Below are 57671 nucleotides of genomic sequence, written 5' to 3'. Positions count from 1 at the left end.
GACTGCAGCATCGCGGCGTTCCAGGTGGCGATGTACTCCAGGCCATCGTCGATGCGATGGTCACGCATGTAGCTGAGCATTTCCTTGGTGCCGGCCACGGCGATCGGCGATTTTGCGGCAATCTCGCCGGCGATGGCAAAGACCCCGTCCATCAGCGCGGCCTGATCATCATAGACCCGGTTGACCAGGCCGATGCGCAGCGCCTCTTCGGCCTCGACATTGCGCCCGGTGAAAGCCAGCTCACGCATCATGCCGTCACCGATGATACGAGGCAAACGTTGCAGTGTGCCGACATCGGCGGCCATGCCCATGTCGATTTCCTTGATCGAGAACTGCGCGTCGCTGCTGCAGTAGCGCATGTCGCAGGCCGAGATCAGATCGATGGCGCCGCCAATGCAGTAACCCTGCACCGCGGCCAGCACCGGCTTGCGGCATTTGTCCACGGCATTGAACGACGCCTGCAGGCGCAGGATGGTGCTGCGCAGGAAGCGTGCGTTACGGCCCACGTCCTTGCCCATCTGCCCGGCCAACGAAGCCAGCATCATCAGGTCGATACCAGCGGAAAAATGCTTGCCGGCACCGCTGATCACCACCGCCCGCACCGCGTCGGTGTCGTCGACCCACCGGAAGATGTCGATGATCTCCTCCCAGAAGGCCGCGTTCATCGCATTGCGCTTGTCCGGGCGGTTGATCTGAACGTGGGCGATGCTGTTGGTCAGTTCGACCTTGAACGCGCTGTACTCGGTCACGGGCGGCACTCCTGCGGGTGAAGGGTTCATGGCACGGATGGTAACCCACCCCGATGACCGCACTTGTGCCAAAAACGGGACTTTACGCCTTGCCTAAGACGCGCTGATCCGGCACCGTGCGCCATCGCCGAATCATAAGGATACAAATTCATGTCGCGCTCCCTGACCGGCGCCCTCGCCCACAGCTTTCTGGGCCAGTCGCCGCTTTGGTACAAGGCAGTCATCTGCCTGTTCCTGGTGCTCAACCCGCTGCTGCTGGTGACCGTCGGCCCGGTCGCTGCCGGCTGGGCACTGGTGCTCGAATTCATCTTCACCCTGGGCATGGCCCTGAAGTGCTACCCGCTGATGCCTGGCGGCCTGCTGCTGGTCGAAGCCCTGCTGTTGCAGATGACCACACCGCAAGCCCTGTACGAAGAGCTGCAGCACAACTTCCCGGTGATCCTGCTGCTGATGTTCATGGTCGCGGGCATCCACTTCATGAAGGAACTGCTGCTGTTCCTGTTCTCGCGCATCCTGCTGGGGGTGCGTTCGAAGGCGATCCTGGCGTTGCTGTTCTGCGTGCTGTCGGCATTCCTCTCGGCGTTTCTCGATGCGCTGACCGTGACCGCCGTGATCATCAGCGCCGCGGTGGGTTTCTATGCGGTGTACCACCGCGTCGCCTCCGGGGCCAACCCGCGCGAAGACAGTGCGCTGGACAGCGACCAGCAGGTCGCACAGTTGCACCGTGAAGACCTCGACCAGTTCCGCGCCTTCCTGCGCAGCCTGCTGATGCATGGCGCGGTGGGTACCGCCCTGGGCGGCGTGTGCACGCTGGTGGGCGAGCCGCAGAACCTGCTGATCGGCCATGAGATGGGCTGGCACTTCGCCGATTTCTTCCTGAAGGTGGCACCGGTGTCGCTGCCGGTGCTGGGCGCCGGCTTGCTGACCTGCGTGCTGCTGGAGAAGTTGCGCCTGTTCGGCTACGGCACGTTGATGCCCGAGCCGGTGCGCCAGGTGCTGGCCGCCTACGCCGCCGAGGACGATGCAGCACGCACCACTGCCCAGCGCATCGCGCTGTGGGTGCAAGGGTTCGCCGCACTGATCCTGATCGTCTGCCTGGGGCTGCACGTCGCCGAGGTCGGCCTGATCGGCCTGATGGTGATCGTGCTGATCACGGCATTCACCGGCATTACCGACGAACACCGCCTGGGCCGTGCCTTCCAGGACGCCATGCCGTTCACCGCATTGCTGGTGGTGTTCTTCGCCGTGGTGGCGGTGATTCATCAGCAGCAACTGTTCAGCCCGTTGATTGCCTGGGTGCTGGCGCTGCCGGCCGAGCAGCAACCGGGCATGCTGTACCTGGCCAACGGCCTGCTGTCGGCGATCAGCGACAACGTGTTCGTTGCCACCATCTACATCACCGAGGTGAAGCAGGCGTTCCTCAATGGCAGCATGAGCCGCGAGCATTTCGAGACGCTGGCGGTGGCGATCAACACCGGCACCAACCTGCCGAGCGTGGCGACGCCGAATGGGCAGGCGGCGTTCCTGTTCCTGCTGACTTCGGCAATCGCGCCGCTGATCCGGCTGTCGTATGGGCGAATGGTGTGGATGGCCTTGCCCTATACCGTAGTGATGGGTGGGCTGGGGTGGTGGGCGGTGACCTACTGGCTTTGAGGTAGCCTGCACCGGCCTCTTCGCGGGTGAACCCGCTCCCACAGGTACTGCACAGCCTTCGAAACTGTGGTGATCATGTGGGAGCGGGTTTACCCGCGAAAGGGTCAGTGCAGACCACTCAAACAGCCCTGTCGATTCTGCTGCCTGCCATTCGACTATCCCATGCCCCCAGCCACCCCCGGCTGCCAACAGGAGAGTCCCCATGCGCAAACTCATCGTAGCCGCCTTCATCAGCCTCGACGGTGTCATGCAAGCCCCCGGCGGCCCGCAGGAAGACACCAGCGGCGGCTTCACCTACGGCGGCTGGATCGTGCCCTACGCCGAGGAAGTCTTCGGCCAGGCCATGCAGGCCCTGTTCAGCCAGCCCTTCGAGTTGCTGCTGGGCCGGCGCACCTACGACATCTTCGCCGGCTACTGGCCAAAGGTAAAAGACAGCTCGGAAGACTACTCCATCGCCAACCTGTTCAACAGCGTGCCCAAGCACGTGGCCACCCACACCCCCGCAACCCTCGACTGGCACAACAGCCATGCTCTGGGCGCAGACATCACAGCAACGGTCCGCGCCCTGAAACAACAGGACGGCGCCAACCTGCTGACCCAGGGCAGCAGCGATCTGGTGCAGCAACTGCTGGCGGCGGGCCTGGTCGATGAACTGCAACTGCTGATCCACCCGTTGCTGCTCGGCCACGGCAAGCGCCTGTTCGGCGACGATGCTGCAGCGGCGGCCTTCACCCTGCAGCACTCGCAGGTTTCGCCCAAGGGCGTGGTCATCGCCCGTTACGTGCGTGCCGGCGAAGTGCAGACCGGTTCGTTCTGAAAGGCACGATTGCGTACAACTTTTGCCTCTCGCTCGCATCGAAACACAGGTAAGCCCCGTCCGTATCAAGGAGGTTCACCATGGCGCTACGCACCACGCTGCTGTTTTGCTGCATGACCCTGGCCCTGCTCGGCTGTGCCGGCAACGATCACCCGGCGCCGCCGCGCACCCAGCAGGTCGACCTGCAACGTTACCAGGGCACCTGGTACGAACTCGCGCGGCTGCCGATGTTCTTCCAGCGCAACTGCGTGCAGTCCGAAGCGCACTATGGCCTGCGAGAGGACGGCCGCCTCGACGTGACCAACCGCTGCCAGGAAAAGGACGGCCAGTGGAACCAGGCCAAGGGCATCGCCGAAGCCCAGCAACCGGGCAGCACCGACAAGCTCTGGGTGCGCTTCGACAACTGGTTCAGCCGCCTCGCGCCCGGCCTGACCAAGGGCGAGTACTGGGTGCTGTACCACGACCAGGACTACCGCGTAGCCTTGGTCGGCCACCCGAACCGCGAATACCTGTGGCTGCTTTCGCGCACGCCCGCGGTCACCGACCAGCTGCGCGAGCAACTGCTGACGATCGCCCGGGAGCAAGGCTATGACACCAGCAAGCTGATCTGGCGGCAGGCCGAGTAGGCAACACCTGGCGGGCCATCGACGACATGCGGCAATCCGGCTAAGGTGTGCGCCCTTACCGCCTCGAAGGAACGAGCCCGTTGAGTACCACGCCGCTACCTGCACCCCTTATCCGTCCGACACCCATCCGCCCGCTGGTGCTGACGTCACTGCTGGACTGAAACAAGGAGCCAGACCATGGATTTGCTGTTCCTGGGCACCTCCGCCGGCGTGCCGACCAAGGCACGCAACGTCAGCGCCACCGCAGTGATCGAAGCCAGTGGCAGCCACTGGTATCTGGTCGACTGCGGCGAAGGCACCCAGCACCGGCTGCTGCATACGCCGCTGTCGATCCGCGACTTGCGCGCCATCTTCATCACCCACGTGCACGGCGACCATTGCTTCGGCCTGCCGGGCCTGCTGGCCAGCGCCGGCATGAGCGGGCGCACCCAGCCGCTGGACCTTGTCCTGCCCGCCGCCCTGCACGACTGGGTGCGCCAGGGGCTGGTGGCCAGCGATACCTTCCTGCCGTTCGAACTGCGCCTGCTGGCCGTGGAAGAGCTGGTGGAATGGCGCAGTGACGCCCTGCAAGTGACCAGCGTGCAGCTTTCGCACCGGGTGCCGAGCGTCGGCTTCGTGTTCACCGAGCTCAACCCCGAACCGCGCCTGGACATACCGCGCCTGGAAGCCGACGGCATCCCCCGCGGCCCGCTGTGGGGCGAGCTGGCCAAGGGCTTGACGGTGCAGCATGGCGGGCAGTTGCTGCACGGCAATGACTACTTGCGCCCTTCGCGTCCGCCGCGGCGGGTGATCGTGTGCGGCGACAACGACAACCCCGAGCTGTTGGCCGACGTCGCCAAGGGCGCGGACGTGCTGGTGCACGAGGCCACGTTCACCCAGGCGGTGGTCGAGCGCACGGGGGTCACCTTCGGCCACAGCACCGCGGCTGCGGTGGCGCGCTTTGCCGAAGCTGCAGGCGTGCGCAACCTGGTGCTGACGCACTTCAGCGCCCGCTACCAGAGCGACCCACGGCGCAGCCCGAGCATCGACAACGTGCGCGACGAAGCCCTCGCCCACTACAGCGGGCAGCTGACCCTGGCGCAGGACCTGCAGCGCTATCACATCGGGCGCGATGGCTGTCTCGAACCGGCCGGATGATTTAGCATGGCCACAATTGTGCACGCGGCACGTTAGACCTGCGTCTGCCCCGGGCAGATCTGATCAGGCTGGTGCGCTCCTCTGTGGGAGCGGCCTTGTGTCGCGAAAGGGCTGCAAAGCAGCCCCAGTATCTTGAGATCAACGCTGATATTGCCGGGGCCGCTGTGCGGCCCTTTCGCGACACAAGGCCGCTCCCACCTCGACCGTATCAGCCGCGAGCCGGCTTGCCGGCGATGAGGCCAAGGTAGGCAGCGCAACCTGCTGACGGTAACGGCACTATGCCGCCAACCGCCCACTGGCAATCGCCTCCGACGCCGCCAGCATCGCGCGCAGCAACACCGCGCAGCCCGCGGCCAGGTCCTCGGGCGTGGCGTTCTCGATCTCGTTATGGCTGATACCGTTCTCGCACGGCACGAAAATCATCCCCGCCGGCCCCAGTTCGGCCAGGAAGATCGCGTCGTGCCCCGCGCCGCTGACGATATCCATATGCGGCAGGCCCAGCGCCTGCGCCGATTCGCGCACGGCATCGACACACCCTCGGTCGAAGTACAACGCCGGGAAATCGGCCGTGGGTACCAGTTCGTGGCTCAGGCCATGCCTGGCGCAGGTCGCCTCGATCACCGCGCGCACATCGGCAATCATGGCATTCAGCTGCTCACCCTCCAGATGACGGAAATCCAGGGTCATGCGCACCTCGCCCGGGATCACGTTGCGCGAGCCCGGGTAGGCCTGCAGGCAACCCACCGTGCCACAGGCATGGGGCTGGTGGCCGAGGGCGGTGCGGTTGACTGCCTCCACCACCGCCGCCGCGCCGACCAGGGCGTCCTTGCGCAGGTGCATGGGCGTAGGGCCGGCATGGGCCTCGACACCGCGCAGGGTCAGGTCGAACCACTTCTGGCCCAGCGCGCCCAGCACCACGCCGATGGTCTTGGCCTGATCTTCGAGGATCGGGCCCTGCTCGATATGCGCTTCGAAATAGGCCCCCACCGGGTGGCCTGATACGGCGCGCGGGCCGGCGTAGCCGATGGCGTTCAACGCCTCGCCAACGCTGACACCCTGGGCGTCGCGCTTGGCCAGGGTTTCCTCCAGGGTGAACTTGCTGGCGAACACCCCGGAACCCATCATGCACGGCGCAAAGCGCGAACCTTCTTCGTTGGTCCACACCACCACTTCCAGCGGCGCTTCGGTTTCCACGCCCAGGTCGTTGAGGGTGCGGAGCACCTCCAGGCCGGCCATCACCCCGAAGCAGCCGTCGAACTTGCCACCGGTGGGCTGGGTGTCGATATGGCTGCCGGTCATCACCGGGGGCAGCTTGGGGTTACGCCCCGGGCGACGGGCGAAGATGTTGCCGACGGCGTCGATGCTGACCGTGCAACCGGCGGCCTCGCACCACTGCACGAACAGGTCGCGGGCCTGGCGGTCGAGGTCGGTCAGGGCCAGGCGGCACACGCCGCCCTTGGCGGTGGCACCTAGGCGGGCCAGGTCCATCAGGGACTGCCACAGGCGGGTGCTGTCGATGTGGTGCTGGGTGGATTGCAGTACTTGTTGGGCTGGGGTCATGGGATTTTCCTCAGGCATTTTTGTTGTCTGTGCCGGCCTCTTCGCGGGTAAACCCGCTCCCACAGGTACAGCGTTGGCCTCAGGCCCTGCGCTGTACCTGTGGGAGCGGGTTTACCCGCGAAGAAGCCAACGCGGTCTCACGGCAAGGGCTTGGCCACCCGCGCCGGGCTGCGCGCGACCACGCCGGCGAATAGGTAATACAGCGCCCCGCCCAGCAGCGAACCGGTGAACCAGCCGTAGTCGTAGAACCAGCTGAAACTGCTGTTGCCAATGGCCATCACGGTCAGCGCCACCGGCAACGCAAAGGCGGCAAAACCGGCCCAGTTCCACGCCGGGTACACGTCGTCGCGGTACAGCCCGGCCAGGTCCAGCTTCTGCCGGCGGATCAGGAAGTAGTCCACCACCATGATCCCGGCAATCGGCCCCAGCAGGCTGGAATAGCCCAGCAGCCAGTTGGAGTACACGCTCTCCAGGCTCAGGTCGGAGACGATCCAGCCCAGCTTCTTCAGCAGCTCATGGCCCATCAGCGCCAGGCCGATGAAGCCGGTCAGCCACACCGCGCGGCTGCGCCCGATCAGGCGTGGGGCGATGTTCTGGAAATCGTTGGTCGGCGACACGATGTTCGCTGCGGTGTTGGTCGACAGCGTGGCGATCACGATCAGCGCCATGGCCAGGGCCACCCAGAACGGGCTGTGGATCTTGCCGATCAGGCTGACCGGGTCGGACACGGTCTCGCCAACCAGCGATGCCGAAGCAGCGGTGAGCACAACGCCCAGCGCGGCGAACAGGAACATGGTCAGCGGCAAGCCGAAGATCTGCCCGAGAATCTGGTCCTTCTGGCTGCGGGCGTAGCGGCTGAAGTCGGGGATGTTCAGCGACAGCGTGGCCCAGAAACCGACCATGGCGGTAAGCCCGGCGCAGAAGTAGCCGAGCATGTTCGCCCCTTCCGGGCGCTTGGGCGGCTGGGCCAGCAGTTCGGTCATCGACATGTGCGGCAAGGCCCAGAACAGCAGGCCGACGCCGACCGCCACCAGCAGCGGTGCCGAAAGCGTTTCGAGCCACTTGATCGACTCGGCGCCGCGCAGCACCACCCACAGGTTCAGGCACCAGAAGATCATGAAGCCGATCACCTCGCCGGTGCCGCCCAGGGCCTTCCAGCCGTCGAACACCGAGCCGAGGAACAGGTGGATGGCCAGGCCGCCGAACATGGTCTGGATGCCGAACCAGCCACAGGCGACCACTGCCCGGATCAGGCATGGCACGTTGGAGCCAAGGATGCCGAACGACGAACGCAGCAGCACCGGGAACGGAATGCCGTACTTGGTGCCAGGGAAGGCGTTGAGGGTGAGCGGGATCAGCACGATCAGGTTGGCCAGCAAAATCGCCAGCAGGGCCTCGCCCACGCTGAGGCCGAAGTAGGCGGTGAGCACGCCGCCGAGGGTGTAGGTGGGCACGCAGATGGACATGCCCACCCACAGGGCGGTGATATGCCATTTGTTCCAGGTGCGCTGGTGCACCTTGGTCGGGGCGATGTCGTGGTTGTAGCGCGGGCTGTCGAGGACATCGCTGCCCTCGGACAGCTCGAACAGGCCATCCTGCTCGACCACTTCCGATCTGCTCTGCTGCATGGGGCCTTCTCCAGATTTTCTTGTAGTTGTTTGCCCATCGGGTTGATGCGATGGCCGGAGTACACACGCTTTATGTGCTTGAAAATCTCGACCAGATTTCCATCTTGTCAAGTCAGTCAAAGTTTCAAAAAGCCCCGCAGTCAGCACCGCAAAATAAATAATTTCCTTAATTTCAATGAGTTAAAAACCACAAAATTAATGGGAAAATTTTCTTGCTGAATGCCGTATCTGCATCTAGCCTCCAATCTTGTCAGGTCTGACAGGATTAACCGCCCTGCCCGCCCTGCACCCAGACAATTCCAAGAACCGGCCCAGACCGGTCAGCCTGCGAGGAAAACGGCATGTCCCTGTTGATCCGTGGCGCCACCGTGGTCACCCACGAAGAGAGTTACCCCGCCGATGTCCTGTGTGCCGATGGCCTGATCCGCGCCATCGGGCAAAACCTCGAACCGCCCACCGACAGCGAGATCCTCGACGGCAGCGGCCAGTACCTGATGCCCGGCGGCATCGACCCGCATACCCACATGCAGCTGCCGTTCATGGGCACCGTGGCCAGCGAGGACTTCTTCAGCGGCACCGCCGCGGGCCTGGCCGGTGGCACCACCTCGATCATCGACTTCGTCATCCCCAACCCGCAGCAGTCGTTGCTGGAGGCCTTCCACACCTGGCGCGGCTGGGCGCAGAAAAGCGCCAGCGACTACGGTTTCCATGTCGCCATCACCTGGTGGAGCGAGCAGGTGGCCGAAGAAATGGGCGAACTGGTGGCCAAACATGGGGTGAACAGCTTCAAGCACTTCATGGCCTACAAGAATGCGATCATGGCCGCCGACGACACCCTGGTGGCCAGCTTCGAACGCTGCCTGCAACTGGGTGCGGTGCCCACCGTGCATGCCGAGAACGGCGAACTGGTGTACCACCTGCAGAAAAAACTACTGGCCCAGGGCCTGACCGGGCCGGAAGCCCACCCGCTATCACGCCCGTCCCAGGTCGAGGGCGAGGCGGCCAGCCGCGCCATCCGCATTGCCGAGACCCTGGGCACGCCGCTGTACCTGGTGCATGTTTCCAGCCGCGAAGCGCTGGACGAAATCGCCTATGCCAGGGGCAAGGGCCAGCCGGTGTACGGCGAAGTCCTGCCCGGCCATCTGCTGCTGGATGACAGCGTCTACCGTGATTCGGACTGGGCCACCGCCGCAGGCTACGTGATGAGCCCACCGTTCCGCCCGCGCGAACACCAGGAGGCGCTGTGGCGCGGGCTGCAGTCGGGCAACCTGCACACCACCGCCACCGACCATTGCTGCTTCTGCGCCGAGCAGAAAGCCATGGGCCGCGACGACTTCAGCCGTATCCCCAACGGCACTGCCGGCATCGAGGACCGCATGGCGGTGCTGTGGGATGCCGGGGTGAACAGCGGGCGCCTGTCGATGCATGAGTTCGTCGCGCTGACCTCCACCAACACCGCGAAAATCTTCAACCTGTTCCCGCGCAAGGGTGCCATTCGCGTTGGCGCCGACGCTGACCTGGTGCTGTGGGACCCGCAAGGCACCCGCACCATCTCGGCCAAGACCCACCACCAGCAGGTGGACTTCAACATCTTCGAAGGCCGTATCGTGCGCGGCATCCCCAGCCATACCATCAGCCAGGGCAAGGTGCTCTGGGCCGATGGCGACCTGCGTGCGGAAAAAGGCGCGGGCCGGTATGTGGAACGGCCGGCGTATCCGTCGGTGTACGAGGTGCTGGGGCGCAGGGCCGAAGTGCAGCGGCCGACGCCCGTGCAGCGTTAAGGCCATTGGGGCTGCTGCGCAGCCCATCGCCGGCAAGCCAGCTCCCACAGGAATAGTGCTGCTCTCAAGGGCATGGCTCTCCTGATGGAACCAGCTCTCAAGGGCATGGGCCTCCTGATGGAACCAGCTCTTACAGGGATGGCACTGCTCTCAAGGACAACACTGTACCTGTGGGAGCTGGCTTGCCGGCGATTGGGGCGCACCGCGCCCCCATTCCAAGCCCCATATAAAAAGAGAGGCTACAACCGTGATCGACGCCCTGAACCACTTGCCGCGCCCCCGGGCCGGCGCCGACCAGCTGGCCGAGCGCTTCAGCGACCTGGCCCCACCCCTCACCGCCCGCCAGGCCGCCGTCGAAAGCGCACGCTGCCTGTATTGCTATGACGCCCCCTGCGTCAACGCTTGCCCCAGCGACATCGACATCCCGTCGTTCATCCACCGCATCAGCGACGAAAACCTGCAAGGCGCCGCCGAGCGCATCCTCTCGGCCAACATCCTCGGCGGCAGTTGCGCCCGCGTCTGCCCCACCGAAATCCTTTGCCAGCATGCCTGCGTGCGCAACAACGCGCAGGAATGCGCACCGGTGCTGATCGGCCAACTGCAGCGCTATGCCCTGGACAACGCCCAGTTCCCCGAGCACCCGTTCCAGCGCTCGCCGGCCACTGGCAAGCGCATCGCCGTAGTTGGTGCTGGCCCCGCCGGGCTGTCGTGCGCCCACCGCCTGGCCATGCACGGGCATGATGTGGTGGTGTTCGAGGCCAGCGACAAGGCCGGTGGCCTCAACGAGTACGGCATCGCCCGCTACAAGCTGGTGGACGACTACGCCCAGCGTGAAGTGGAATTCCTGCTCGGCATAGGCGGCATCGAGATCCGCCATGGCCAGCGCCTGGGCAGCAACCTCGGCCTGGGCGAACTGCGCGATCAGTACGACGCAGTGTTCCTCGGCCTGGGCCTGAATGCCGTGCGCCAGCTCGGCCTGCCGGATGAAGAGGCCCCCGGCCTGCTCGCCGCCACCGCATACATCCGCGAATTGCGCCAGGCCGACGACCTGAGCCAGCTGCCCCTGGCCGACCGCTGCCTGGTGATCGGCGCCGGCAACACCGCCATCGACATGGCCGTGCAGATGAGCCGCCTGGGTGCCCGTGACGTCAACCTGGTCTACCGCCGTGGCCATGCCGACATGGGTGCCACCGGCCACGAGCAGGACATCGCCAAGGCCAACCAGGTACGCCTGCACACCTGGGCCCGCCCCGATGCCGTGCTGCTGGACGACAGCGGCAAGGTGCGCGGCATGCGCTTTGCCCGCACCGAGCTGGCAGACGGCCGCCTGCGCGACACCGGCGAAACCTTCGAACTGGCCGCCGATGCCATCTTCAAGGCCATCGGCCAACGCTTCGACGACGCCAGCCTCGGCGACCCGGTGGCCGCACAACTGGCTCGCGACGGCGAGCGCATCCGCGTCGACGAAAGGATGCAAACCAGCCTGCCGGGCGTATATGCCGGCGGCGACTGCACCGCCCTGGGCCAGGACCTTACCGTCCAGGCGGTGCAACACGGCAAGCTGGCCGCCGAAGCCATCCATGCCCAACTCATGCTCAACGTGGAGGCTGCGTAAATGGCCGACCTGTCCATCGAATTTGCCGGCATCAAGGCACCCAACCCCTTCTGGCTGGCCTCCGCACCGCCAACCGACAAGGCCTACAACGTGGTCCGCGCCTTCGAGGCCGGCTGGGGTGGCGTAGTGTGGAAAACCCTGGGCGAAGACCCGGCGGCAGTCAACGTGTCGTCGCGCTACTCGGCGCATTACGGCCCCAACCGCCAGGTGCAGGGCATCAACAACATCGAGCTGATCACCGACCGCTCGCTGGACATCAACCTGCGCGAAATCACCCAGGTGAAGAAGGACTGGCCCGACCGCGCGCTGATCGTGTCGCTGATGGTGCCGTGCGTGGAAGACTCGTGGAAGTTCATCCTGCCGCTGGTGGAAGCCACCGGGGCCGATGGCATCGAACTGAACTTCGGCTGCCCGCACGGCATGCCGGAGCGCGGCATGGGTGCTGCGGTCGGCCAGGTGCCGGAGTACGTGGAGATGGTCACCCGCTGGTGCAAGACGTACTGCTCGCTGCCAGTGATCGTCAAACTCACGCCGAACATCACCGACATCCGCCAGTCGGCGCGCGCCGCGCACCGTGGTGGGGCCGATGCAGTGTCGCTGATCAATACCATCAACTCGATCACCAGCGTCGACCTCGACCGCATGGTCGCCCACCCCATCGTCGGCGACCAGAGCACCCATGGCGGCTACTGCGGTTCGGCGGTGAAACCGATTGCCCTGAACATGGTGGCGGAAATCGCCCGCGACCCGCAAACGCGCGGCTTGCCGATCTGTGGCATTGGCGGCATCGGCAGTTGGCGTGACGCAGCCGAGTTCATGGCCCTGGGCAGTGGGGCCGTGCAGGTGTGCACGGCAGCGATGCTGCACGGTTTCCGCATCGTCGAGGACATGAAGGACGGCCTGGCGCGTTGGATGGACCAGCACGGGCACCGCAACATCGAGGCGTTCTGCGGCCAGGCCGTGGGGCATACCACCGACTGGAAGTACCTGGACATGAACTACAAGTCGGTGGCGCACATCGACCAGCAAGCATGCATTGGCTGCGGGCGCTGCCACATTGCCTGCGAGGATACTTCGCACCAGGCGATTGCCAGTACGCTGAATGCAGATGGCACGCATGCCTACAGCGTGATCGAGGAGGAATGCGTGGGCTGCAACCTGTGCCAGATCACCTGCCCGGTGGAGAACTGCATCGAGATGGTGGCTCAGGATACCGGCAAGCCGTACCTGAACTGGACGCAGGACCCGCGTAATCCCTACCGCGAGGCCAGTTGAGGCAGATTGCTGCCCGGCCCATCTGGTGCGGTTCGTGTAGGAGCGGCCTTGTGTCGCGATCGGGCCGCAAAGCGGCCCCGGCAATTTGCGCTTTGATGCAGAAAACCGGGGGCCGCCTTGCGGCCCGATCGCGACACAAGGCCGCTCCTACAAAAGCCGCGTCAGCCTGGCTCTCGGTTCAAGGCTCCAGCCCGATCCCCCGCAAGATCACGCTGGTCACCGTCTGCACGGCATTTTCAAAGGCCATGTCCGACAACGCCTCCCCGCCATTGAGCAACGTCACCTGGTAACCAAAGTCGGCATAGTGCTGGGTCGAGGCCCAGATCATGTACAAAAGCGCCGACGGCTCCACCGGCAGGATGCGCCCCTCCTCCACCCAGCGGCGGATCTTGGCTTCCTTCAGCTTGGCCCAGGGCACCAGGCTTTCATCCAGGTTCACCCCCAGCACCGGCGCCCCATGCAGCATCTCTTCGGCCCAGATCTTCGAGCCCAGCGGCCGCGAGCGCGAGTGGCCCATCTTCGCCCGGATGTAACTGGTCAACACCACGCGCGGGTCGTCGAAGTTCTCGAAGCACAGCGCGTCCTGCTTCCACACATCCAGCAGGTCCTGCAGCACCGCGCGGAACAGGTCGTCCTTGGTGCTGAAGTAATAATGCAGGTTGGAACGCGGCAACTCGGCCTGCTCGGCGATATCACCCATCGAGGTGGCGCCGTAGCCCTTCTCGGCGAACACCTTTTCCGCCGCCTGCAGAATCTTCTCGATATTGCGCCGGCGGATTTCAATTTTGTGGTTGGCCATCAGGCTTGGGCCGTCCACACCGCCAGTTCATAACCGTCTGGGTAGATGAAATTGAACTCGATGTTGTCGATCTGCCGATCAGTACCGCGAATGCCCATGTGTGCTCCGTGCCGAAGGGGTTTGCCCTAGTCTACTCCGCTTACTCCAAGCCAGCGCAATCCCTGTAGGAGCGGCCTTGTGTCGCGAAAGGGGTGCGTAGCGCCCCCGGGATTTCAGCCTCACTGCATGAATTGCCGGGGCTGCTTTGCAGCCCGATCGCGACACAAGGCCGCTCCTACAGGGGGAGACCGCCACCTGACTTAGCTACAGCTCGCCCGATCACGCACCGGGCACTGTGCGCGGTGCAGGTTCAGTGCGGTGTTGATGATGCCGATATGGCTGAACGCCTGGGGGAAGTTGCCGAGCATGCGCTGGCCCGCAGGGTCGTACTGTTCAGCCAGCAGGCCAAGGTCGTTGCACAGGCCGGTCAGGCGTTCGTACAGTGCCTGCGCTTGTGCCTGGCGGCCCAGCAATACATACACGTCGGCCAGCCAGAACGAACACACCAGGAAGGTGCCCTCCCCGGGTGTCAGGCCGTCGCTGCAGCGGTCACTGTCATAGCGCAGCAGCAGGCCGTTTTTCAGCAGGCGCTGCTCGACCTGTTCGAGCGTGCGCAAGAAGCGTGGGTCATCCGCCGGCAGGAAGCCGGTCAGGGCGATGTGCAACAAACTGGCGTCAATCTCGGTCGAGCCATAGGCCTGGACGAAAAAGCGGCCGCTGGGGTCCAGGCCCTGCGCGCACACTTCACGACGAATCTCGTCAGCTACCTGGCGGTAATGCCGCCCGCGCTCGCGACCTTCCTCGGTGGTGTCGGCCAGCCCCGCGGCACGGTCGAAGGCCACCCAGGCCATGACCTTGGAGTGCACGAACTGCTGCCGACCGCCGCGCACTTCCCAGATGCCCTCGTCCGGCTGGCGCCAGATGCGCTCTACGTAAGGCAGGATCGAGCGGGCGATGGCGGCGCTGCGCGGGTGGCGGGGCAAGCCGCCCTTGATTGCCTGGGTCATGGCATCGGCAAGTTCGCCGTAGATGTCCAGCTGCATCTGCGCTGACGCTGCATTGCCCACCCGCACCGGTTGCGAGTGCTCGTAACCGGCCAGCCACGGCAAGGTGTATTCCTGCAGGTCGCGCTCGCCGGCCAGGCCGTACATGATCTGCATCTGCTCGGGGTTGCCGGCCACCGAGCGCAACAGCCACTCGCGCCAGGCCTGGGCTTCGTCGAAGTAGCCGAGGTTCATGAAGGCCAGCAGGGTCATGGTCGCGTCGCGCAGCCAACAGAAGCGGTAGTCCCAGTTGCGCTCGTGGCCGATGCGCTCGGGCAGTGAGGTGGTGACGGCGGCAACGATGCCGCCGGTGGGCGCGTAGGTCATGGCCTTGAGGGTCAGCAGCGAGCGGCGCACCAGGGCGGAGTATGGGCCCACCTGTGGGCAGCGGGCGGCGAAGGCCTGCCATTGGTCGATGGTCTGCGCCAGCGCTTCATCGCTATCACAGCCGGGCTGCACCGGCAGGTGCGAGGGCTGGTGGCGCAGGCTGAACACCTGGCGTTCGCCCGCGCCAACGCGAAAGCGCGCGACGGTGTGCTGGTCACGGGCATGCGGGGGGACGGTGCTGCACAGGATCAGCCGGTCGGGGCCGGCGACGGCGCTGAGGGTCAGCGGGTCGAGCCGTTCCACCCAGGGCACGCTGCGGCCGTAGTCGAAGCGCATGACCAGGTCCATTTCGAAGTTGGTTTCGCCAGCGAGGCCCTCGACGATGCGCACCAGTGCGTTGGCCTCGCCCAGCGGCATGAAGTCGAGCACGCGGGCGCGGCCGGTGGCGGTGACCCAGGTGGTTTCCAGCACCAGGGTGTCGTCCAGGTATTGGCGGCTGCTGTGTTCGACCGGGTCGCAGGGGGCCAGGCGCCAGCGGCCGTTTTCCTCGTTGCCCAGCAGTGCGGCGAATACCGCGGGGGCGTCGAAGCGTGGCAGGCACAGCCAGTCGAGCGAGCCATCGCGGCTGACCAGGGCGGCGCTGCGGCAGTTGCCCAGCAGGGCATAGTCTTCGATGTGGGCAGGCATTGGGGCTCCTTTGTGTGTTTGCCTGTGCTGGCCTCTTCGCGGGTAAACCCGCTCCCACAGGTACATCACAGGCCTTGAAACCATCGATATCCCTGTGGGAGCGGGTTTACCCGCGAAAGGGCCGGCACAGGCTCTACAAAAAACTCACCCCAACCGATGCCACTCGCGCTTGTCCCGCACCAGCAATTCATTGCCGGCCTCGGGCCCGTCTTCACCGGCCGGGTACTCATGCACCTCGCCGCCCTGGGCCCAGGCATCGAGGAACGGCTGCACGGCGCGCCAGCCGTTCTCGATGTTGTCAGCCCGCTGGAACAGGGTCTGGTCACCGGTCAGGCAGTCGTAGATCAGCGTCTCGTAGCCGGTCGCCGGGGTCATCTTGAAGAAGTCCTTGTAGGCAAAGCCCAGCTCGACATTCTCCATCACCAGCTCCGGCCCGGGGCGCTTGGCCTGCAGGTCGAACCACATGCCTTCGTTGGGCTGGATCTGGATCTTCAGGTAATTGGGCTTGGGCCGCTCCAGCTCCGACTCGCGGAACTGCGCATAAGGCGCCGGCTTGAAGCAGATGGCGATCTCGGTATCACGCACGCTCATGCGCTTGCCAGTGCGCAGGTAGAACGGCACGCCGGCCCAGCGCCAGTTGTCGATCATCACCTTCAGCGCCACATAGGTCTCGGTCTGGCTATCCGCCGCGACGTTGGCCTCATGGCGGTAGCCGGGCAACTGCTTGCGCCCCTGCTTGCCGGCACTGTACTGGCCACGCACGGAGTTTTTCAGGGCCATCTTCGCCGACCATGGGCGGATGGCGCCGACCACCTTGGCCTTTTCGCTGCGCACGGCATCGGCGGCGAACGCGGCCGGGGGTTCCATGGCCACCATCGCCAGCAACTGGAACAGGTGGTTGGGCACCATGTCGCGCAACGCCCCGGTGCTGTCATAGAACGCACCACGGGTCTCGACGCCGACGGTTTCCGCGGCGGTGATCTGCACATGGTCGATGTAGTGGTTGTTCCAGAACGATTCGAACAAGCCGTTGGAGAACCGGCTGACCAGGATGTTCTGCACCGTCTCTTTGCCCAGGTAATGGTCGATGCGGTAGATCTGCCGCTCGCCCATCACCTTCAGCAGGCAGGCGTTGAGCGCCTCGGCGCTGGCCAGGTCGGTGCCGAAGGGCTTTTCCACCACGACCCGGCGAAAGCCGCCGGCCGATTCGTCGAGCAGCCCGGCCTGCCCCAGGCGCTGCGCCACTTCGGGGAAGAAGCGCGGCGAGGTCGCCAGGTAGAAGATGGCGTTGCCGTGGCGGGTTGTGTCAATGCGCCTGGCGAGGGCCTGGTAGGTGGCCGGGTCGAGGAAATCGCCGGTCTGGTAATCCAGGCGCTTGGCCAGGCGTGCCCAGAGCTTCTCATCCAGGCACTTGGCCGTGCCCTCGCCACCTTTGTCACGCTCGACCATGAACGCATGCAGGCGCCCGGCAAATTCCTCGGCAGTGGCCGGGTTGTGGTCGACACCGACGATACGCAGGTTGCGGTCCAGCAGACCGTCACGGCTGAGGTTGTAAAGCGCCGGCATCAGCAGGCGCTTGACCAGGTCGCCATTGGCGCCGAACAGGAACAGAGTACATGGCGGAGCGGCCGGAATGCTCTGTTTGGTCATTCGGCTTTTTTCTCGACGTGGCCACCGAAGCCCAGGCGCATGGCCGAGAGAATCTTGTCACCATAGGTGCCTTGCTGCTGGCGCGAGCGGAAGCGAGCGAACAGCGCGCTGGACAGCACCGGTACCGGCACCGCCTGCTCGACGGCGGCGTCGATGGTCCAGCGGCCTTCACCACTGTCGGACACCGAGCCACTGAACTGCGACAGCTGCGGGTCGGCCACCAGCGCATCGGCGGTGAGGTCGAGCAGCCACGAGGTGACCACGCTGCCACGCCGCCACACTTCGGCGATTTCGGCCACGTTCAGGTCGAAACGCTGGTCTTCCGGCAGTTCGTTGCCGCCCTTGCTGCGCAGCAGGTCGAAACCTTCGGCATAGGCCTGCATCAGGCCGTATTCGATGCCGTTGTGCACCATTTTCACGTAGTGCCCGGCACCGGGTGGGCCGGCGTGGATGTAGCCGTGTTCGGCACGCTGGTGCTCGCCGCTGCGGCCATGGGTACGCGGGATGTCACCCACGCCCGGGGCCAGCGCCTTGAACAGAGGCTCCAGGCGCTCGAACACGTCCTTTTCGCCACCGATCATCATGCAGTAGCCACGGTCCAGGCCCCACACACCGCCCGAGGTGCCGACATCCAGGTAATGCAGCCCGCGCTTGGCCAGCTCGGCGGCGCGGCGCACGTCGTCCTTGTAGAAGGTGTTGCCGCCATCGATGATCGCATCGCCCGGCTCCAGCAGCTCGGCCAGTTGGGCGATGGTCTGCTCGGTGGGCTCGCCAGCGGGCAGCATGACCCACACCGCGCGCGGTGCTTTCAGCTTCTGTACCAGTGCACCGAGGTCGTGCGCACCCTGGGCGCCCTCGCCCTCCAGGCCGGTGATGGCCTCACGGTTGCGATCGTGTACCACGGTGCGGTGGCCGGCGCGCATCAGGCGCCTTGCGATATTGCCGCCCATGCGGCCCAGCCCGATGATTCCCAGTTGCATGAGCCGATGCTCCCCTTTCGAAATAAATGACAACACAATCCAGCTTTTCAGATTAGTCCAGCGAACCGCTCGAGGGTTCAGCGACGAACGGCGAGACCACGATAAACAAAAAAGTTCCCAAGACCTGCGAAAGAATTCAAAATGCGCCCGCGTGAAGCGTCTACGCTTTGACTTGTCACTAGCCAATACCGCGAGGTGTGCTCATGGGTACCTTGATGCCTGCAACCCCAACCCAGACCCTCTATGTCTCCGTGCGCCGTGATGAGCTGCGTAAACTGAAGGACGAACGTGACCAGCTGCGCCAGCAGGTCGCTCAACTGAACCTGCTGCTGGCACAACAGCGCGCTGAAGACAAAGCTGTCAGCCTCTGATTCTACCTTCTTCTTGTGGGGGCTGAATGGCTCCCACCCTGCTTGTCTCTCTCTGATTCCTCTTTTCCAGGCCCGGCCTCTTCGCGGGCACGCCCGCTCCCACGAAGATTGCGAAAGAATCCAACACCTGCCTTGCGCCCTACTCTGGTGCATCAGCACTTGAAAGCCACAATTTGGCGCACCATCCCCATCCCCCGCCCGCCCCCTTTCACATCCGGTCACAACCGCCAACGTTTGCGTCTATTCCGCGGCATGACAATAGTGACCAGCGGGTCACCTTTTTATCTCTTTCTCTCCTACACTCGGGTTTCGGCCCGCCATTTGCTCAACGGAAGAGTGACGAAAAAAAGTCGAACTTTCCGGAACGCGGGCAGGTCAGGAACTAAGTAGGCCAAACGCAAAGGGACTTCCCAGCATCGGCCCACACACCCCAACCAGCGCAATCGCCTTCGGCCGGAATGCCGATCGCGCCGTGCCTGCGCGCACGACCCTGGGGCATGGAACGCACTACGCAGAATCCAGAATCAGAGAGAACCAACACGAAACATCGCCACGGGTGCCAGCACCCGGCCAAGCATAGGGACGGAGAGAAGTATGATCAGTGCCGCTGTCGAGCCTCACGTAGATTCATTCAACCCGGACAACCGCGAACCGCTCACCCCGGACTTCGCCACGACAGGCAAGGCACCCGGCGCCCAGCGCCAGCACAACCGCAACAAGCGCAAGATTTTGTTCGTGACCTCGGAAATCGCCGACCTGGTGAAAACCGGTGGCCTGGGTGACGTGTCTGCAGCCCTGCCCCGTGCCCTGGCGCACCTGCATGATGTACGGGTACTGATCCCCGGCTACCGCCAGGTGATGGAAAGCGACAACCCCATCCACATCGTCGGTGAACTGGGTGGCCACGCCGCCCTGCCGCCGTGCAAGATCGGGCGCATGGACATGGCCGACGGCCTGGTCATCTATGTGCTGATCTGCCCCGAACTGTACCAGCGCGACGGCACCCCCTATGGCGCCAACAACGGCCGCGACTGGCCCGACAACCACATCCGCTTCGCCCGCCTGGGCCTGGCCGCCGCCGAAATCGCCGCCGGCGAAGGCAGGATCCACTGGAAGCCCGAAGTGGTGCACGCCCACGACTGGCCCGCCGGCCTGGCTCCGGCCTACATGCACTGGCGCGGGCTGAGTACGCCAACCCTGTTCACCATCCACAACCTGGCCTACCAGGGCGTGTACAGCCGCGGTTGCAGCCCGGAACTGGCGATCCCCGAGCACGCCATGCAACAGGAAGGCATGGAGTTCTACGGCAAGCTTTCGTTCCTCAAGGCCGGCCTGGCCTACGCCAGCCACATCACCACGGTCAGCGCCACCTATGCCCGGGAAGTCACCACCCCGGAATTCGGCTGCGGCCTGGACGGCTTCCTCGCCAGCAAGGCCCAGCAAGGCCTGCTCGGCGGCATTCCCAATGGCATTGACGAAAGCTGGGACTCGGCCACCGACAAGCACCTGCAGCACAACTTCAGCATCAACGACTGGGAAGGCAAGGCGCGCAATGCCCAGGAAGTGCGCGAGCTGTTCAAACTGCAACCCTCCGAAGGCCCGCTGTTCGCCGTGGTTTCGCGCCTGGTCTACCAGAAAGGCCTGGACCTGACCCTGGGTGTGGCCGACTACATCGTCGAGCAAGGCGGGCAGATCGCGATCATCGGCCGTGGCGAGCCGGAAGAAGAGCAGGCCATGCGCGAACTGGCGCTACGCCACCCGGGCCGTATCGGCGTACGCATTGGCTTCAACGAGACCGATGCCCGGCGCATGTTCGCCGGCAGCGACTTCCTGCTGATGCCGTCACGCTACGAGCCATGCGGCCTCAGCCAGATGTACGCGCAGCGTTTCGGCTCGCTGCCGGTGGCGCGCAACACTGGCGGCCTGGCCGACACCATCGAGTGCGGCGTCACCGGCTTCCTGTTCAACGAGTCCACCGTCGAGAGCTACCGCCAGGCACTCAGCCGCGCCTTCTATGTATATGGCAAGAAGGACCTGCTGAACGCCATGCGCTGCCTGTCGATGACCCAACCGTTCAACTGGTGCCAGGCCGTGGAACCCTACGCACGCCTGTACGAAGACTTGGTCAAGCAGGCACAGCACAGCCACTACTGAACGGGGAATCGAAGATGCACAGACATGGCGCACACCTGCTGGACGCCACGTCGGCGCGCTTCGCCCTCTGGGCCCCGGATGCGCGCAGCGTGAGCGTGGAACTGGAGCAGCAGCCGGCCATCGAGCTGTTGCCCGACGATGATGGCTGGTTCACCGGCGTGGCCCCGTGCCAGGCCGGTGACCGTTACCACTACCGTATCGATGGTGCACTGCAGGTGGCCGACCCGGCCTCGCGCTACCAGCCCGATGGCGTGCAGGGGCCGAGCCAGGTGGTGGATGTGGCCAGCTATGCCTGGCAACACCCCTGGCAAGGCCGGCCCTGGCACGAAGCGGTCATCCAGGAGCTGCATGTCGGCCTGCTCGACGGCTACGCCGGGGTCGCCCGGCAACTGCCGCGCCTGGCCGAGCTGGGCATCAGCGCCGTCGAGCTGATGCCGCTGGGGCAGTTCCCTGGCGAGCGCAACTGGGGTTACGACGGCGTGCTGCCCTATGCGCCGCAAAACACCTATGGCAGCCCCGAGCAGCTGTGTGCGCTGGTCGACCAGGCACATGGCCACGGGCTGATGGTGCTGGTCGATGTGGTGTACAACCACTTCGGCCCCGACGGCAATTACCTGCACCAGTACGCCAGCCCGTTTTTCCGCGAAGACCGGCAGACCCCCTGGGGCGCAGCCATCGACTTCCGTCGCCCGCAGGTGCGCGAGTACTTCATCCAGAACGCCCTGATGTGGTTGTGCGACTACCGCTTTGATGGCCTGCGCCTGGATGCCGTGCACGCCATCGACCAGCCCGACTTCCTGGTCGAGCTGGCGCAAAGGGTACGTGCTGCGGTGGAACCCGGCCGCCACGTATGGCTGGTACTGGAGAACGAGCACAACCAGGCCTTCCTGCTGGAGCAAGGCTTCGACGCCCAGTGGAACGACGACGGCCACAATGCCCTGCATGTGCTGCTCACCGGCGAAACCGAAGGCTACTACGCCGACTACCAGCAGCGCCCCATCGACCAGCTGGCCCGCTGCCTTGCCGAAGGTTTCGTGTTCCAGGGCCAGGCCAACCGCCATGGCACGCCCCGCGGCGAGCCCAGCGCGCACTTGCCACCCAGCGCCTTCGTGCTGTTTCTGCAGAACCATGACCAGGTCGGCAACCGTGCCCTCGGCGAGCGCCTGACCCGCCTGTGCCCACCGCAGGCGCTGCGGGCGGCCACCGGGCTGTTGCTGCTGGCACCGATGATCCCGCTGCTGTTCATGGGCGATGACGATGGCAGCTGCCGGCCGTTCCTGTTCTTCACCGACTTCCATGACCAGCTGGCCGACGCCGTGCGCGAAGGCCGGCGCGGCGAGTTCGCCCATTTCACCGCCTTCGCCGACCCCGAGCAGCGCCAACGCATCCCCGACCCCAACGCCGAACAGACCTTCGAGGCCTCCCGCCCGCAAGGCAAGGAAGTGATCGCCGGCTGGCACGGCCTGTACCAGCACCTGCTCGAACTGCGCCGCCGCCATGTGATCCCGCACCTGCCCGGCAGCCGCGCGCTGGGCGCCGAAGTACACGGCGACAAGGCCCTGACCGCACGCTGGTGCCTGGGCAATGGCACCACCCTGCGCATCGACCTGAACCTGGCCTCCACCCCACAGGGGGTCGAGTTGCCCGCGCCGGCCAACCGCCTGTTCGACAGCAGCGACACCCGGCACCCCGATACCCACCTGGCCGCCTACAGCTGCGTGGTCAGCCTGCTTCCCCCTGCCCTGGAGCGCCCATGAGCGAAACCGCCCTGCACCGCCTGGCGACCCGCGTCGGGCTGAGCCGCGACTGGATCGACGCCAATGCCCGGCCCCAGCGTGTCAGCGACGAGGTACTGCGCAACATCCTTGAAGGCCTTGGCCACCCGGCCAGCGATGACGCCGCCATTGCCGCCAGCCTGCGCGCCGTGGACGCTGCCGAAGACAGTGAGCACCTGCCGCCGCTGCTGACCGCCGACCTCGGCCAGCCACTGGCACTGGCGCGCTACTTCAGCGCCGCCAGCGTTGCGCACTGCACCCTGGAGGACCACAGCACCCTCACCCTCAGCCTTGACGACCAGGCCCGCCTGCCCGGAGCGCTGCCCATCGGCTACCACCAGGTGGAAATCGACAGCCGCCGCTTCACCGTGGCCGTGGCCCCGCCACGCTGCCACAGCCTTGAAGACCGCGTGCAGCAGCCGCCACCGCGCTGCTGGGGCCTGGCGGTGCAGCTGTACAGCTTGCGCCGCCCCGGCGATGGCGGCTACGGCGACTGCCTGGCCCTGGAACAACTGGCCCGCGCGGCCGCCGAGCGCGGTGCCGATGCCTTGGCCATCAGCCCGATCCACGCCCTGTCGGCCATCGACCAGACGCACTACAGCCCCTACTCGCCCTCCAGCCGCCTGTTGCTCAACACCCTTTACGCCAGCCCTGCCGCGCTGCTGGGCGAGCGGGAGGTGCGCGTGGCCATCGAAGCCTGCGGCCTGGAGCAACAGCTGGAAGACCTGGAGCAAGGCCCGCTGGTTGACTGGCCGCGTGCCGCCAGCGCCCGCCTGCGCCTGCTCGAAGCCCTGTATCAGGGCTTCAGCCAGGGCGACCACCCGCTACGCAAGGATTTCGACAGCTTCCGCGAAGCCGGTGGCCAAGCCCTGGAGCACCATTGCCGCTTCGAGGTGCTGCAGGCCCAGGCCATGGAGCATGGCCTGGGCGCCGACTGGCGCCACTGGCCCAAGGCCTGGCACGACCCGTACCACCCGGAAGTGGAGGCGTTCGCCAACGCCTACCCGGCCAAGGTCGAGTTCCATGCCTTTTGCCAATGGCTGACCGAACGGGGCCTGCAACGCGCCCAGGAAGCAGCGCGCGGCAACGGCATGGCGGTCGGCCTGATCGCTGACCTGGCGGTGGGCGCCGACGGTGCCGGCAGCCAGGCCTGGAGCCGCCAGGACGAGCTGCTGGCAGGCCTGAAGGTGGGTGCACCGCCCGACATCCTCAACCGTGCCGGCCAGGACTGGGGCATCTGCGCCTTCTCGCCCGAAGGCCTCAAGCGCAACGGCTACCGCGCTTTCATCGAAATGCTGCGGGCCAACCTCGCCCACGCTGGCGGCCTGCGCATCGACCATGTCATGGGCCTGCGTCGGTTGTGGCTGATCCCGCAGGGAGCCAAGCCCAGCGAAGGCGCCTACCTCAACTACCCGCTGGACGACCTGCTGCGCCTGCTGGCGCTGGAGTCGGTGCGCCACCAGGCAATCATCCTCGGCGAAGACCTGGGTACCGTGCCGGACGGCCTGCGCGAGCAACTGGCGGCCAAGGCCGTGCTGGGCATGCGCGTGCTGCCCTTCGAGCAGACCCAGCCCGGCCATTTCAAGCCGATTCTCGACTGGCCGGACAACGCCCTGGCCACCACCGGCACCCACGACCTGGCGCCGCTGGCCGGCTGGCTGGAAAACCGCGACATCGACTGGAGCCACCGCCTGCAACTGATCGATGCTGCCACCGAACTGCACTGGCGCCACGAGCGGCAGAAGGAGCACGACGGCCTGCGCCGCACCCTGGAGGCCAACTACGGCACGCTACCGGACAACGATGCGCTGATCGACGCCGCCATCCGCTACGTTGGCCACACCCGCGCACCGCTGGTGCTGGTGCCGCTGGAAGACCTGCTGGGTTGCGACGAGCAACCCAATCTGCCGGGCACCACCGCCGGCCACCCCAACTGGCGCCGACGCTTCGCCCGGCCGGTACGTGAACTGCTCGACGACGAAGACGCCGCACGGCGCCTGGAACTGCTGGCCCAGGCCCGCGAACAAGCCTGGGAGCGTGACCGATGAAAGCGCTGACCGCGACCCTGCGCCTGCAGTTTCACAGTGATTTCACCCTCGATCACGCCGTGCCGCTGGTGCCGTACTTCGCCCAGTTGGGTATCAGCCACCTGTATGCCTCGCCCATCCTCAAGGCCCGCGCCGGCTCGCGCCACGGCTACGACGTGGTCGACCCGACCTGCGTCAACCCCGAGCTGGGCGGCGAAGCGGCGCTGCAACGGCTGGTTGCCGCCCTGCGCCAGCACGGCATGGGGCTGATCCTCGACACGGTGTCCAACCACATGGCCGTGGGCGGTGCCGACAACCCCTGGTGGCAGAGCCTGCTGGCCTGGGGTCGGCGCAGCCCCTATGCAGAATTCTTCGACATCCAGTGGCACTCCAGCGACCCGCTGCTGGCCGGTCAGCTGCTGCTGCCGTTCCTCGCCAGCGACTATGGCGTGGCGCTGAAAAATGGCGAGATACCGCTTGAGTTCGACAAGCACCATGGGCTGCTGCAGGTCGCCCATTACCAACACCGCTTCCCGATCTGCCCGGTCGACTATGGCTGGATTCTCGCCCTCAGCCCGGAGCCGGCGCTCAAGGCCCTGGCCGAACGTTTCACCGCGTTGAACGCATCGGCCACGCCGCTGGCCGACGCCCTGCCCCTGCAAGCCGAACTGGCGCGCCTGGCAGGCGAAGGCGCCGACCTCGAATCGGCCCTGGTGGCGTTCGACAGCCGTAGCGAGAATGGCTTCAAGCGCCTGCACCTGCTGCTGGAGCGCCAGACTTACCGCCTGGCCAGCTGGCGTACCGCCGCCGACGACATCAACTGGCGGCGCTTCTTCGACATCAACGAGCTGGGCGGCCTGCGGGTGGAACGCGCGGTGGTGTTCGAGGCCACCCACGCCAAGCTGTTCGAACTGATCGAGCGCGGCCTGGTGGACGGCCTGCGCATCGACCATATCGACGGCCTGGCAGACCCGCGCGGCTACTGCCGCAAGCTGCGCCGACGGGTCGATGGCCTGCTGGCACGACGGCCGTTGAACGCCGCCCTGGAGCATTTCCCGATCTACGTGGAGAAGATCCTCGGCGCCAATGAGCACCTGCACCGCGACTGGCTTACCGACGGCACTACCGGCTATGAATTCATGAACCAGGTTTCGCTGCTGCAGCACGACCCGGCAGGCGAAGCAGCCCTGACCGAGCTGTGGGCCAGTGTGAGCGAACGCCCCGACTTCCCCGAAGAAGTGCGTCAGGCCCGCCACCTGGTGCTCAATGCCAGCCTGGCCGGCGACTGCGAGTCGGTGGCCCAGGCGCTGTTGCAGGTGGCGCGCAACGACCTGATGACCCGCGACCTGACCCTTGGCGCGATCCGCCGCGCCTTGCAGGCGCTGGTGGCGCATTACCCGGTGTACCGCACCTACTTCAATGCCTGCGGGCGCCCGGCAGAAGACGAAGGGTTTTTCCAGCAGGCCCTGGCCAATGCCCGGCAGGACCTGGGCGAAGCCGACTGGCCGCTGCTCGAGCACCTGCAACAATGGCTGGGCGGGCAAGCCTGGCGCCGCCTGCCGGCAGGCCGGGCACGCAAGCAGCTGCGCCACGCCTGCGTGCGCTTCCAGCAACTGACCGCGCCCAGTGCCGCCAAGGCCGTGGAAGACACCGCGTTCTACCGCAGCGCGCGGCTGCTGTCGCGCAACGATGTGGGCTTCGACGCCGAGCGTTTCAGTGCCCCGCTCGAGCACTTCCACAACGAGGCCCAGCGGCGCCTGCGTGACTTCCCCGACAACCTGCTGGCCAGCGCCACCCATGACCACAAGCGCGGCGAAGACACCCGTGCGCGCCTGGCCGTGCTCAGCGAGCGCGGCCCGTGGCTGGCCAGCCGCATGGAACACTGGCGCGAACTGGCCACGCCGTTGCGCACGCAACTGGATGACGGCCCGGCGCCCAGCCCCGGCGACGAGCTGATGCTGTTGCAGACCTTGCTGGGCAGCTGGCCGCTGGACCTCGACCTGCACGATGACAACGCCCTTGGCCAGTACGCCGAACGCATCCGCCAGTGGCAGCAGAAGGCCCTGCGCGAGGCCAAGTTGCGCAGCAGCTGGAGCGCGCCGAACGAAGCATATGAAAACGCCTGTGCCGGCTACATCGACGGCCTGCTGCTGGACGGCGAGAACCAGCAGCTGCGCAAATCGCTGGCCGATGCCGCCCATCTGCTGGCCTGCCCCGGTGCCCTCAACGGCCTGGTCCAGGCCCTGCTGCGCATGACCACGCCGGGCGTGCCGGACCTGTACCAGGGCAACGAATACTGGGATTTCAGCCTGGTCGACCCGGATAACCGCCGCGCCGTGGACTACGCTTGCCGGCGTCGCACCCTGGACGATGCAACGCCGGTAGCCGAGCTGCTGGAACACTGGCGCGACGGCCGTCTCAAGCAGGCGCTGATCGCCCGGGTGCTGGACTGCCGCCAGGCCCATGCCGAGCTGTTCCGCCGTGGCGCCTACCTGCCGCTGACCGTGCATGGCCGGCATGCCGACAAGGTGGTGGCGTTCGCCCGCCTTGGCGAGGGCGAACGGGCCGTCATCATCGCGCCACGCCTGGCCAGTACCCTGCTGGCAGGTGCACCGATACCCCTGATCCCGGCACAGAACTGGGACGACACCCGGGTAAGCCTGCCGTTTGCCTTGTCGCCTGCCAACTCGACGGGACTTTTCCCCAGTGCTGCGGTCAGCTCTTGCAGGGAGCTGTTGTTGAGCGCCGTGCTGGCGGAGTTTCCGGTCAACCTGCTGATACAACAATCTTGAGCATCAGGAGCGTCATGATGAGTGTTGATGAAAAGCGTATCCGCGAATTTGCCTACCAGATCTGGGAATCTGAGGGTAAGCCCGCCGGCCAGGAGGACCGCCATTGGGACATGGCGCGCAAGCTGGCCGAAGCCGAGGCGCTGGCACCCAAGGCGGCGCCGCGCAAGCGGGCGCCGGCCAAGCCCAAGGTAGCGGCTGAACCGAAGGCGCCTGCCGAGCCCAAAGTGGCTGCCCTGCCGGGGGTTAAACCGGCTGTGGCGAAAAAGACCCGGGCGGTGAAAAAGCCTTCTGCCGGTTAAGCCTGTCCTGGCCCTGTCGCCGGCAAGCCAGCTCCCACAAGTACAGCGCCGGTTTTGAGACCTGTGGAGACCTTGTGGGAGCTGGCTTGCCGGCGACAGGGCCAGGACAGGACTACACAACCCCCCCTTCACCACGGCCACTAGAGGACCGCCATGAGCCCCCGCACCCCGAAGAAAACCCGCTCGGTCGCCCCGTCGCGTATCCGCGAGGGCCTGCCCTTCCCCCTCGGCGCCACCTGGGATGGCCTTGGGGTCAACTTTGCCCTGTTCTCGGCCAACGCCACCAAGGTCGAGCTGTGCCTGTTCGACTCCACCGGCGAGCACGAAATCGAACGCATCGAGCTACCCGAATACACCGACGAGATCTACCACGGCTACCTGCCCGACGCGCACCCAGGGCTGGTCTACGGCTACCGCGTGCACGGCCCGTACGAGCCGGAGAACGGCCACCGCTTCAACCCCAACAAACTGCTGATCGACCCGTATGCCAAACAACTGGTCGGCAGCCTGCAATGGTCCGAAGCACTGTTCGGCTACACCATCGGCCACCCCGACGGCGACCTGTCGTTCGACGAGCGCGACAGCGCGCCGTTCGTGCCCAAGTGCAAGGTGATCGACCCCGCCTTCACCTGGGGCCGCGACCAGCGCGTGCTGATCCCCTGGGAGCGCACAATCATCTACGAGGCCCACACCCGTGGCATCAGCATGCGCCACCCGGCGGTACCGGAAGAACTGCGCGGCACCTTCGCCGGCCTGGCCAATGACGAGTTGCTCAAGCACATCAAGGAATTGGGCGTTTCCAGCATCGAGCTGCTGCCGATTCACGCCTTCGTCAACGACCAACACCTGCTGGACAAGGGCCTGAACAACTACTGGGGCTACAACAGCATCGCCTTCTTCGCCCCCCATCCGCGCTACCTGGCCAGCGGCAAGATCGCCGAATTCAAGGAAATGGTCGCGCACCTGCACGACGCCGGGCTGGAGGTGATCCTCGACGTGGTCTACAACCACACCGCCGAAGGTAACGAGCGCGGCCCGACGCTGTCGATGCGCGGTATCGACAACGCCTCCTACTACCGCCTGATGCCGGACGACAAGCGTTACTACATCAACGATTCCGGCACCGGCAACACCCTGGACCTGAGCCACCCCTGCGTGCTGCAGCTGGTCACCGACTCGCTGCGCTACTGGGCCGGCGAAATGCACGTGGACGGCTTCCGCTTCGACCTGGCGACCATCCTTGGCCGCTACCACGACGGCTACAGCGAACGCCACGGTTTCCTCGTCGCCTGCCGCCAGGACCCGATGCTGAGCCAGGTGAAGCTGATTGCCGAGCCCTGGGACTGTGGCCCGGGCGGCTACCAGGTGGGCAACTTCGCCCCGGGCTGGGCAGAGTGGAACGACCGCTTCCGCGACACCGTGCGCGCCTTCTGGAAAGGCGACGAAGGCCAACTGGCCGACTTTGCCTCGCGCATGACCGCCTCGGGGGACATGTTCAACAACCGTGGCCGGCGCCCCTATGCCTCGGTCAACTTCGTCACCGCCCACGACGGTTTCACCTTGCGCGACCTGGTGTCGTACAACCACAAGCACAACGAAGACAACGACGAGAACAACCAGGACGGCACCGATAACAACCTGTCGTGGAACTGCGGTGTCGAGGGGCCAACCGACGACCCGGCCGTGAATGCCCTGCGCATGCGCCAGATGCGCAACTATTTCGCGACCCTGCTGCTGGCCCAGGGCACGCCGATGATCGTCGCTGGTGACGAGTTCAGCCGCACCCAGCACGGCAACAACAATGCCTATTGCCAGGACAGCGAGATCGGCTGGGTGAACTGGGACCTGGACCAGGAGGGCAAAGAGCTGCTGGCTTTCGTCAAGCGCCTGACCCGCCTGCGCCTGGCCTACCCGGTACTGCGCCGCTCGCGCTTTCTGGTGGGCGACTACAATGAGGCGATCGGCGTCAAGGACGTGACCTGGCTGGCACCGGATGGCAACGAGATGAGCGTGGAGCAATGGGAAGACCCGCACGGGCGTTGCCTGGGCATGCTGATCGATGGCCGTGCCCAGGTCAGCGGCATTGCCAGGCCAGGCGCCGAGGCCACCGTGTTGCTGATCGTCAATGCCCACCACGACATCGTACCGTTCGAGTTGCCGACCGTGCCCGAGGGGGATTACTGGAGCTGCCTGGTCGATACCGACCGGCCAGAGCTGCGCAAGGGGCAGCATCTGCAGTTCGACAGCACCTTTGAGGTGAAGGGGCGATCGTTGCTGCTGATGGTGTTGCAGCGCGATGAGGAGTGAACCCCGGGGGACCATCGTCGGTCCCATTGTGTATCGGTTGCCTGTACTGGCTTCATCGCCGGCAAGCCAGCTCCCACAGGTAATCCGCTGGCCGACGGGCCTGTGCGTTAAGTGTGGGAGCCGGCTTGCCGGCGATAGGGCCGGGACATACAACACCCATGCACCCGCCATTGAGGAGTAACCGTGAACCCCGAAGCCGGCAGTAAAGGTTTCGCCAGTGTCAACCAGGCCCCGGCCGTGAAGCGGCTGCAGGTGCTGACGGTGAATACCCACAAGGGCTTCACCGCCTTCAACCGGCGCTTCATCCTGCCGGAACTGCGCGAGGCGGTGCGCAGCACCCAGGCCGACATCGTCTTCCTCCAGGAAGTGCTCGGCAGCCACGACCGCCACGCCGCGCGCTACCCCGGCTGGCCGCAGACTTCTCAGTACGAGTTCCTCGCCGACAGCATGTGGAGCGACTTCGCCTACGGCCGCAACGCGGTCTACCCCGACGGCCACCACGGCAACGCGCTGCTGTCCAAATACCCGATCATCGAACATCGCAACCTCGACGTGTCGATCACCGGCCCCGAACGACGTGGCCTGTTGCACTGCATCCTCGACGTGCCCGGCCAGCACCAGGTGCATGCCATCTGCGTGCACCTGTCGTTACTGGAAAGCCATCGCCAGAAACAACTGCAACTGCTGCGCAAGCTGCTCGAGTCCTTGCCCGCCGAGGCCCCGGTGATCATCGCCGGCGATTTCAACGACTGGAAATCCCACGGCAACCGCACCCTGGGCCTGCAGCGTGACCTGCACGAGGCCTTCGAGCGCCACCATGGGCACCTGGCCCGCACCTATCCTGCGCGGCTGCCGCTGTTGCGCCTGGACCGTGTCTACCTGCGCAACGCCGAAAGCCATGGGCCGCGGATTCTGGGGCACAAACCTTGGTCGCACCTGTCGGACCACCTGCCGTTGTCGGTCGAAGTCAGGCTTAGCAATCATTCTTCATAGCCACGCCACGACAAATAGCGAACCCCGCTATACCTCGCAGATTTCTCAAAAGATTCAACACGTTGAACAAAACCACGGATCCTGAACACTTCCTTCACACTTTCTTGACGCAAGCGGCGGCCTCTCCTTAGCTGAACATATCAAGCAGTAAAGATCTCGCGCCGGGCCTCTAGCTCGCGCCTTCGTGCGCGCTGGCGAAAGCCTGGCGTGCTGGTTTGGGTCGCCCACTGTTTTTGCCGTACAGCTCGTGACAACAGGCCAGGTCCTAGGGCTGTAACACAAAAACAAAGGAGATCCGCCATGAAAAGCACCTCGAACCTCTTGCGCTTCGACAGCATTTTCTACGCGGTTTCCACGTCGCTGCTTCTGGCAACCCCGGTGGAAACTATCGCGTATGAACTGCAGGACGACCCGGCCTCGCCCGGTTTCCTGCACCAACCGGCAGTACCACAGCTGTCGCTCGACCCGGTCAGCGCCAGTGGCTTGAGTATCGGTACCTTGAATGCGTTCTCGCAGAAGATGAGCGAACGCCATGGGCAGGCTGCACCGGACCTGGTCGCCAGCCAGTGGGCGCAGTTCTTCCCCACCACTGCACGCGGTGGCGCGCAGCCCCCGGACCAGCTGGAGGCACCCAGCCAGCAACTGACGATCGGCCCGGACCTGTTCGTGCGTGAAACTGCAGCGGGCAATGTGCACCGCGCGGGGATCTTCGTGGGGCAAAACAACCTGCAGACCAGCTTCAACGGCATGCGCCGGCTGTTGGGCGACAAGCAACGCAACGCCGTGAACCTCAGCGGTGAAAGCCTGGGGGTTTACTGGAGCATGACCCATGAACAGGGCTGGCACCTGGATGCCGTGGCCATGGGTTCGCGCATCGACGTCAATGGCCGTGGCGAGAACGGCCAGCGACTGGACGACAGCGGCCACGCGATGACCTTCTCGCTGGAAGGCGGCATCCCCATCGGCCTGGGTGGCGGCTGGGTGATCGAGCCGCAGGCGCAGTTGATCAACCAGCAGTTCTTCCCCGGCAGCCGGGCGCAGGAAGAGACCTTGCAGGCCTTCGACAGCCAGCCGAGCTGGAGCGGCCGGGTCGGCGCCAGGCTGTCCGGGCGTTATGAAGTACGCGGCATGCCGATCGAACCCTATGTGCGGACCAACGTGTGGTATGACTTCAGCAATGCCGATGAGGTGAAGCTGGACCAGGTCGACAAGATCTCCAGCTCGCGCTACTCGACCACGGTGGAACTGGGGTTGGGGCTGGTGGCGCGGGTGACGCCTTCGGTGGCGCTGTTTGTCAGTGCCGATTACAGCAGTGACGTGGACGACAATGATCTGAATGGGTTGATTGGCAGCCTAGGGGTGCGGATGCGGTGGTAGGCAGGTTCGGCCCTTTCGCGGGTGAACCCGCTCCCACAAGGACCGCACAGGGTCTGAAGCTTGTGCAATACCTGTGGGAGCGGGTTTACCCGCGAAGAGGCCAGTACAAGCAACACATCAGGCTGGTTTCATTATCAGAACCCCAAGTGGCGGCAGGTTCAGGGCCAGCGACTGCGGCTGCCCATGGCTGGCTATCTGGTCACTCTCCACCACCCCCAGGTTGCCGACATTGGACCCGGCATACAGCTCTGCATCACTGTTCAACAGCTCCTGCCAGCGTTCGCCGAACGGCACGCCAATGCGATACCCCTCGCGCGGCACCGGGGTGAAGTTGGCCACCACCAGCACCGGCTCGCCACTGCTGCTCCAGCGCAGCCAGGCATACACGCTGTTCTGCGCATCGTCACCAATCAGCCACTGGAAGCCCTGTGGCTGGCAATCCTGCTCGTGCAACGCCGGCACTTCGCGGTACAGGCGGTTGAGGTCGCCGACCAGGCGCTGTACGCCCTGGTGCTCAGGGTACTGCAGCAGGTACCAGTCCAGCTCGCCATCGTGGTCCCACTCGCGCCACTGGCCGAACTCGCAGCCCATGAACAGCAGCTTCTTGCCCGGATGCGCCCACATGAAGGTGAGGTAGGCACGCAGGTTGGCGAACTTCTGCCAGCGGTCGCCGGGCATCTTGTCGATCAGCGAATGCTTGCCGTGCACCACTTCGTCGTGGGAGATGGGCAGGATGAAGTGCTCGGAATAGGCATAGATCAGCCCGAAGCTCATCTCGTTGTGATGGTAAGTGCGGTGCACCGGGTCGTTCTGGATGTAATGCAAGGTGTCGTGCATCCAGCCCATGTTCCACTTGTAGGCAAAGCCCAGGCCGCCCTGCTGGGTCGGCTGGCTGACGCCGGGCCAGGCGGTGGACTCCTCGGCGATGATCAGCGCGCCCGGGGCCTCGTGGGCCGCCACGCCGTTGAGGTGGCGGATGAAGTCGATGGCCTCCAGATTCTCGCGCCCGCCGTGGCGGTTGGGCACCCATTCGCCGGCCTTGCGCGAATAGTCGCGGTACAGCATCGAGGCCACTGCATCGACACGCAGGCCATCGATGTGGAAGTGCTTCAGCCAGTGCAGCGCCGAGGCCATCATGAAGCCGCGCACTTCGTTGCGGCCAAGGTTGTAGATCAGCGTGTTCCAGTCCTGGTGGTAGCCCTCCAGGGGGTTGTCGTATTCGTACAGGGCGGTACCGTCGAAACGCGCCAGGCCGTGTTCGTCGGTGGGGAAATGCGCCGGCACCCAGTCGAGCAGCACGCCAATGCCGCCCTGGTGGCAGGCGTCGATGAAGGCGGCGAAGTCCTCGGCGCTGCCGTAGCGCGAGGTGGGCGCGAACAGCGACAGCGGCTGGTAGCCCCAGGAGCCGCCGAACGGGTGCTCCATGATCGGCAGCAGTTCGATATGGGTGAAGCCCAGTTCCTGAACGTACGGCACCAGGCGCTCGGCCAGCTCGCGCCAGTTGTAATAGCGCCCCACCTCGCCCGCCTCGTCTAGCTCGCAGCGCCACGACCCCGGGTGCAGCTCGTAGATCGACAGCGGCGCACTGTAGGCATGGCGCTGCGCGCGTTGCGCCATCCAGTCGTGGTCTTGCCAGTCGTGGCTGAGCACCCCCGCTACCTTGGAGGCGGTGCTCGGCGGCAGTTCGGTGGCACGCGCCAACGGGTCGGCCTTCAGGGGCAGTATGCCGTCCTTGCCCAGCACCTCGAACTTGTAGGTTTCGCCCACGCCCAGGCGCGGCACGAACAGCTCCCACACCCCGGCGCTGTGGCGCAGGCGCATGGGGTGGCGGCGGCCATCCCAGTTGTTGAAGTCACCCACCACCGACACCCGCCGCGCGTTCGGCGCCCACACCGAGAAACACACGCCGTCGACACCATCAACCTGGATAGGCTGGGCGCCGAAGCGCCCGGACAGGTCGCGGTGGTTGCCTTCGGCGAACAGGTAAAGGTCCATGTCGCCCAATTGCGGGCCGAAGCTGTAGGGGTCTTCGGTAATCTGCTCGCCACCGGCCCAGCCGATCTGCAGCAGGTACGGGTGTGCCTCATCGAGGTGCGCGGTGAACAGCCCCGGCAGGCTGCCCTGCTCCATTTCGGCGAGGATGCGCCCGTCATGCCGGGCCAGGATGCGCACATTCAGGGCAGTGGGCAGGAAGGCGCGGACAACCTGCCCGCCCGCGCCGTCGCCATGGGGGCCGAGTACCGCAAATGGATCGGCGTGCTCGGCGCGGGCCAGGGCGTCGAGGTCCCGTTGCCGAAGGCCGCCGTTTTCACGCGTGGTTGCATTCATCTATGACTCTCCCCAGGTACTGATCAGTCCATGCAGGCCATGCAAAGGCACGGCCAGCCAGCTCGGACGGTTCTCGGCTTCGTATGTGATTTCGTAGGCAGCTTTTTCCAGGCAGAACAGCTCCAGTGCGGCACGCTCGCCCTCGGCCTGTTGCCAGGCGTGAGGCATGGCCGCGGTGGCCAGGCCATAGGCTTCGACAAAGGCATGCCGCGATTGGTGCAGGTACTGCCTGGCAACCCGTTGCCGGGCTTGGCGCGCCGGGTCGGAAAGGTCTACCGCAGACGCGCTGCGCAAGATCATGGCAGCAGCATAGTCGAAGGATCGCAGCACGCCGCTGACATCCTTGTACGGGCTGTGTCTTGCCCGACGCTCTTGCAGCGGCCGGGCCGGTTCACCTTCGAAATCGATGAGGTAGGCGTCGCCCTGCACCACCAGCACCTGGCCCAGGTGCAGGTCGCCGTGCACGCGCATCAGCAGGCCGCCCTGGGCCTGGCGGGTCAGGTTGGCGATGTGCTGGGCAAGGCCGTCGCGCTGTTGCTGCAAGTCGTCGACCAGCGCCTGGCTTTCGCTGTCGAGGCTGTCGCGGTGCTGGGCCAGCAGGTCGAGGGCATGGGTGAGTTCGGCGCTGATCTGCGCACTCCAGCGTTCGCTGTCGTCGGCATCGCTAGGGCGCGGCTGGAAGGCCTCGTCATTGGTCGGTGCGGCCAGCAGCAGGTGCATCTCGCCCAGACGCTGGCCGAGCAAGGCGGCAAAGCCGGTGAGTTCGGCCAGTGCATCGGTGTGCGCATCGGCGTCGAGGCTGGAAGGCTCCATCTGGTCGCGGATGGCCCGTTCCAGAGTGTTCTGGGTCCAGGCCCAGGCGTCGCCCTGGTTGCTCAGGTAGCCCTGGGCGATCATCAGCAGGTGTGGCGCACCCTGCTCATCCACCCGGCTGACCCAGGCCAGCAGCGGCGAAATGTTGGCAAAGCCTGCGGCGGTCAGGTAGGCACTCATTTCCAGCTCTGGGTGCACACCCGGGTTGACCCGGCGAATCAGCTTCAGCACCACCTGGTCGCCGATCACCACCGAGCTGTTGGACTGCTCGGCGCTGAGGTAGCGCACGCTGCTTTCGTCGCTCAACGCCAGGCCCGCCAACTGCTGCGTGCTTTCGAAGCGCAGCTCGCCCTCGCCGTTGCCACAAGGCAGACGCATGCCGCCCTCACAGGCACGCAGCACCGCGCGGATGAATGGCTCGAGGACGAAGGCATCGGTGATCAGCCCAACCTGATGGGCACGGCGCACCCGTGACAGGGCCAGCTGTTGTGGCAGTGCGCTGTTGATCTGCTCTTCGGGCAGCAGGCCGAACGGCAGCTGATAGCGGGTAGCTACACTCTCGCTGAGCACTTCGATTTCACTAAGCAGCACCGGTGTGGTGGCGGTGCCGAAACGCACGCCGTAGCACAGGCGCACCTGGTCGATCGGCCCTTCCTTGCCGGCGAACCAGCGCCGCTTGGGCAGGTACTGCGGCAGGATGGCGCTTTGCAGGGTATCGCTGGAGGGGGCCTCCAGCAGTTCTTCCAGGCGTTTGCGCAATACCAGTGTGGTCAATTCGGGTAACCCCTCGGTGGCCTGGATGTGCCAGCTGGGCATGCGATCGTGGCTGGCCAGCAGGAACCAGTAGAAGGCGTAGGGTGGCAAGGTCAGCAGGAACGGCAGTTGCCCGATTGGCGGGAAGGCGCTGCCGCCGAGCATCTCCACCGGTACTTTGTCGGCGTATTGTGACAATTCCAGTTCAGCCGCCTGGGCGGCGCGGGAAACGTTGGCCACGCACAGGATGACTTCGGTGTTGCCATCGGCGTCGGTGTACTCGCGCAAGTAGGCAAGGATGCGCCGGTTGTTCGGCGTGAGGGTGCGCAGGCTGCCGCGGCCGAAGGCCTTCTGCTGCTTGCGCACCGCCAGCATGCGCCGGGTCCAGTTCAGCAGCGAGTGCGGGTCGTTGGCCTGGGCTTCGACGTTGACGGTCTGGTAACCGTACAGCGGGTCCATGATCGGCGGCAGCACCAGGCGCTGCGGGTCGGCGCGGGAGAAACCGCCGTTGCGGTCCGGCGACCATTGCATGGGCGTGCGCACACCGTCGCGGTCGCCCAGGTAGATGTTGTCGCCCATGCCCAGTTCGTCGCCGTAGTACAGGGTGGGCGTGCCGGGCATCGACAGCAGCAGGCTGGTGAGCAGTTCGATGCGCCGCCGGTCACGCTGCAGCAACGGCGCCAGGCGGCGGCGGATGCCCAGGTTGATACGGGCGCGGCGGTCTTCGGCGTAGTAGTTCCACAGGTAGTCGCGCTCGCGGTCGGTAACCATTTCCAGGGTCAGCTCATCGTGGTTGCGCAGGAAGATCGCCCATTGGCAGTTGGCGGGGATTTCCGGGGTCTGGCGCAGGATGTCGGTGATCGGGAAGCGGTCTTCCATGGCCAGGGCCATGTACATGCGCGGCATCAACGGGAAGTGGAAGGCCATGTGGCATTCGTCGCCCTCGCCTTCGCCAAAGTACGGGCGGGTGTCCTCGGGCCATTGGTTGGCCTCGGCCAGCAGCATGCGGTCGGGGTAGTTGGCGTCGATTTCGGCGCGGATCGCCTTGAGCACGTCGTGGGTTTCGGCAAGGTTCTCGTTGTTGGTGCCATCGCGCTCGATCAGGTAGGGGATGGCGTCCAGACGCAGGCCATCGACACCCAGGTCCAGCCAGAAGCGCATCACCCCGATCACTGCCTTGAGCACTTGCGGGTTGTCGAAGTTGAGGTCGGGCTGGTGCGAGTAGAAGCGGTGCCAGAAGTACTGGCCGGCGACCGGGTCCCAGGTCCAGTTGGACTTCTCGGTGTCGAGGAAGATGATGCGCGTGCCGTCGTACTTCTGGTCGTCATCCGACCACACGTAGAAGTCCCGTGCCTTGCTGCCGCGCTTGGCATGGCGGGCGCGCTGGAACCAGGGATGCTGGTCGCTGGTGTGGTTGATGACCAGCTCGGTGATCACCCGCAGGCCGCGTTTGTGCGCCTCGGCGATAAAGCGGCGGGCATCGGCCAGGTTGCCGTAGTCGGGGTGCACGGCCTTGTATTCGGCGATGTCGTAGCCGTCGTCGCGGCGTGGCGAGGGATAGAACGGCAGCAGCCACAGGGTGTTGACGCCCAGTTCGGCGATGTAGTCGAGCTTGCTGATCAGGCCGGCGAAATCGCCGATGCCGTCGTTGTTCGAATCGAAGAACGACTTGATGTGCAGCTGGTAGATGACGGCGTCCTTGTACCACAGCGGGTCGTCGATGAAGGCTGCCGGGCGGGAACGCTTGGCCATGTGCGACTCCTTTCAATTCCTGGTTGCTCTGGCCCTGATGCACAAGCAACTGATTTGACACGATCCCTGTGGGAGCGGGTTTACCCGCGAACACCGGCGAAGCCGGTGCCATGCTCCGCGGCGCCTGCTTCGCGGGCACGCCCGCTCCCACAGGGGATGGCGTGTACCTTGCTAACGGGCCTTTTCGATGCGCCAGATACCGAACGGCAGATGCCAGGGTTCGATGCGCATCCATTGGGTCTTGCCGTACCACGACCAGCGATGCCCATTCATCAGGTCTTCACCCAGGGTTTCGGCGTTGTCATCCAGCCCCAGCTCCCACAGCGGCAGCTCGAAATGCGCCTCCTGGGCGTTGTGCGGGTCGAGGCTGATTGCCACCAGGATGTAGTTGTCGCGCTCGGGCGTGCGCTTGGCGAAGTACAGGATGTTGTCGTTCCAGCAGTTGAAGAACGCCACGCCCAGGTGGGTCTGCAAGGCGCGGTTCTGCCGGCGGATACGGTTGAGCTGGGCGATCTCGGCAATGATGTTGCCGGGCTGGCTGAAGTCGCGCGGGCGAATTTCGTACTTCTCCGAATCCAGGTACTCCTCCTTGCCCGGCAGCGGTGTGCCTTCGCACAGTTCGAAGCCCGAGTACATGCCCCACAGCCCCGAACCCATGGTGGCCAGCGCCGCGCGGATGAGGAAGCCGGCACGGCCGGAGGTGTGCAGGAAGTACGGGTTGATGTCGGGGGTGTTGACGAAGAAGTTGGGCCGGTAGCACTGGCTCCATGGCGGCTGGTTGAGCTGCTCGAAGTACTCGCGCAGTTCCTGTTTGTGGTTGCGCCAGGTGAAGTAGGTATAGCTCTGCGCGTACCCGACCTTGCCCAGGCGGGCCATCATCGCCGGCTTGGTGAAGGCTTCGGCGAGGAAGATGACCTCGGGGTGCTGGCTGCGCACATTGGCGATCAGCCATTGCCAGAACGGCAGTGGCTTGGTGTGCGGGTTGTCGACGCGGAAGGTTTTCACCCCCTCCTCGACCCAGCCGACCACCACGTCGCGCAGGGCCAGCCACAACGACGGCACGGCCTCGGGTGCATAGAAATCGACGTTGACGATGTCCTGGTACTTCTTCGGCGGGTTCTCGGCATAGCGGATAGTGCCGTCCGGTCGCCAGCTGAACCAGCCGGGGTGCTCCTTGAGCCAGGGGTGGTCCTGGGAACACTGGATGGCGAAGTCGAGGGCGATTTCCAGGCCATGCTCGGCCGCTGCGGCCACCAGGCGGCGGAAGTCGTCGCGGCTGCCCAGCTGCGGGTGAATCGCCTCGTGGCCGCCTTCCGCGCTGCCGATGGCATACGGGCTGCCCGGGTCGCCGGGCTCTGCCGTGAGGGCGTTGTTGCGGCCCTTGCGGTGCTGTATGCCGATCGGATGGATGGGCGGGAAGTACAGCACGTCGAAGCCCATGTCGCGGATCATCGGCAGGCGCTCGTGCACATCATTGAAGGTGCCGTGGCGCTCGGGGCTGTCGGTGATCGAGCGCGGGAACAGCTCGTACCAACTGGCGAACTGCGCGGCCGGGCGGTCGACATCGACGGGGAATTCGCGGCTGCGGGCCAGGTAGCTGCGGTGCTCGGCATCGCTCATCAGGCGGGCGGTGGCGGGGTCGAGAAACAGCGCCACCTGGTCGTCGGCATTCAGCGTGGGCAGGCGCTGCTGCAAGGCCTGGAGCTCCTCGCGCAGGGCACCGTTGCACAGCTCGATGCCCTTGCCCAGCATCAATCGGCCTTCTTCCAGCTCCAGCCGAACCTCGACACCGGCGTGGTACTTCTTCTCCAGGTCGTGGCAATAGGTAGCGAACGGGTCGATCCAGGCCTCGATGCTGAACAGGTGCGGGCCCAGTTCGGTGGGGGTGAACTCGGCCAGCCACAGGTCGTTGCCCGGCGAGTGCATGGGTATGCAATGCCAGCGCCGGCTGTGGGCCTGGCGCCAGTTGAGCATCACCGCCAGGCGATCGTGGCCGTCGCTGTAGACCTTGCTGCTGACCGCCACCGGTTGGCCGCTGATGGCCTTGGCGGCGAAGGTGCCGGCTTCGAGCACGGGTTGGGTGTCTTCGATCACGATGCGCGGCGCCAGCAGCGCCTGGGACAGGCTGATGGCCTGGTCCGGGTGATCGTTGGCCATGGGCACGCTTTCGAAGGGCTCGTTTCGTGACATCGGACCTTGCTCCCTCAGGCTGGTGGCGGTAAGGGTTCAGAGCCGGGCACAGGCGTGGGGTTCAAAAAAATTGAGCGAACGGCAGCTGCCAGGGGTCGAAGCCTGCAGCACCTCTTCAATTACCCAAGCGAGGTCAGGCCATGAACATTCCCATTCCACCGGAGACTCCCGATCCCAACATCGACGACCCGAGCCTGCCGCCGCCCGTGCCGGAGGAAGACCCGGACGAACTGCCGATCAAACCGACCGTGCCGCCGACAGTGGGCGACCCGCCGAACCAGGAACCACCGGTGAAGGCTTAAGGGTAGACCAGGATCGACATAGGCAGGACCGGCCCTTTCGCGGGTGAACCCGCTCCCACAGGGACCGCGCCGACCTCGAACGCGGCGCTATAGCTGTGGGAGCGGGTTTACCCGCGAAAGGGCCGGTAGCATCAGCACATCAACCAGCAGTAACCGCCGATATCTCCGCCACACTGATCTCCCGCATGCGGAACTTCTCCCACAGGGACCGCGCCGACCTCGAACGCGGCGCTGTGCCTGTGGGAGCGGGTTCACCCGCGAAAGGGCCGGCAGCATCAATACATCAACCAGCAGTTAAAGCCGATATCTCCGCCACACTGATCTCCCGCATGCGGAACTTCTCCCACAGGGACCGCGCCGACCTCGAACGCGGCGCTGTACCTGTGGGAGCGGGTTCACCCGCGAAAGGGCCGGCAGCATCAATACATCAACCAGCAATTAAAGCCGATATCTCCGCCACACTGATCTCCCGCATGCGGAACTTCTCCCACAGGGACCGCGCCGACCTCGAACGCGGCGCTGTACCTGTGGGAGCGGGTTCACCCGCGAAAGGGCCGGCAGCATCAATACATCAACCAGCAATTAAAGCCGATATCTCCGCCACACTGATCTCCCGCATGCGGAACTTCTGCACCTTGCCGGTCACCGTCATCGGGTACTCGTCGACAAAGCGGATATGCCGCGGCACCTTGAAGTGGGCAATGCGCGCCTTGCACCAGCCCTGCAGTTCCTCGACCGTGGCACTGTGCCCCGGGTGCAGCTTGATCCAGGCGACGATCTCCTCGCCATAACGGCTGCACGGGATGCCGACCACCTGCGCATCAGCCACCGCCGGGTGGGTGTAGAAGAACTCTTCCAGTTCACGCGGGTAGATGTTCTCGCCGCCGCGAATGATCATGTCCTTGTTGCGCCCGACAATGCGCACATAGCCGTGCTCGTCCATCACCGCCAGGTCGCCCGAATGCATCCAGCCGGCCGGGTCGATGGCATCTGCCGTGGCCTGGGGGTTGTCCCAGTAGCCGAGCATCACGCTGTAGCCGCGGGTGCACAGCTCGCCGATCTCGCCGCGCGGGACGATGCAGCCGTCGGCATCCACCAGCTTGTTCTCCAGCTGCGGCTGGGTGCGGCCGACGGTGGTCACGCGCAGCTCCAGGTCGTCGTCCGGGCCGGTCTGCAACGACACCGGGCTGGTTTCGGTCATGCCGTAGGCAATCTGCACTTCGGCCATGTGCATCTGGTCGATGACCCGGCGCATCACCTCGATCGGGCAGGTGGCGCCGGCCATGATGCCGCTGCGCAGGGTCGACAGGTCCATTTGCGCGCGCGCGGGGTGGTCGAGCATGGCGATGAACATGGTTGGCACGCCATAGAGAATGCTGGCGCGCTCTTCGGCCACGGCGCGCAGGGTGAGCTCGGCGTCGAAGGCGTCGTTGGGGTAGATCATGGTGCTGCCGTGGGTGATGCAGCCGAGGTTGGCCATGACCATGCCGAAGCAGTGGTACAGCGGCACCGGGATCACCATGCGGTCGCGTGCGGTCAGGCCCAGGCTTTCGCCGACCATGAAACCGTTGTTGAGGATGTTGTAGTGGCTGAGCGTGGCGCCCTTCGGTGCGCCGGTGGTGCCGGAGGTGTACTGGATGTTCACCGGCTGGTCGAACTGCAGGCTTTGCTGGCGCTTCGCGTAAGCCTCGACGCAGGTCTGCCCTGCCCGCTCGGCCAGCGCTTGCCAAGGCAGGAAGCCTGCCGGCGGGTTGGCGGCCAGGCTGACCACACCGCGCAGGTCGGGCAGGCGTTCACTGGCCATTTCACCCGGGGTGGCGCTGGCCAGCTCCGGCGCCAGTTCCTGGACCATGGCGTGGTAGTCGGAGGTCTTGAAGGCATCGGCACACACCAGCCAGCGGCAACCGGACTGGCGCAGCACGTATTCCAGCTCGCCCACGCGGTAGGCCGGGTTGATGTTGACCAGAATCGCGCCGACCTTGGCGCTGGCCAACTGCAGGATGCACCACTGGGCGCAGTTGGGCGACCAGATGCCGACCCGATCGCCGGTGTTCACGCCCAGGGTCATCAGGGCACGAGCATGCACCTCGACCTGCTCGGCCAACTGCCGCCAGCTGTAGCGCAGGCCCTGATGGCGCGACACCAGGGCCTCGCCGTCGGCACAACGGGCCACGGTGGCGTCGAAGGCCTGGCCGATGGTCTGGGTCAGCAAGGCTTGGTCCTGGCGACCGCGGGTATAGCTTGGTTGACTCATGGGTGTCCCTTCTTGTGGTTGTTCTGGGCACGACTGAAGCAAGCGGGAATACTCTGGCGCAGATTTACGTTTACGTAAAGGTGATGAGTCGATTGACAGTGAGCGTATGCAGGTTTACGTTAACGTAAAGGTGAAAACGACATCGGGTTTGTCGGCGCACCACCGACCCTGTGGGAGCGGGTTTACCCGCGAATGCGATCATCCAGGCAATGACGGTAGCCCTGCTGACGCATTCGCGGGTAAACCCGCTCCCACAGGGCCGGTGGATAGCCCTTGAGCTACGGTGTTACCCAATTTCAAGAACAACAAGGTGCCCCAGCATGCATTACCCCACCCTGAACTTCGCCCTGGGCGAAACCATCGACATGCTCCGCGACCAGGTGCGCACCTTCGTCGCCGCCGAACTGGCCCCGCGCGCCGCGCAAATCGACCACGACAACCTGTTCCCGGCCGACATGTGGCGCAAGTTCGGCGACATGGGCCTGCTGGGCATCACCGTGCCGGAAGAATACGGCGGTGCCGGCCTGGGCTACCTGGCCCACGTGGTGTCGATGGAAGAAATCAGCCGTGGCTCGGCCTCGGTGGCCCTGTCCTACGGTGCCCACTCCAACCTCTGCGTCAACCAGATCAACCGCAACGGCAGCCACGAGCAGAAGCTCAAGTACCTGCCCAAGCTGATCAGCGGCGAGCACATCGGCGCCCTGGCCATGAGCGAGCCCAACGCCGGTTCCGACGTGGTATCGATGAAGCTGCGCGCGGAAAAGCGCGGCGACCACTACGTGCTCAACGGCAGCAAGACCTGGATCACCAACGGCCCGGACGCCAACACCTACGTGATCTACGCCAAGACCGACCTGGACAAGGGTGCGCACGGCATCACTGCGTTCATCGTCGAGCGTGACTGGAAAGGCTTCAGCCGCAGCAACAAGTTCGACAAGCTGGGCATGCGTGGTTCCAACACCTGCGAGCTGTTCTTCGACGGCGTCGAAGTGCCGGAAGAAAACATCCTCGGCCAGCTCAATGGTGGCGTGCGCGTGCTGATGAGCGGCCTGGACTACGAGCGCGTGGTACTGTCCGGCGGCCCGACCGGCATCATGCAAAGCTGCATGGACCTGGTGGTGCCCTACATTCACGACCGCAAGCAGTTCGGCCAGAGCATCGGCGAGTTCCAGCTGATCCAGGGCAAGATCGCCGACATGTACACCCAGCTCAACGCCAGCCGCGCCTACCTGTATGCCGTGGCCCAGGCCTGCGACCGTGGCGAGACCACCCGCAAGGACGCCGCCGGGGTGATCCTGTACACCGCCGAGCGCGCCACGCAAATGGCCCTGGAGGCGATCCAGATTCTCGGCGGCAACGGCTATATCAACGAATTCCCGGCAGGCCGCCTGCTGCGCGACGCCAAGCTGTACGAGATCGGTGCCGGCACCAGCGAAATCCGCCGGATGCTGATCGGTCGCGAACTGTTCAACGAAACCCGCTGAGCACAAGGGACGGGCGCACATGGCTACCTTGCACACCCAGATCAACCCGCGTTCGGCGGAGTTCGCCGGCAACAGCGCGGCCATGCTCGAACAGGTCCAGGCCCTGCGCGGCCTGCTCGCCCAAGTGGCCCAGGGCGGTGGGCCCAAGGCCCAGGAGCGGCACACTTCGCGTGGCAAGCTGCTGCCGCGCGAGCGTATCGACCGCCTGCTGGACCCGGGCTCGCCGTTCCTCGAAATCGGCCAACTGGCTGCCCATGAGGTATATGGCGAAGACGTGCCCGCTGCGGGCGTGATCGCCGGCATCGGCCGCGTCGAAGGCGTGGAATGCATGATCGTGGCCAACGACGCCACGGTCAAAGGAGGTTCCTACTACCCGCTGACGGTGAAGAAGCACCTGCGTGCGCAGACCATCGCCCTGCAGAACCGCCTGCCGTGCATCTACCTGGTGGACTCCGGCGGCGCCAACCTGCCACGCCAGGACGAAGTGTTCCCCGACCGCGAACACTTCGGGCGGATCTTCTTCAACCAGGCCAACATGAGCGCACTGGGCATTCCGCAGATTGCCGTGGTGATGGGCTCGTGCACTGCCGGCGGTGCCTACGTACCCGCGATGGCCGACGAAGCGATCATGGTGCGCCAGCAAGCGACCATCTTCCTCGCCGGCCCCCCACTGGTAAAGGCCGCCACCGGTGAAGTGGTGAGCGCCGAAGACCTCGGCGGCGCCGATGTGCACTGCCGCACCAGCGGCGTGGCCGACCACTATGCCGACAACGACGAACACGCCCTGGCCCTGGCCCGACGCAGCGTGGCCAACCTCAACTGGCACAAGCTGGGCAAGCTGCAGCGCCTGGCCCCGGTGGCACCGCTGTATGCCGCCGATGAGCTGTATGGCGTGGTGCCGGCCGACGCCAAGCAACCGTTCGACGTGCGCGAGGTGATCGCGCGCCTGGTCGACGGCTCGGTGTTCGACGAGTTCAAGGCGCTGTTCGGTACCACCCTGGTGTGCGGCTTCGCCCACCTGCACGGCTACCCGGTGGCGATCCTCGCCAACAACGGCATCCTGTTCGCCGAGGCCGCGCAAAAAGGCGCGCACTTCATCGAACTGGCCTGCCAGCGCGGCATCCCGCTGCTGTTCCTGCAGAACATCACCGGCTTCATGGTGGGCAAGAAGTACGAAGAAGGCGGCATCGCCAAGCACGGCGCCAAGCTGGTCACCGCCGTGGCCTGCGCCCAGGTGCCAAAGTTCACGGTGATCATCGGCGGCAGCTTTGGCGCCGGCAACTACGGCATGTGCGGCCGTGCCTACGACCCGCGCTTCCTGTGGATGTGGCCCAACGCGCGGATTGGCGTGATGGGGGCCGAACAGGCCGCCGGCGTGCTGGCCCAAGTCAAGCGCGAACAGAGCGAGCGCAGTGGCCACCCGTTCAGCGCCGAAGACGAAGCCAGGCTCAAGCAGCCGATCCTCGACCAGTACGAGCACCAGGGCCACCCCTACTACTCCAGCGCCCGCCTGTGGGACGACGGTGTCATCGACCCGGCACAGACCCGCGACGTGCTCGGCCTGGCGTTGTCCGCCGCGCTGAACGCACCGATCGAACAGAGCCGCTTCGGCATTTTCCGGATGTGACCCATGAGCGATTTCAGCACCCTCGAAGTGATCCGCGACCCGCGCGGCTTCGCCACCCTGTGGCTGAGCCGCGAGGACAAGAACAACGCCTTCAACGCCTTGATGATCCGCGAGCTGATCGTCGCCCTCGACCAGTTGGCCGAGGACACCAGCCTGCGCTTCGTGCTGCTGCGCGGCCGCGGCCGGCACTTCAGCGCCGGCGCCGATCTGGCCTGGATGCAGCAGTCGGCGCAGCTGGACTTCAACACCAACCTGGATGATGCCCGCGAGCTGGGCGAGCTGATGTATGCCCTGCACCGCCTCAAGGCGCCGACCCTGGCCGTGGTGCAAGGCGCGGCCTTTGGCGGCGCGCTGGGCCTGATCAGTTGCTGCGACATGGCCATCGGTGCCGAAGACGCTCAGCTGTGCCTGTCGGAAGTACGCATCGGCCTGGCCCCGGCAGTGATCAGCCCGTTCGTGGTCAAGGCCATCGGCGAGCGTGCCGCACGTCGCTATGCCCTCACCGCCGAGCGCTTCAGCGGCGTGCGGGCCCGCGAGCTGGGCCTGCTGGCCGAGGTCTACCCGGCCAGCGAACTGGACGCCCAGGTCGAAACCTGGGTGAACAACCTGCTGCAAAACAGCCCGCAAGCGCTGCGCGCCACCAAGGACCTGCTGCGTGAAGTGGACGACGGCGAACTCAGCCCGGCCCTGCGCCGCTACTGCGAAAACACCATCGCCCGCATCCGCGTCAGCGCCGAAGGCCAGGAGGGCCTGCGCGCCTTCCTGGAAAAACGCCGCCCTGCCTGGCAAATCGACGACAAGAAGGAGCCGCGCCCATGAGCCGCCCCGCTTTGACCACCCTGCTGGTCGCCAACCGCGGCGAAATCGCCTGCCGGGTGATGCGCACCGCCAAGGCCATGGGCCTGACTACCGTGGCCGTGCACAGCGCCACCGACCGTGATGCCCGGCACAGCCGCGAAGCCGATATCCGCGTCGACCTCGGCGGCACCAAGGCTGCCGAAAGCTACCTGCTGGTCGACAAGCTGCTGGCCGCAGCCAAGGCCAGCGGCGCTCAGGCCATCCACCCGGGCTATGGCTTCCTGTCCGAGAACGCAGGCTTCGCCCGCGCCATCGAAGAGGCCGGGTTGATCTTCCTCGGCCCACCGGCCAGCGCCATCGACGCCATGGGCAGCAAGTCGGCGGCCAAGGCACTGATGGAAGCCGCTGGCGTGCCACTGGTGCCGGGCTACCACGGCGAAGCCCAGGACCTGGACACCTTCCGCGCCGCCGCCGAACGCATCGGCTACCCGGTGCTGCTCAAGGCCAGCGCTGGCGGCGGTGGCAAGGGCATGAAAGTGGTCGAGGAAGAAAGCCAGCTGGCCGACGCCCTGGCCTCGGCCCAGCGTGAGGCGCAGTCGTCGTTCGGCGATGCGCGCATGCTGGTGGAAAAGTACGTGCTCAAGCCTCGCCATGTGGAAATCCAGGTATTCGCCGACCAGCACGGCAACTGCCTGTACCTCAACGAGCGTGACTGTTCGATCCAGCGCCGCCACCAGAAGGTGGTGGAAGAAGCCCCTGCGCCAGGCCTGTCGGCCGAATTGCGCCGGGCCATGGGTGAAGCGGCGGTACGCGCGGCCCAGGCCATCGGCTACGTGGGTGCAGGCACCGTGGAGTTCCTGCTCGATGCCCGTGGCGAGTTCTTCTTCATGGAGATGAACACCCGCCTGCAGGTGGAGCACCCGGTCACCGAGGCCATTACCGGGCTCGACCTGGTGGCCTGGCAGATTCGCGTGGCCTGCGGCGAGGCCCTGCCGATCACCCAGGAACAGGTGCCGCTGATCGGCCATGCCATCGAAGTGCGCCTGTATGCCGAGGACCCGGCCAACGAATTCCTGCCCGCGACCGGCAAGCTGGCGCTGTACCGCGAGTCGGCAGCCGGCGAAGGGCGGCGGGTGGACAGCGGGGTCAGCGAAGGTGATGTGGTGTCGCCGTTCTACGACCCGATGCTGGGCAAGCTGATCGCCTGGGGCGAAGACCGCGAGCAGGCGCGCCTGCGCTTGCTGGCCATGCTCGACGAGTTTGCCATTGGCGGGTTGAAGACCAACATCGCCTTCCTGCGGCGCATTCTCGCCCACCCGGCGTTTGCTGCAGCGGAGTTGGATACTGGCTTCATTCCGCGTCACCAGGAGGTTTTGCTGCCCGCGCCTCGAGCGCTGCCGGCAGGCTTCTGGGAAGCCGCGGCCGAGGCCTGGTTGCAAGGCCAGGCCGCACATCAGCGGGAGGACGACCGCAGTTCGCCGTGGGCCGAGCGCAACGGCCTGCGCCTGGGCCTGCCGGCGCGCAGCAGCCTGCACCTGGCGAGTGGTGGGCAGGACCAGGCGGTTGCCCTGGAACGCAGCGCTGCGTCTACCTGGCAACTAGTGGGCGAGCAGTTGGTGCATGACCAGGCTGGCGTGCGTCGCCAGCATCTGGCGATCCGCCGCGGTGGCACGTTGTACTTGCAGTGGGATGGCGAGATGCATGCCATCGAAGCCTTCGACCCGATTGCCGAGGCCGAGGCCAGCCACAGCCACCAGGGCGGCCTGGGCGCGCCCATGAACGGCAGCATCGTACGGGTGCTGGTGGAGCCTGGGCAGGTGGTGGAAGCAGGTACGGCGCTGGTAGTGCTGGAGGCCATGAAGATGGAGCACAGCATTCGCGCGCCGCATGGCGGCACGGTGAAGGCGTTGTTCTGCCAGGAAGGGGATATGGTCAGCGAAGGGACGGTGCTGGTCGAACTGGCGGAGTAAGACTCCTGGGGGGCCGCTTTGCGGCCCTTTCGCGACACAAGGCCGCTCCTACAGGTACGGTGCATGCCCTGAGGTTGGTGCGGTACTTGTAGGAGCGGCCTTGTGTCGCGAAAGGGCTGCGCAGCAGCCCCGGCAATCTAGAAGGAGCCATGCACTCGCACGACCACACCCAGAAACTCGCAGCCTTCCTCACACAGGACTGTCGGATAGCGCGTATTCAGCGGATTGAGCATCCTGTCTCCGCCCTCCTCGACCAACTGCCGCAACACTGCCGGCCGCCCGGGCTGCCGCGCAATCACCAACCGACCGGGCTCTGCCGGAAGGCCAGTATCCACCAGCACACGCATACCCACAGGCACGCTCCTGCCATTGGCGGCATTCATCGAGTCGTTTTCCACCATCAGCCAGAAGGCATTGCCGGCGGGCATATAGTCCGTCTGTTCATGGGATTTGCTCGCCTCAGGCAAAGGCCCCTGCAAATCGGCCCAGCTCAGCACGGGGAAACGATAGCTCGTACTACCCCCTGAGGCTTCAGACGCAATGCCACGCTCGACCACCATGACTTGGGCCTCAAGAGACACCAACCCAAGCTTCTCGAGCTTTTCGTTGATGGTCTCCAGTGTCGGCCGCCGTGTACCGCGCAACCAATGCCCTACGCCGCCCTGTGTCATCCCCAGGCGTTCGGCCAGCTTGAGCTGGCTGAGGTTGTGTTCACGCTTGTAGCGCTTGAGAAATGCGATCCAGTTTTCCATGAGCGGATACTGCGGCTCCAAGACTTGCGCCATCCCTGTAGGAGCGGCCTTGTGTCGCGAAAGGGCTGCGCAGCAGCCCCGGCAATCTAGAAGGAGCCATGCACTCGCACGACCACACCCAGAAACTCGCAGCCTTCCTCACACAACAGCGCCGGGTAGTTGCTGTTGAGTGCCTTCAGGTACCGTTGCCCACCTTCCTCCGCCAACTCACGGAAAATCGCCGGTTTGCCCGGCTGACGAGCGATAACCAGACGCCCTGGCTCGGCATCTACCCCAGGGTCCACCAACATCCGCATGCCCTGCGGCACACTGCGGCCACTGGCGGCACTCATCGCATCATTCTCGACAGTCAGCCAGAACGCCTTGCCTTGGGCCAGGTAGTCCGTCTGCTCGAACACACCTGGCTCCGCCCCATCTGCGATACCTAGCTCATCCCAGCCCAGCACCGGGTAGCGGAAGCACACGATGTATTGCATGAGGTCCAGGTCATCATCGGAGTCATCGACCTCGTAAATGCCACGCTCCTCGCCAACCTGACCAACTATGCGCAACTGTAGGCTGACGTTGTAATGGGGCATGCCAATCTCGACGAATGTGCGATTCATCGACTCGATCTTCGGCTGACGCCGCTTGTTCACCCAATGCCCCACGCTGCCTTGAGACACGCCAACGCGCTCGGCAAGCTGCTCTTGAGTGAGCCCTAGCTCCTCCATCCGGTCCCGGACGAGGGCAATCCATTTATCCATATTCATCGCTGGCACGATACGGACTGCCTTCTAGCGCTCAATAAACATTCAGTATTATTTATCGGAAAGCACAAAAATACTTTAGGTATTAGTATCGACCTGAACCCTTTCCCTACTGGTGTTAGCAGGTATCAGGATGAAACCACCGAAAAACGACGAAACAGATCTCGACAGCGAAGCCGCCCGCCGCGCCCTCGACTACTACCTCAACCCCAACCCGCCGCGCCCCACCCTGGACAACAGGATCTGGACCCTGCACGAGGGTGTAACCGGCGACCAGGCCCAGGAACACGCCATCGCCCTGCTGCGCTGCGCCGCCGCCACCGCACAGGAAACCGCCACCCACCAGCACGGCAGCCAGCGCGAACTGACCTTTGCCCTGATGCACATGATGGACATGGCGCGCGCACTGCTCGAGCACAAACGCACCGTGGAGTCGGGTTTGTAAACAAGAAAGAAGGGAGAGAACGTGATGGCCGGGTAACGGCGAAGGCCCCGATTGCCGGGACAAGGAAGCGCACCGGTAAAACTTTTTTACCGGATTAGCGAAAATTCATTTGACTGGCAAATGATAACGATTATTATTGCACTCAGCTGATCGCGAGATCTGCTGGATAACCTGGAGCTTAGGTCGCTCTCAGATTATCTCCTCATCAGGCTAATCACGGTTTTTGACCCAGCTTTTTGCTGGGTCTTTTTTTTGGCTCTTCAGGCTAATGAAGATCGTGATGGCGCGCATGATAGCAAAGGTGTTTCAGGGCGTGAACGCTCATTACAAAACTTTGCGGAATCAGCACTTGAGAATCAATCTCGTTTCGCCTACGCTGATCACGCATCACGGAAGATGCCCCCATCCCTCCCCCTCCATAGAGCAAGGAGCTGTCCATGACCCGTCTGCTGCTGCCCCTTGAGCACCCAACCCCTGCTGCCGAACATCATGCCGACGACGCCCTGCTGCACGCCCTGAGACGCCTGCCACGGCGTGTGCAACAGGTATTCCTGCTCAACCGCCTCGACCAACTGGACTTCGCCAGCATCGCCGCCCGCCTCGACCTGCCATTGGCGAGCATCGAGCGGCACATGGACCAGGCACTGCAGGCCGGTCGCTCGCGCCGGGATGTGCTGGCGAGTGTTGCCGGGCAATGGTATGTGCGCTTGCAGAGCCCACAGGTGACGGTGTGCGAGCGGATCGATTTTCGCCGTTGGCTGGATGCGGACATGGCGAACTTGCAGGCGTTTCATGACACGGAACTGCACTGGCGCAGCCTGTTGGCACCGGCACGGCAGCTGGGCCAGGATGGTTGGTACCGGCAAGGTCGGGCGGCACTGTCGTTGGGCGGCTGTTCGGTTGCGGTCGGGCTTGGCGTGGCGGCGTTGGTGCTGTTTGGTTTCTGGGCCTGATCAACACCTGCGCGACACCGTTATCGTTTTCACCGCGGATGGCTCGTTTGTTACTTCCGATAGAGTTGTAGGGCTTTTCCCTTGCCACTTATTACCGTTGAGTTCTGGTGCTATCCAGCCTTCTGCTGACTTGATAGCCGGCCCCTACCGCAGTTCATCTGTTGTGCAAACTGCTCTCAGTAGTTGAAGTCATGACCGAGCTGGCCCTGCACCCATTCAAGGAATTGTCGAACCCTGGGGGTTTCAGCATGGCCTCGCGGAAATACCAGGTGGTGGGCACTGACGGGCGTCGCCAAGTCTTCCGCAAATACCGGTACCAACTCGCCCCGGGCGATATAGTCCTGCGCCAGCAGGGAACTCTCCAAGGCCAACCCATACCCATGGCTGGCGGCCTCCAGGCTCATGTAGGAGCGATCGAAGCTCAGGGCGTAGGGGGTTTGTGGCAACGCCACGCCTTGCTGGGCGAACCATTGGGGCCATTGCACCAATGCGGCTTCCGACAGGATCAGGTTCTGCCCCAGCAGATCGCTGGGCTGCTTGATAGGCGTACGCTCGAGAAGCTGTGGCGAGGCCAGCACAGTTGCACGCTCATGCCGGATGGTGCGCACTTCCAGGCTGGGCCAGTTGGGGTAGCCATGGCGGATATCCAGATCGATCTGATGGCGGCCGAAGTGCAGCGACTCGTAGGAGCACGACAGGTTGATCTGGATCTGCGGATGACTGTTCCGAAAATGGTCCAGGCGCGGCAGCAACCAGAGCAGGCCGAAGCTAGGCGCGGAATGAAGCCGCAAGCAATCGAAGCCCACCGAGTTGCCGGCGCGCTCGGTGGCCGTCGCCAGGCTTTGCAATATGCCTGACACCTCGCGCAGGTACTGCTCTCCGGCCGGGGTCAATGCAACACCGCGCGCCTCGCGAATGAACAATGGACGACCGATCAAGGCTTCCAGATTAGCGATCTGGTGGCTCACCGCAGAGGGTGTGAGGTTCAACTGCTCTGCGGCCCGTGCAACGTTGCCGAAGCGAGCGACTTGCTCGAAGGCCTGAATTGCTTTCAGGGAAGGGATCTGAGGCGATTTTCTGAGGATGTCCAGGCTCATGACCATTTCCTGAAAGATTCGAAGCGATACCAAGGCTTTTACCTTCCTGTAAGCCCAAGGCACAAGTCGAGGGCTGAATTTTTTTCAGCACCGGGTGAAGGAGGCAGCGTTGCTCGGGGTGCTGTCCCGGACGAAGCTGTGCCTATCGGTTCTGCCGGAACCGCCGCTCACAACAACAACCATCTGGAGCACCTTCGATGCTGTTAACAGGAAAATTTGCCGTGATCACTGGCGCGGCCTCTGCCCGCGGCATCGGCCGCGCAACAGCCCAGGCGTTTGCCGCTCAGGGCGCCAAAGTCGCGATCCTGGACCTGGACGCCTCTGCCGCAACCGAGGCTGCCGCTTCACTGGGCGAAGGCCACCTCGGCGTGGCTGCCAACGTTGCCGATGAAGCACAAGTGCGTGATGCCATCGCTCAAGTGCTCGCGCAATTCGGCCGGATCGACGTGCTGGTAAACAACGCCGGCATCACTCAACCGGTGAAAACCCTGGAAATCACAGGGGCTGACTATGACCGGATTCTCAACGTGAACCTTCGTGGCACCTTGCTGATGTCCCAGGCGGTGATCCCAACCATGCGGGCGCAACGCGCTGGCAGCATCATCTGCATGTCTTCTGTGTCTGCCCAGCGTGGTGGCGGCATCTTCGGTGGCCCTCACTACAGCGCGGCGAAGGCTGGCGTGCTTGGATTGGGCAAGGCGATGGCCCGTGAACTGGGACCGGACAATATTCGCGTCAACTCGATCACACCAGGCCTGATTCACACTGACATCACCGGTGGCCTCATGCAGGATGAGCGCCGTCACGCCATCATCGAAGGTATCCCGCTGGGCCGCCTGGGTGAGGCGCGCGATGTCGCCAATGCGGCTTTGTTCCTGGCCAGTGACCTGTCCAGCTACCTGACGGGCATTACCCTGGATGTCAACGGCGGGATGCTCATCCACTGAGCACCCGGTGCATCGTGACCTGCACCCGAGCCCGGCGCAGGCCACGCGTTCGATAACAACAAGAGATCAGAACGAATGACCACATTAGCGCTCGATGCGGTATCCGCCGCGCGCAGCAGTGCCTACCGTAAAACGGCCTGGCGACTGATGCCTTTTCTCATGCTCTGCTACCTGTGCGCCTATCTGGACAGGGTCAATGTCGGCTTTGCGAAGCTGCAGATGATGGACGACCTGGCCCTTTCCGAAGCGGTCTACGGACTGGGCGCCGGCATGTTCTTCATTGGCTATTTTCTCTGCGAGGTGCCCAGCAACATCATTCTGCACAAAGTGGGCGCTCGACGCTGGATCGCTCGCATCATGATCACCTGGGGCATCATCTCGGCGATGTTCGCCCTGGTGGAGACAGCCTGGCAATTCTATACCCTGCGGTTTTTGCTGGGGATCGCCGAAGCAGGCCTGGCACCAGGGCTTCTGCTGTACCTGACCTATTGGTTCCCGTCTTACCGCCGGGCAAAGATGACCGCGCTGTGGTTCATCGCGATTCCGCTCTCGGGCATGGTCGGTGGCCCCTTGTCGGGTTGGATCATGGAGCGCTTTGCCGGCGTGCACGGCTGGGCGGGCTGGCAGTGGATGTTCCTGCTCGAAGCCATCCCAACGGTACTGGTGGGCGTTCTGGTGCTGAGCTACCTGAAGGATGGCGTCGATCAGGCTCACTGGTTGAGCGACGAAGAAAAAGCCCTGGTGCGCAAGGAACTGGCTGAAGACGAGCAACACAAGGTAAACCACGGCTCGGTGGCCGACTTCATCCGCGACCGTCGGCTCTGGTTGCTAGCGGGCATCTACTTCTGCGTAGTGATGGGCCAGTACGCAATCACGTTCTGGCTACCCACACTGGTACGTAATGCCGGCGTCAGCGAACCTTTGCACATCGGCCTGCTGACCAGCCTGCCGTACCTGTGTGCCATCGTCGCGATGCTGTTGGCCGGGCGCAGTGGCGACCGTCACCGTGAACGCCGCTGGCACCTGGCGATCCCCATGCTGATCGGCGCACTTGGCCTGAGCCTCGCCGCAGCACTGGGCAGCAGTCTGACGCTGTCGATCCTCAGTTTGTGCCTGGCTGCGGCAGGGGTGCTGTCCGCCTCCTCGCTGTTCTGGATGCTGCCCACCACGTTGCTGGGAGGTGTCTCGGCGGCAGCAGGCATCGCGGCGGTGAACAGTTTTGCCAACCTCGCCGGTTTCTGCTCGCCGTACCTGATCGGCTGGGTCACTACCACCTTGGGCAGCAATGCCATCGGCATGTATCTCATCACAGCCGTACTCATGTTTGGCGCCTTCCTGGTGTCGCGAGTACCGGCCCATCTGGTCAATCGTTGATTCGATAAGGAGTCACTTAAATGACTGCTGTGCCTACCTACACCGAGGCGCTGCCTCTGGCTGTGCGCGCTCGCAATATCCGCCGCCACGCATTGCGCATGGGGCAAGTCCAGGGCCAGGGCTATGTCGGCCAGGCGCTGGGCGCCGCCGACCTGCTGGCGGTCGCGTATTTCCATGCGCTGCGCCTCGACCCCGGCAACCCCGAATGGGAGCAGCGCGACCGTTTCTACCTGTCCATCGGGCACTACGCGATCGCCCTCTATGCCGCACTGATCGAGGCCAGCGTAATCCCAGAGGATGAGCTTGAAACCTACGGTAGCGACGACAGCCGCTTGCCCATGTCCGGTATGGCTGCCTATACCCCAGGCATGGAGATCACCGGTGGCTCGCTCGGCCACGGCTTGGGCATCGCCGTCGGCGCTTGCCTCGGGCTCAAACGCAAGGGTTCGGACAGCTGGGTCTACAACCTGCTGTCCGATGGCGAGCTCAACGAGGGCTCGACCTGGGAGGCCGCCATGTCGGCCAGCCATTGGCGCCTGGACAACCTGATCGCCATCATCGATGTGAACAACCAGCAGGCGGATGGCCATTCCAGCGAGGTACTGGCCTTCGAGCCAATCGTCGACCGTTGGCAAGCCTTTGGCTGGTTCGTTCAACGCGTGGACGGCAATGACCTGGATGCGCTGGTCGGCGCCTTCGACCAGGCCCGCGCCCACACCGGGGCGCAACCGCGCGTGATCATATGCGATACCCGCATGGGCAAAGGCGTGCCTTTCCTCGAAAACCGCGACAAGACGCACTTCATTCGCGTCGATGAAAACGAATGGGACCTCGCCCTCAAGGCGCTGGACGCCGGGAGCCAAGCATGAGCACTGTGAACTCACCCAAGAAACGCCTGACCACATCGGCCATGATCGCTTCGATTGCCGCCGACGGCCAGCCGACCCGCCCTGCCCCGTTTGGCCATGCCCTGGCAAGCCTTGCCGAGCAACGTCAGGATATAGTTGGGCTAAGTGCCGACCTGTCCAAGTACACCGACCTGCACATCTTCGCCAAAGCCCACCCCGAGCGCTTCTATCAAATGGGCATGGCCGAACAATTGCTGATGAGCGCCGCTGCTGGCATGGCACGGGAAGGCATGACCCCCTTTGCCACCACCTATGCGGTATTCGCTTCCCGTCGGGCCTATGACTTCATCTGCATGGCAATCGCAGAAGAGAACCTCAACGTCAAGATCGTCTGCGGGCTGCCTGGCCTGACCACCGGTTATGGTCCTAGCCACCAGGCCACGGATGACCTGGCCATCTTCCGGGCGATGCCCAACCTGATGATCGTCGACCCCTGCGATGCGCTTGAGATCGAACAGGCTGTGCCAGCGATCGCTGCCCATCAAGGGCCGGTCTACATGAGGCTGCTGCGCGGCAACGTACCCTTGGTGCTCGATCGCTACGATTACCAGTTCCAGCTGGGCAAGGCACAGGTGCTGCGCGGTGGCCGGGATGTGTTGTTGATTGCCAGCGGCCTCATGACCATGCGTGCGCTGGAGGCTGCCGAGCAGCTGCAAAAGGACGGTGTGGATGTATCGGTGCTGCATGTACCCACCATCAAACCGCTCGATGAGCAGACCATCCTCGCCGAGGCACGCAAGCCTGGTCGCCTGGTGGTCACTGCGGAAAACCACTCGATCATAGGCGGCCTGGGAGAGGCCGTGGCGGGCGTGCTGTTGCGCAATGGGGTCACTCCAACCTTCCGCCAGATCGCGCTACCGGATGCATTTCTCGATGCGGGTGCACTTCCGACCTTGCATGACCGTTACGGGATCTCCACTGACGCTGTGTCCAGGCAAATCAAGGCGTGGCTTTAACCGCAGTTATGGGTAGCATTTTCTGAAGCAACGAAGATAGCGTTAACGGGGCTGCTACGCAGCCCATCGCCGGCAAGCCAGCTCCCACAGAGATCGCGCAACTCCTGAGTTCTGCGCAGTACCTGTGGGAGCTGGCTTGCCGGCGATGGGCCGCAAAGCGGCCCCCAATTACTTAGCTGACAGGTATTAGCCTTCCAGCCCTTTCTTCAGCGCCGCCAGGCCGTCTTCATAGATACCAGCGAACAACGCAGTTGCCTCAGCATCGCTGACACCCACCGGCACGAACGAACCGGACCATTCCACACGAGACCCGCTACCTTCAGCCACCACGCGCAGGGTCGACTGGTAGTCACGCACCGGCGCCGGCCCCGTGAGGATGGTGTAGCTGTAGCTGCGGCCGGCTTCGTTGAAGTCCAGCAGGCGCTCGATGATGGTGTCGCCAGCCACGCTCTTCAGGGTGCGTACGCGGCCGCCTTCGCTCAGGGCGCTTTCAGGGATGAACGGCAGCCAGTCGGGCAGCGCGTCGAAACCGCCAATCAGTTGCCAAACGCGGTTGGCACCGGTTGCCAGGGTGATGGAAGCTTGTGCAGTTGCCATGATGATTCTCCCGGGGCGTGGCCCCATTGATTCGGGTAGGCAGGGCCGCGCAGCGGCCCTTAAAGATCGGTTTAAACAGCAGGTACCGGGGCCTGGGCGTTGATCAGCCCCTGCTGGCGCAGGTCATTCCAGAAGGCCATCGGGATCACCTTGCTCAGGGC

At 64.7% G+C, this 57671-nt stretch carries 42 protein-coding genes (1 of these 42 running past the window's edge); 27 read left to right on the top strand and 15 right to left on the bottom strand.

All coding sequences use genetic code 11. From position 1 onward, the window contains the following. On the bottom strand, positions 1-749 hold the 5' portion of the coding sequence (locus tag CAG46_RS23195; RefSeq protein WP_039613165.1) for a crotonase/enoyl-CoA hydratase family protein. It extends 64 nt beyond the left edge of the window; the window shows 749 of its 813 coding nt (coding positions 1-749); its start codon is at positions 747-749; its stop codon lies beyond the left edge, outside the window. Between the two features lie 150 nt (positions 750-899). Here CAG46_RS23195 and nhaB point away from each other — a divergent pair, with 150 nt between their 5' ends. From nhaB to CAG46_RS23175, 4 genes are all read left to right on the top strand, one after another. Continuing rightward, positions 900-2402, top strand: a complete 1503-nt coding sequence (gene nhaB / locus CAG46_RS23190) for a sodium/proton antiporter NhaB (protein WP_003258843.1) — start codon at positions 900-902, stop codon at positions 2400-2402. 202 nt (positions 2403-2604) lie between these two features. Next, entirely contained in the window at positions 2605-3219 is a 615-nt protein-coding gene (locus CAG46_RS23185) for a dihydrofolate reductase family protein (RefSeq protein WP_085614888.1), read from the top strand. A gap of 80 nt (positions 3220-3299) precedes the next feature. Beyond that, positions 3300-3845, top strand: a complete 546-nt coding sequence (locus CAG46_RS23180; RefSeq protein ID WP_025339788.1) for a lipocalin family protein — start codon at positions 3300-3302, stop codon at positions 3843-3845. A gap of 177 nt (positions 3846-4022) precedes the next feature. Continuing rightward, positions 4023-4982 (top strand): ribonuclease Z, encoded by a 960-nt coding sequence (locus CAG46_RS23175; RefSeq protein WP_085614886.1) that lies wholly within the window; start codon positions 4023-4025, stop codon positions 4980-4982. A gap of 276 nt (positions 4983-5258) precedes the next feature. Here CAG46_RS23175 and CAG46_RS23170 read toward each other — a convergent pair whose 3' ends face one another. Together CAG46_RS23170 and CAG46_RS23165 are read right to left on the bottom strand one after the other, a co-directional pair. Further along, on the bottom strand, positions 5259-6542 hold the full coding sequence (locus CAG46_RS23170; RefSeq protein WP_085614884.1) for a Zn-dependent hydrolase: 1284 nt from the start codon (positions 6540-6542) through the stop codon (positions 5259-5261). A 137-nt stretch (positions 6543-6679) separates the two neighbouring features. Beyond that, positions 6680-8170, bottom strand: a complete 1491-nt coding sequence (locus CAG46_RS23165) for an NCS1 family nucleobase:cation symporter-1 (protein ID WP_025339793.1) — start codon at positions 8168-8170, stop codon at positions 6680-6682. Positions 8171-8511: 341 nt separating this feature from the next. On the opposite strand from CAG46_RS23165, the gene hydA reads away from it, so the two are divergent. The 3 genes from hydA (at position 8512) to preA (ending at position 12841) form a co-directional block, all read left to right on the top strand. Then, a complete protein-coding gene (gene hydA / locus CAG46_RS23160) occupies positions 8512-9951 on the top strand; it encodes a dihydropyrimidinase (RefSeq protein WP_085614882.1) in 1440 nt (479 codons plus the stop codon). A 247-nt stretch (positions 9952-10198) separates the two neighbouring features. Next, positions 10199-11566: an NAD(P)-dependent oxidoreductase gene (locus tag CAG46_RS23155; protein ID WP_085614880.1), complete on the top strand. Its 1368-nt coding sequence runs from the start codon at positions 10199-10201 to the stop codon at positions 11564-11566. Beyond that, complete coding sequence (gene preA / locus CAG46_RS23150) at positions 11567-12841, top strand: NAD-dependent dihydropyrimidine dehydrogenase subunit PreA (RefSeq protein WP_085614878.1); 1275 nt, start codon at positions 11567-11569, stop codon at positions 12839-12841. Positions 12842-13019: 178 nt separating this feature from the next. Here preA and CAG46_RS23145 read toward each other — a convergent pair whose 3' ends face one another. From CAG46_RS23145 to gnd, 4 genes are all read right to left on the bottom strand, one after another. Continuing rightward, positions 13020-13640 (bottom strand): TetR/AcrR family transcriptional regulator, encoded by a 621-nt coding sequence (locus tag CAG46_RS23145; RefSeq protein ID WP_015270992.1) that lies wholly within the window; start codon positions 13638-13640, stop codon positions 13020-13022. Positions 13641-13939: 299 nt separating this feature from the next. Continuing rightward, complete coding sequence (locus CAG46_RS23140; RefSeq protein WP_085614876.1) at positions 13940-15736, bottom strand: glycoside hydrolase family 15 protein; 1797 nt, start codon at positions 15734-15736, stop codon at positions 13940-13942. A gap of 144 nt (positions 15737-15880) precedes the next feature. Beyond that, positions 15881-17386, bottom strand: a complete 1506-nt coding sequence (gene zwf, locus CAG46_RS23135; protein WP_085614874.1) for a glucose-6-phosphate dehydrogenase — start codon at positions 17384-17386, stop codon at positions 15881-15883. Further along, positions 17383-18417 (bottom strand): phosphogluconate dehydrogenase (NAD(+)-dependent, decarboxylating), encoded by a 1035-nt coding sequence (gene gnd / locus CAG46_RS23130; RefSeq protein WP_143493399.1) that lies wholly within the window; start codon positions 18415-18417, stop codon positions 17383-17385. The genes zwf and gnd overlap by 4 nt, the downstream gene beginning before the upstream one ends. A gap of 152 nt (positions 18418-18569) precedes the next feature. On the opposite strand from gnd, the gene CAG46_RS28965 reads away from it, so the two are divergent. From CAG46_RS28965 to CAG46_RS23090, 9 genes are all read left to right on the top strand, one after another. Further along, positions 18570-18737 (top strand): DUF6026 family protein, encoded by a 168-nt coding sequence (locus tag CAG46_RS28965; protein ID WP_015270996.1) that lies wholly within the window; start codon positions 18570-18572, stop codon positions 18735-18737. A 594-nt stretch (positions 18738-19331) separates the two neighbouring features. Next, on the top strand, positions 19332-20891 hold the full coding sequence (gene glgA, locus CAG46_RS23125) for a glycogen synthase GlgA (RefSeq protein WP_085614872.1): 1560 nt from the start codon (positions 19332-19334) through the stop codon (positions 20889-20891). Positions 20892-20905: 14 nt separating this feature from the next. Next, a complete protein-coding gene (gene treZ, locus CAG46_RS23120; protein ID WP_085614870.1) occupies positions 20906-22648 on the top strand; it encodes a malto-oligosyltrehalose trehalohydrolase in 1743 nt (580 codons plus the stop codon). Next, on the top strand, positions 22645-24714 hold the full coding sequence (malQ, locus tag CAG46_RS23115; protein WP_085614868.1) for a 4-alpha-glucanotransferase: 2070 nt from the start codon (positions 22645-22647) through the stop codon (positions 24712-24714). Before treZ ends, malQ begins: the two co-directional genes overlap by 4 nt. Beyond that, positions 24711-27485, top strand: a complete 2775-nt coding sequence (locus CAG46_RS23110) for a malto-oligosyltrehalose synthase (protein WP_085614866.1) — start codon at positions 24711-24713, stop codon at positions 27483-27485. Before malQ ends, CAG46_RS23110 begins: the two co-directional genes overlap by 4 nt. Before the next feature lie 14 nt (positions 27486-27499). Next, positions 27500-27784, top strand: coding sequence for a DUF2934 domain-containing protein (locus CAG46_RS23105; protein WP_085614864.1), 285 nt, complete (start codon positions 27500-27502; stop codon positions 27782-27784). A gap of 153 nt (positions 27785-27937) precedes the next feature. Then, positions 27938-30091, top strand: a complete 2154-nt coding sequence (glgX, locus tag CAG46_RS23100; protein WP_025339814.1) for a glycogen debranching protein GlgX — start codon at positions 27938-27940, stop codon at positions 30089-30091. A 183-nt stretch (positions 30092-30274) separates the two neighbouring features. Next, entirely contained in the window at positions 30275-31084 is an 810-nt protein-coding gene (locus CAG46_RS23095) for an endonuclease/exonuclease/phosphatase family protein (RefSeq protein WP_025339815.1), read from the top strand. A 300-nt stretch (positions 31085-31384) separates the two neighbouring features. Then, a complete protein-coding gene (locus tag CAG46_RS23090; RefSeq protein ID WP_025339816.1) occupies positions 31385-32461 on the top strand; it encodes an autotransporter outer membrane beta-barrel domain-containing protein in 1077 nt (358 codons plus the stop codon). A 117-nt stretch (positions 32462-32578) separates the two neighbouring features. Here the strand turns inward: CAG46_RS23090 and glgB are convergent, their stop codons facing one another. The 3 genes from glgB to CAG46_RS23075 all read right to left on the bottom strand — a co-directional run bounded on the left by glgB (position 32579) and on the right by CAG46_RS23075 (position 40297). After that, positions 32579-34789 carry a 1,4-alpha-glucan branching protein GlgB gene (gene glgB / locus CAG46_RS23085; protein ID WP_085614862.1) on the bottom strand — a complete coding sequence of 737 codons (2211 nt, stop codon included), beginning with the start codon at positions 34787-34789 and terminating at the stop codon, positions 32579-32581. Then, a complete protein-coding gene (gene treS, locus CAG46_RS23080; RefSeq protein WP_085614851.1) occupies positions 34790-38107 on the bottom strand; it encodes a maltose alpha-D-glucosyltransferase in 3318 nt (1105 codons plus the stop codon). A 171-nt stretch (positions 38108-38278) separates the two neighbouring features. Further along, entirely contained in the window at positions 38279-40297 is a 2019-nt protein-coding gene (locus tag CAG46_RS23075) for an alpha-1,4-glucan--maltose-1-phosphate maltosyltransferase (RefSeq protein WP_085614849.1), read from the bottom strand. 140 nt (positions 40298-40437) lie between these two features. On the opposite strand from CAG46_RS23075, the gene CAG46_RS28960 reads away from it, so the two are divergent. Then, entirely contained in the window at positions 40438-40599 is a 162-nt protein-coding gene (locus tag CAG46_RS28960) for a hypothetical protein (protein ID WP_178080721.1), read from the top strand. A gap of 571 nt (positions 40600-41170) precedes the next feature. Here CAG46_RS28960 and CAG46_RS23070 read toward each other — a convergent pair. Then, complete coding sequence (locus CAG46_RS23070; RefSeq protein ID WP_085614847.1) at positions 41171-42853, bottom strand: AMP-binding protein; 1683 nt, start codon at positions 42851-42853, stop codon at positions 41171-41173. 320 nt (positions 42854-43173) lie between these two features. Between CAG46_RS23070 and CAG46_RS23060 the strand changes: the two genes are divergently transcribed. Genes CAG46_RS23060 through CAG46_RS23045 form a run of 4 tightly spaced genes read left to right on the top strand, consistent with a single transcriptional unit; the run spans position 43174 to position 48732 of the window. Beyond that, complete coding sequence (locus CAG46_RS23060) at positions 43174-44337, top strand: isovaleryl-CoA dehydrogenase (RefSeq protein WP_025339821.1); 1164 nt, start codon at positions 43174-43176, stop codon at positions 44335-44337. 19 nt (positions 44338-44356) lie between these two features. Beyond that, positions 44357-45964 carry a carboxyl transferase domain-containing protein gene (locus tag CAG46_RS23055; RefSeq protein ID WP_013973340.1) on the top strand — a complete coding sequence of 536 codons (1608 nt, stop codon included), beginning with the start codon at positions 44357-44359 and terminating at the stop codon, positions 45962-45964. Positions 45965-45967: 3 nt separating this feature from the next. Next, positions 45968-46783 carry a gamma-carboxygeranoyl-CoA hydratase gene (locus CAG46_RS23050; protein WP_085614845.1) on the top strand — a complete coding sequence of 272 codons (816 nt, stop codon included), beginning with the start codon at positions 45968-45970 and terminating at the stop codon, positions 46781-46783. Continuing rightward, complete coding sequence (locus CAG46_RS23045) at positions 46780-48732, top strand: acetyl/propionyl/methylcrotonyl-CoA carboxylase subunit alpha (protein ID WP_085614843.1); 1953 nt, start codon at positions 46780-46782, stop codon at positions 48730-48732. Before CAG46_RS23050 ends, CAG46_RS23045 begins: the two co-directional genes overlap by 4 nt. A 137-nt stretch (positions 48733-48869) precedes the next feature. On the opposite strand, the gene CAG46_RS23040 is transcribed toward CAG46_RS23045, so the two are convergent. Together CAG46_RS23040 and CAG46_RS23035 are read right to left on the bottom strand one after the other, a co-directional pair. Then, a complete protein-coding gene (locus CAG46_RS23040) occupies positions 48870-49484 on the bottom strand; it encodes a LexA family transcriptional regulator (protein WP_085619590.1) in 615 nt (204 codons plus the stop codon). A gap of 86 nt (positions 49485-49570) precedes the next feature. Then, positions 49571-50236 (bottom strand): S24 family peptidase, encoded by a 666-nt coding sequence (locus CAG46_RS23035; protein WP_085614841.1) that lies wholly within the window; start codon positions 50234-50236, stop codon positions 49571-49573. A 130-nt stretch (positions 50237-50366) separates the two neighbouring features. Here CAG46_RS23035 and CAG46_RS23030 point away from each other — a divergent pair, with 130 nt between their 5' ends. Next, complete coding sequence (locus CAG46_RS23030) at positions 50367-50678, top strand: DUF6124 family protein (protein ID WP_025339827.1); 312 nt, start codon at positions 50367-50369, stop codon at positions 50676-50678. A gap of 437 nt (positions 50679-51115) precedes the next feature. Next, on the top strand, positions 51116-51631 hold the full coding sequence (locus CAG46_RS23025) for a sigma factor-like helix-turn-helix DNA-binding protein (RefSeq protein WP_085614839.1): 516 nt from the start codon (positions 51116-51118) through the stop codon (positions 51629-51631). Positions 51632-51807: 176 nt separating this feature from the next. On the opposite strand, the gene CAG46_RS23020 is transcribed toward CAG46_RS23025, so the two are convergent. Then, positions 51808-52728 (bottom strand): LysR substrate-binding domain-containing protein, encoded by a 921-nt coding sequence (locus CAG46_RS23020; RefSeq protein ID WP_085614837.1) that lies wholly within the window; start codon positions 52726-52728, stop codon positions 51808-51810. 197 nt (positions 52729-52925) lie between these two features. Here CAG46_RS23020 and CAG46_RS23015 point away from each other — a divergent pair, with 197 nt between their 5' ends. The 4 genes from CAG46_RS23015 (at position 52926) to CAG46_RS23000 (ending at position 56913) form a co-directional block, all read left to right on the top strand. Then, positions 52926-53675 carry an SDR family NAD(P)-dependent oxidoreductase gene (locus CAG46_RS23015; protein ID WP_013973349.1) on the top strand — a complete coding sequence of 250 codons (750 nt, stop codon included), beginning with the start codon at positions 52926-52928 and terminating at the stop codon, positions 53673-53675. A 75-nt stretch (positions 53676-53750) separates the two neighbouring features. Further along, a complete protein-coding gene (locus CAG46_RS23010) occupies positions 53751-55049 on the top strand; it encodes an MFS transporter (protein ID WP_085614835.1) in 1299 nt (432 codons plus the stop codon). A 20-nt stretch (positions 55050-55069) separates the two neighbouring features. Then, the gene (locus CAG46_RS23005; RefSeq protein WP_075045686.1) at positions 55070-55918 is read left to right on the top strand and encodes a transketolase; all 849 of its coding nucleotides are present in this window, start codon (positions 55070-55072) and stop codon (positions 55916-55918) included. Continuing rightward, positions 55915-56913, top strand: a complete 999-nt coding sequence (locus CAG46_RS23000) for a transketolase family protein (protein WP_015271019.1) — start codon at positions 55915-55917, stop codon at positions 56911-56913. Before CAG46_RS23005 ends, CAG46_RS23000 begins: the two co-directional genes overlap by 4 nt. 186 nt (positions 56914-57099) lie before the next feature. On the opposite strand, the gene CAG46_RS22995 is transcribed toward CAG46_RS23000, so the two are convergent. Beyond that, positions 57100-57510 carry an SRPBCC family protein gene (locus CAG46_RS22995; RefSeq protein ID WP_085614833.1) on the bottom strand — a complete coding sequence of 137 codons (411 nt, stop codon included), beginning with the start codon at positions 57508-57510 and terminating at the stop codon, positions 57100-57102. Positions 57511-57671 lie beyond the last annotated feature (161 nt).

It is taken from the genome of Pseudomonas sp. B23(2017), assembly GCF_002113725.1.
In the GTDB taxonomy this organism is placed as follows: Bacteria; Pseudomonadota; Gammaproteobacteria; order Pseudomonadales; family Pseudomonadaceae; genus Aquipseudomonas; species Aquipseudomonas putida_Z.
The sequence above is the reverse complement of the archived record's forward strand: the minus strand, read 5'-3'. Positions and strand labels throughout refer to the sequence as shown.

Coding starts and splice junctions, on each gene's coding strand:
- nhaB (WP_003258843.1), top strand. CDS start 900: ATGTCGCGCTCCCTGACCGGCGCCCTCGCCCACAGCTTTCTGGGCCAG.
- CAG46_RS23185 (WP_085614888.1), top strand. CDS start 2,605: ATGCGCAAACTCATCGTAGCCGCCTTCATCAGCCTCGACGGTGTCATG.
- CAG46_RS23180 (WP_025339788.1), top strand. CDS start 3,300: ATGGCGCTACGCACCACGCTGCTGTTTTGCTGCATGACCCTGGCCCTG.
- CAG46_RS23175 (WP_085614886.1), top strand. CDS start 4,023: ATGGATTTGCTGTTCCTGGGCACCTCCGCCGGCGTGCCGACCAAGGCA.
- CAG46_RS23170 (WP_085614884.1), bottom strand. CDS start 6,542: ATGACCCCAGCCCAACAAGTACTGCAATCCACCCAGCACCACATCGAC.
- CAG46_RS23165 (WP_025339793.1), bottom strand. CDS start 8,170: ATGCAGCAGAGCAGATCGGAAGTGGTCGAGCAGGATGGCCTGTTCGAG.
- hydA (WP_085614882.1), top strand. CDS start 8,512: ATGTCCCTGTTGATCCGTGGCGCCACCGTGGTCACCCACGAAGAGAGT.
- preA (WP_085614878.1), top strand. CDS start 11,567: ATGGCCGACCTGTCCATCGAATTTGCCGGCATCAAGGCACCCAACCCC.
- CAG46_RS23145 (WP_015270992.1), bottom strand. CDS start 13,640: ATGGCCAACCACAAAATTGAAATCCGCCGGCGCAATATCGAGAAGATT.
- CAG46_RS23140 (WP_085614876.1), bottom strand. CDS start 15,736: ATGCCTGCCCACATCGAAGACTATGCCCTGCTGGGCAACTGCCGCAGC.
- zwf (WP_085614874.1), bottom strand. CDS start 17,386: ATGACCAAACAGAGCATTCCGGCCGCTCCGCCATGTACTCTGTTCCTG.
- CAG46_RS28965 (WP_015270996.1), top strand. CDS start 18,570: ATGGGTACCTTGATGCCTGCAACCCCAACCCAGACCCTCTATGTCTCC.
- glgA (WP_085614872.1), top strand. CDS start 19,332: ATGATCAGTGCCGCTGTCGAGCCTCACGTAGATTCATTCAACCCGGAC.
- treZ (WP_085614870.1), top strand. CDS start 20,906: ATGCACAGACATGGCGCACACCTGCTGGACGCCACGTCGGCGCGCTTC.
- malQ (WP_085614868.1), top strand. CDS start 22,645: ATGAGCGAAACCGCCCTGCACCGCCTGGCGACCCGCGTCGGGCTGAGC.
- CAG46_RS23110 (WP_085614866.1), top strand. CDS start 24,711: ATGAAAGCGCTGACCGCGACCCTGCGCCTGCAGTTTCACAGTGATTTC.
- CAG46_RS23105 (WP_085614864.1), top strand. CDS start 27,500: ATGATGAGTGTTGATGAAAAGCGTATCCGCGAATTTGCCTACCAGATC.
- glgX (WP_025339814.1), top strand. CDS start 27,938: ATGAGCCCCCGCACCCCGAAGAAAACCCGCTCGGTCGCCCCGTCGCGT.
- CAG46_RS23090 (WP_025339816.1), top strand. CDS start 31,385: ATGAAAAGCACCTCGAACCTCTTGCGCTTCGACAGCATTTTCTACGCG.
- glgB (WP_085614862.1), bottom strand. CDS start 34,789: ATGAATGCAACCACGCGTGAAAACGGCGGCCTTCGGCAACGGGACCTC.
- treS (WP_085614851.1), bottom strand. CDS start 38,107: ATGGCCAAGCGTTCCCGCCCGGCAGCCTTCATCGACGACCCGCTGTGG.
- CAG46_RS23075 (WP_085614849.1), bottom strand. CDS start 40,297: ATGTCACGAAACGAGCCCTTCGAAAGCGTGCCCATGGCCAACGATCAC.
- CAG46_RS28960 (WP_178080721.1), top strand. CDS start 40,438: ATGAACATTCCCATTCCACCGGAGACTCCCGATCCCAACATCGACGAC.
- CAG46_RS23070 (WP_085614847.1), bottom strand. CDS start 42,853: ATGAGTCAACCAAGCTATACCCGCGGTCGCCAGGACCAAGCCTTGCTG.
- CAG46_RS23060 (WP_025339821.1), top strand. CDS start 43,174: ATGCATTACCCCACCCTGAACTTCGCCCTGGGCGAAACCATCGACATG.
- CAG46_RS23055 (WP_013973340.1), top strand. CDS start 44,357: ATGGCTACCTTGCACACCCAGATCAACCCGCGTTCGGCGGAGTTCGCC.
- CAG46_RS23050 (WP_085614845.1), top strand. CDS start 45,968: ATGAGCGATTTCAGCACCCTCGAAGTGATCCGCGACCCGCGCGGCTTC.
- CAG46_RS23045 (WP_085614843.1), top strand. CDS start 46,780: ATGAGCCGCCCCGCTTTGACCACCCTGCTGGTCGCCAACCGCGGCGAA.
- CAG46_RS23040 (WP_085619590.1), bottom strand. CDS start 49,484: ATGGAAAACTGGATCGCATTTCTCAAGCGCTACAAGCGTGAACACAAC.
- CAG46_RS23035 (WP_085614841.1), bottom strand. CDS start 50,236: ATGAATATGGATAAATGGATTGCCCTCGTCCGGGACCGGATGGAGGAG.
- CAG46_RS23030 (WP_025339827.1), top strand. CDS start 50,367: ATGAAACCACCGAAAAACGACGAAACAGATCTCGACAGCGAAGCCGCC.
- CAG46_RS23025 (WP_085614839.1), top strand. CDS start 51,116: ATGACCCGTCTGCTGCTGCCCCTTGAGCACCCAACCCCTGCTGCCGAA.
- CAG46_RS23020 (WP_085614837.1), bottom strand. CDS start 52,728: ATGAGCCTGGACATCCTCAGAAAATCGCCTCAGATCCCTTCCCTGAAA.
- CAG46_RS23015 (WP_013973349.1), top strand. CDS start 52,926: ATGCTGTTAACAGGAAAATTTGCCGTGATCACTGGCGCGGCCTCTGCC.
- CAG46_RS23010 (WP_085614835.1), top strand. CDS start 53,751: ATGACCACATTAGCGCTCGATGCGGTATCCGCCGCGCGCAGCAGTGCC.
- CAG46_RS23005 (WP_075045686.1), top strand. CDS start 55,070: ATGACTGCTGTGCCTACCTACACCGAGGCGCTGCCTCTGGCTGTGCGC.
- CAG46_RS23000 (WP_015271019.1), top strand. CDS start 55,915: ATGAGCACTGTGAACTCACCCAAGAAACGCCTGACCACATCGGCCATG.
- CAG46_RS22995 (WP_085614833.1), bottom strand. CDS start 57,510: ATGGCAACTGCACAAGCTTCCATCACCCTGGCAACCGGTGCCAACCGC.